Source organism: Novosphingobium sp., from assembly GCF_037133355.1.
Classification (GTDB): Bacteria; Pseudomonadota; Alphaproteobacteria; order Sphingomonadales; family Sphingomonadaceae; genus Novosphingobium.
This window is the reverse complement of sequence record NZ_JBAXOI010000001.1, coordinates 221,324-276,902: the sequence shown is the minus strand read 5'-3', so window position 1 is coordinate 276,902 and position 55,579 is coordinate 221,324. Positions and strand designations below refer to the sequence as shown.

The 55,579-nt window shown below is 64.4% G+C and carries 59 protein-coding genes (2 of these 59 cut by a window edge); 31 read left to right on the top strand and 28 right to left on the bottom strand.

Features of this window, described 5'->3' with window-relative positions; translation table 11 throughout:
* Together rho and WCL10_RS01400 are read right to left on the bottom strand one after the other, a co-directional pair.
* Positions 1-993, bottom strand: the 5' portion of a protein-coding gene (gene rho / locus WCL10_RS01405; RefSeq protein WP_336893983.1) for a transcription termination factor Rho. The gene continues 264 nt to the left of window position 1, outside the view; only the first 993 of its 1,257 coding nucleotides appear in the window; it begins with the start codon at positions 991-993; its stop codon lies beyond the left edge, outside the window.
* A 168-nt stretch (positions 994-1,161) separates the two neighbouring features.
* Positions 1,162-1,605: a CopD family protein gene (locus tag WCL10_RS01400; protein ID WP_336893982.1), complete on the bottom strand. Its 444-nt coding sequence runs from the start codon at positions 1,603-1,605 to the stop codon at positions 1,162-1,164.
* A gap of 130 nt (positions 1,606-1,735) precedes the next feature.
* On the opposite strand from WCL10_RS01400, the gene WCL10_RS01395 reads away from it, so the two are divergent.
* Positions 1,736-2,125: a hypothetical protein gene (locus WCL10_RS01395; protein WP_336893820.1), complete on the top strand. Its 390-nt coding sequence runs from the start codon at positions 1,736-1,738 to the stop codon at positions 2,123-2,125.
* 66 nt (positions 2,126-2,191) lie between these two features.
* Complete coding sequence (locus WCL10_RS01390; protein WP_336893819.1) at positions 2,192-3,160, top strand: hypothetical protein; 969 nt, start codon at positions 2,192-2,194, stop codon at positions 3,158-3,160.
* 11 nt (positions 3,161-3,171) lie between these two features.
* On the opposite strand, the gene hemE is transcribed toward WCL10_RS01390, so the two are convergent.
* A complete protein-coding gene (hemE, locus tag WCL10_RS01385) occupies positions 3,172-4,209 on the bottom strand; it encodes a uroporphyrinogen decarboxylase (RefSeq protein ID WP_336893818.1) in 1,038 nt (345 codons plus the stop codon).
* A 355-nt stretch (positions 4,210-4,564) separates the two neighbouring features.
* Between hemE and WCL10_RS01380 the strand changes: the two genes are divergently transcribed.
* The 9 genes from WCL10_RS01380 (at position 4,565) to WCL10_RS01340 (ending at position 10,742) form a co-directional block, all read left to right on the top strand.
* Positions 4,565-5,413 (top strand): pyruvate, water dikinase regulatory protein, encoded by an 849-nt coding sequence (locus tag WCL10_RS01380; protein ID WP_336893817.1) that lies wholly within the window; start codon positions 4,565-4,567, stop codon positions 5,411-5,413.
* 10 nt (positions 5,414-5,423) lie between these two features.
* Complete coding sequence (locus tag WCL10_RS01375) at positions 5,424-6,008, top strand: nucleoside triphosphate pyrophosphatase (protein WP_336893816.1); 585 nt, start codon at positions 5,424-5,426, stop codon at positions 6,006-6,008.
* Entirely contained in the window at positions 6,005-6,859 is an 855-nt protein-coding gene (aroE, locus tag WCL10_RS01370; RefSeq protein WP_336893815.1) for a shikimate dehydrogenase, read from the top strand. The genes WCL10_RS01375 and aroE overlap by 4 nt, the downstream gene beginning before the upstream one ends.
* On the top strand, positions 6,856-7,458 hold the full coding sequence (coaE, locus tag WCL10_RS01365; protein ID WP_336893814.1) for a dephospho-CoA kinase: 603 nt from the start codon (positions 6,856-6,858) through the stop codon (positions 7,456-7,458). The genes aroE and coaE overlap by 4 nt, the downstream gene beginning before the upstream one ends.
* Positions 7,459-7,498: 40 nt before the next feature.
* Complete coding sequence (dnaQ, locus tag WCL10_RS01360) at positions 7,499-8,188, top strand: DNA polymerase III subunit epsilon (protein ID WP_336893813.1); 690 nt, start codon at positions 7,499-7,501, stop codon at positions 8,186-8,188.
* Between the two features lie 56 nt (positions 8,189-8,244).
* On the top strand, positions 8,245-8,811 hold the full coding sequence (gene raiA / locus WCL10_RS01355; RefSeq protein WP_336893812.1) for a ribosome-associated translation inhibitor RaiA: 567 nt from the start codon (positions 8,245-8,247) through the stop codon (positions 8,809-8,811).
* A gap of 150 nt (positions 8,812-8,961) precedes the next feature.
* Complete coding sequence (locus tag WCL10_RS01350) at positions 8,962-9,423, top strand: PTS sugar transporter subunit IIA (protein ID WP_336893811.1); 462 nt, start codon at positions 8,962-8,964, stop codon at positions 9,421-9,423.
* A 75-nt stretch (positions 9,424-9,498) separates the two neighbouring features.
* Positions 9,499-9,846, top strand: coding sequence for a DUF1491 family protein (locus WCL10_RS01345; RefSeq protein ID WP_336893810.1), 348 nt, complete (start codon positions 9,499-9,501; stop codon positions 9,844-9,846).
* 371 nt (positions 9,847-10,217) lie between these two features.
* Positions 10,218-10,742, top strand: coding sequence for a cell wall hydrolase (locus WCL10_RS01340; RefSeq protein WP_336893809.1), 525 nt, complete (start codon positions 10,218-10,220; stop codon positions 10,740-10,742).
* 51 nt (positions 10,743-10,793) lie between these two features.
* Here the strand turns inward: WCL10_RS01340 and purH are convergent, their stop codons facing one another.
* The 3 genes from purH to rpe are packed head-to-tail and all read right to left on the bottom strand — an operon-like array spanning position 10,794 to position 15,012.
* Positions 10,794-12,386: a bifunctional phosphoribosylaminoimidazolecarboxamide formyltransferase/IMP cyclohydrolase gene (purH, locus tag WCL10_RS01335; protein ID WP_336893808.1), complete on the bottom strand. Its 1,593-nt coding sequence runs from the start codon at positions 12,384-12,386 to the stop codon at positions 10,794-10,796.
* Between the two features lie 15 nt (positions 12,387-12,401).
* Positions 12,402-14,345: a heparinase II/III family protein gene (locus tag WCL10_RS01330; RefSeq protein ID WP_336893807.1), complete on the bottom strand. Its 1,944-nt coding sequence runs from the start codon at positions 14,343-14,345 to the stop codon at positions 12,402-12,404.
* 4 nt (positions 14,346-14,349) lie between these two features.
* Positions 14,350-15,012, bottom strand: a complete 663-nt coding sequence (rpe, locus tag WCL10_RS01325) for a ribulose-phosphate 3-epimerase (RefSeq protein WP_336893806.1) — start codon at positions 15,010-15,012, stop codon at positions 14,350-14,352.
* A 307-nt stretch (positions 15,013-15,319) separates the two neighbouring features.
* On the opposite strand from rpe, the gene WCL10_RS01320 reads away from it, so the two are divergent.
* Complete coding sequence (locus WCL10_RS01320; protein WP_336893805.1) at positions 15,320-15,811, top strand: DUF2141 domain-containing protein; 492 nt, start codon at positions 15,320-15,322, stop codon at positions 15,809-15,811.
* 11 nt (positions 15,812-15,822) lie between these two features.
* Here the strand turns inward: WCL10_RS01320 and WCL10_RS01315 are convergent, their stop codons facing one another.
* From WCL10_RS01315 to WCL10_RS01305, 3 genes are all read right to left on the bottom strand, one after another.
* Positions 15,823-16,563, bottom strand: a complete 741-nt coding sequence (locus WCL10_RS01315; RefSeq protein WP_336893804.1) for an NTP transferase domain-containing protein — start codon at positions 16,561-16,563, stop codon at positions 15,823-15,825.
* Between the two features lie 97 nt (positions 16,564-16,660).
* On the bottom strand, positions 16,661-17,761 hold the full coding sequence (locus tag WCL10_RS01310) for an inositol-3-phosphate synthase (RefSeq protein ID WP_336893803.1): 1,101 nt from the start codon (positions 17,759-17,761) through the stop codon (positions 16,661-16,663).
* Between the two features lie 339 nt (positions 17,762-18,100).
* Positions 18,101-19,000: a DMT family transporter gene (locus tag WCL10_RS01305; RefSeq protein WP_336893802.1), complete on the bottom strand. Its 900-nt coding sequence runs from the start codon at positions 18,998-19,000 to the stop codon at positions 18,101-18,103.
* Between the two features lie 250 nt (positions 19,001-19,250).
* Between WCL10_RS01305 and WCL10_RS01300 the strand changes: the two genes are divergently transcribed.
* Together WCL10_RS01300 and WCL10_RS01295 are read left to right on the top strand one after the other, a co-directional pair.
* Positions 19,251-20,360, top strand: coding sequence for an alkene reductase (locus WCL10_RS01300; RefSeq protein WP_336893801.1), 1,110 nt, complete (start codon positions 19,251-19,253; stop codon positions 20,358-20,360).
* Between the two features lie 37 nt (positions 20,361-20,397).
* A complete protein-coding gene (locus tag WCL10_RS01295) occupies positions 20,398-21,282 on the top strand; it encodes a CoA ester lyase (RefSeq protein WP_336893800.1) in 885 nt (294 codons plus the stop codon).
* 7 nt (positions 21,283-21,289) lie between these two features.
* On the opposite strand, the gene WCL10_RS01290 is transcribed toward WCL10_RS01295, so the two are convergent.
* Positions 21,290-21,637, bottom strand: coding sequence for a hypothetical protein (locus WCL10_RS01290; protein WP_336893799.1), 348 nt, complete (start codon positions 21,635-21,637; stop codon positions 21,290-21,292).
* Positions 21,634-22,317, bottom strand: a complete 684-nt coding sequence (lipB, locus tag WCL10_RS01285) for a lipoyl(octanoyl) transferase LipB (RefSeq protein WP_336893798.1) — start codon at positions 22,315-22,317, stop codon at positions 21,634-21,636. The genes WCL10_RS01290 and lipB overlap by 4 nt, the downstream gene beginning before the upstream one ends.
* Before the next feature lie 113 nt (positions 22,318-22,430).
* Here lipB and WCL10_RS01280 point away from each other — a divergent pair, with 113 nt between their 5' ends.
* Together WCL10_RS01280 and WCL10_RS01275 are read left to right on the top strand one after the other, a co-directional pair.
* The gene (locus tag WCL10_RS01280; protein WP_336893797.1) at positions 22,431-23,231 is read left to right on the top strand and encodes a hypothetical protein; all 801 of its coding nucleotides are present in this window, start codon (positions 22,431-22,433) and stop codon (positions 23,229-23,231) included.
* A gap of 5 nt (positions 23,232-23,236) precedes the next feature.
* On the top strand, positions 23,237-24,574 hold the full coding sequence (locus WCL10_RS01275) for an MFS transporter (protein ID WP_336893796.1): 1,338 nt from the start codon (positions 23,237-23,239) through the stop codon (positions 24,572-24,574).
* A gap of 5 nt (positions 24,575-24,579) precedes the next feature.
* Here the strand turns inward: WCL10_RS01275 and WCL10_RS01270 are convergent, their stop codons facing one another.
* The 7 genes from WCL10_RS01270 to WCL10_RS01240 form a co-directional block, all read right to left on the bottom strand.
* The gene (locus WCL10_RS01270) at positions 24,580-25,488 is read right to left on the bottom strand and encodes a CDP-alcohol phosphatidyltransferase family protein (protein WP_336893795.1); all 909 of its coding nucleotides are present in this window, start codon (positions 25,486-25,488) and stop codon (positions 24,580-24,582) included.
* A 24-nt stretch (positions 25,489-25,512) separates the two neighbouring features.
* Positions 25,513-26,502 carry a quinolinate synthase NadA gene (gene nadA, locus WCL10_RS01265; protein ID WP_336893794.1) on the bottom strand — a complete coding sequence of 330 codons (990 nt, stop codon included), beginning with the start codon at positions 26,500-26,502 and terminating at the stop codon, positions 25,513-25,515.
* Between the two features lie 57 nt (positions 26,503-26,559).
* Positions 26,560-27,294, bottom strand: coding sequence for an adenylate cyclase (locus WCL10_RS01260; RefSeq protein ID WP_336893793.1), 735 nt, complete (start codon positions 27,292-27,294; stop codon positions 26,560-26,562).
* Between the two features lie 75 nt (positions 27,295-27,369).
* Complete coding sequence (locus WCL10_RS01255) at positions 27,370-28,041, bottom strand: DUF4230 domain-containing protein (RefSeq protein WP_336893792.1); 672 nt, start codon at positions 28,039-28,041, stop codon at positions 27,370-27,372.
* The gene (locus tag WCL10_RS01250) at positions 28,023-28,982 is read right to left on the bottom strand and encodes an MBL fold metallo-hydrolase (RefSeq protein WP_336893791.1); all 960 of its coding nucleotides are present in this window, start codon (positions 28,980-28,982) and stop codon (positions 28,023-28,025) included. The genes WCL10_RS01255 and WCL10_RS01250 overlap by 19 nt, the downstream gene beginning before the upstream one ends.
* Positions 28,983-29,043: 61 nt before the next feature.
* Positions 29,044-29,538 carry a DUF1465 family protein gene (locus WCL10_RS01245; protein ID WP_336893790.1) on the bottom strand — a complete coding sequence of 165 codons (495 nt, stop codon included), beginning with the start codon at positions 29,536-29,538 and terminating at the stop codon, positions 29,044-29,046.
* Positions 29,539-29,676: 138 nt separating this feature from the next.
* The gene (locus WCL10_RS01240; protein ID WP_336893789.1) at positions 29,677-29,874 is read right to left on the bottom strand and encodes a DUF465 domain-containing protein; all 198 of its coding nucleotides are present in this window, start codon (positions 29,872-29,874) and stop codon (positions 29,677-29,679) included.
* A gap of 298 nt (positions 29,875-30,172) precedes the next feature.
* Here WCL10_RS01240 and WCL10_RS01235 point away from each other — a divergent pair, with 298 nt between their 5' ends.
* The 7 genes from WCL10_RS01235 (at position 30,173) to WCL10_RS01205 (ending at position 39,043) form a co-directional block, all read left to right on the top strand.
* The gene (locus WCL10_RS01235; protein ID WP_336893788.1) at positions 30,173-30,340 is read left to right on the top strand and encodes a DUF465 domain-containing protein; all 168 of its coding nucleotides are present in this window, start codon (positions 30,173-30,175) and stop codon (positions 30,338-30,340) included.
* Positions 30,341-30,535: 195 nt separating this feature from the next.
* The gene (ptsP, locus tag WCL10_RS01230) at positions 30,536-32,809 is read left to right on the top strand and encodes a phosphoenolpyruvate--protein phosphotransferase (protein WP_336893787.1); all 2,274 of its coding nucleotides are present in this window, start codon (positions 30,536-30,538) and stop codon (positions 32,807-32,809) included.
* Positions 32,810-32,930: 121 nt separating this feature from the next.
* Complete coding sequence (locus WCL10_RS01225; protein ID WP_336893786.1) at positions 32,931-33,905, top strand: RodZ domain-containing protein; 975 nt, start codon at positions 32,931-32,933, stop codon at positions 33,903-33,905.
* 33 nt (positions 33,906-33,938) lie between these two features.
* On the top strand, positions 33,939-35,003 hold the full coding sequence (locus WCL10_RS01220; RefSeq protein WP_336893785.1) for a tetratricopeptide repeat protein: 1,065 nt from the start codon (positions 33,939-33,941) through the stop codon (positions 35,001-35,003).
* A gap of 67 nt (positions 35,004-35,070) precedes the next feature.
* Positions 35,071-35,958 carry a tRNA lysidine(34) synthetase TilS gene (gene tilS, locus WCL10_RS01215; RefSeq protein WP_336893784.1) on the top strand — a complete coding sequence of 296 codons (888 nt, stop codon included), beginning with the start codon at positions 35,071-35,073 and terminating at the stop codon, positions 35,956-35,958.
* 138 nt (positions 35,959-36,096) lie between these two features.
* Positions 36,097-38,037, top strand: a complete 1,941-nt coding sequence (ftsH, locus tag WCL10_RS01210; protein ID WP_336893783.1) for an ATP-dependent zinc metalloprotease FtsH — start codon at positions 36,097-36,099, stop codon at positions 38,035-38,037.
* Between the two features lie 25 nt (positions 38,038-38,062).
* Positions 38,063-39,043, top strand: coding sequence for a quinone oxidoreductase (locus WCL10_RS01205; RefSeq protein WP_336893782.1), 981 nt, complete (start codon positions 38,063-38,065; stop codon positions 39,041-39,043).
* Between the two features lie 10 nt (positions 39,044-39,053).
* Here WCL10_RS01205 and WCL10_RS01200 read toward each other — a convergent pair whose 3' ends face one another.
* The gene (locus tag WCL10_RS01200) at positions 39,054-40,088 is read right to left on the bottom strand and encodes a DUF3667 domain-containing protein (RefSeq protein WP_336893781.1); all 1,035 of its coding nucleotides are present in this window, start codon (positions 40,086-40,088) and stop codon (positions 39,054-39,056) included.
* Positions 40,089-40,345: 257 nt separating this feature from the next.
* On the opposite strand from WCL10_RS01200, the gene WCL10_RS01195 reads away from it, so the two are divergent.
* The 5 genes from WCL10_RS01195 (at position 40,346) to WCL10_RS01175 (ending at position 44,363) form a co-directional block, all read left to right on the top strand.
* The gene (locus WCL10_RS01195) at positions 40,346-41,923 is read left to right on the top strand and encodes a M23 family metallopeptidase (RefSeq protein WP_336893780.1); all 1,578 of its coding nucleotides are present in this window, start codon (positions 40,346-40,348) and stop codon (positions 41,921-41,923) included.
* Between the two features lie 66 nt (positions 41,924-41,989).
* A complete protein-coding gene (gene hemB, locus WCL10_RS01190; RefSeq protein ID WP_336893779.1) occupies positions 41,990-42,985 on the top strand; it encodes a porphobilinogen synthase in 996 nt (331 codons plus the stop codon).
* On the top strand, positions 42,982-43,515 hold the full coding sequence (locus WCL10_RS01185) for a GNAT family N-acetyltransferase (RefSeq protein WP_336893778.1): 534 nt from the start codon (positions 42,982-42,984) through the stop codon (positions 43,513-43,515). The genes hemB and WCL10_RS01185 overlap by 4 nt, the downstream gene beginning before the upstream one ends.
* Positions 43,516-43,525: 10 nt before the next feature.
* Complete coding sequence (locus tag WCL10_RS01180) at positions 43,526-44,095, top strand: gamma carbonic anhydrase family protein (RefSeq protein ID WP_336893777.1); 570 nt, start codon at positions 43,526-43,528, stop codon at positions 44,093-44,095.
* The gene (locus WCL10_RS01175; protein ID WP_336893776.1) at positions 44,076-44,363 is read left to right on the top strand and encodes a DUF167 domain-containing protein; all 288 of its coding nucleotides are present in this window, start codon (positions 44,076-44,078) and stop codon (positions 44,361-44,363) included. Before WCL10_RS01180 ends, WCL10_RS01175 begins: the two co-directional genes overlap by 20 nt.
* Here the strand turns inward: WCL10_RS01175 and WCL10_RS01170 are convergent.
* From WCL10_RS01170 to WCL10_RS01140, 7 genes are all read right to left on the bottom strand, one after another.
* Positions 44,341-44,979, bottom strand: a complete 639-nt coding sequence (locus WCL10_RS01170; RefSeq protein WP_336893775.1) for a YoaK family protein — start codon at positions 44,977-44,979, stop codon at positions 44,341-44,343. The two genes, WCL10_RS01175 and WCL10_RS01170, sit on opposite strands and share 23 nt — an antisense overlap.
* Before the next feature lie 36 nt (positions 44,980-45,015).
* On the bottom strand, positions 45,016-45,417 hold the full coding sequence (locus WCL10_RS01165) for a group II truncated hemoglobin (RefSeq protein ID WP_336893774.1): 402 nt from the start codon (positions 45,415-45,417) through the stop codon (positions 45,016-45,018).
* A 76-nt stretch (positions 45,418-45,493) separates the two neighbouring features.
* Positions 45,494-47,089, bottom strand: a complete 1,596-nt coding sequence (locus tag WCL10_RS01160) for a cisplatin damage response ATP-dependent DNA ligase (protein WP_336893773.1) — start codon at positions 47,087-47,089, stop codon at positions 45,494-45,496.
* A gap of 36 nt (positions 47,090-47,125) precedes the next feature.
* Positions 47,126-48,130 (bottom strand): ligase-associated DNA damage response exonuclease, encoded by a 1,005-nt coding sequence (locus tag WCL10_RS01155; RefSeq protein ID WP_336893772.1) that lies wholly within the window; start codon positions 48,128-48,130, stop codon positions 47,126-47,128.
* Positions 48,131-48,199: 69 nt separating this feature from the next.
* The gene (locus WCL10_RS01150) at positions 48,200-48,550 is read right to left on the bottom strand and encodes a hypothetical protein (RefSeq protein ID WP_336893771.1); all 351 of its coding nucleotides are present in this window, start codon (positions 48,548-48,550) and stop codon (positions 48,200-48,202) included.
* Positions 48,551-48,610: 60 nt separating this feature from the next.
* Entirely contained in the window at positions 48,611-50,986 is a 2,376-nt protein-coding gene (gene clpA, locus WCL10_RS01145; RefSeq protein WP_336893770.1) for an ATP-dependent Clp protease ATP-binding subunit ClpA, read from the bottom strand.
* A 183-nt stretch (positions 50,987-51,169) separates the two neighbouring features.
* Complete coding sequence (locus WCL10_RS01140; RefSeq protein ID WP_336893769.1) at positions 51,170-51,388, bottom strand: DUF1192 domain-containing protein; 219 nt, start codon at positions 51,386-51,388, stop codon at positions 51,170-51,172.
* Positions 51,389-51,512: 124 nt separating this feature from the next.
* Between WCL10_RS01140 and WCL10_RS01135 the strand changes: the two genes are divergently transcribed.
* Entirely contained in the window at positions 51,513-52,517 is a 1,005-nt protein-coding gene (locus WCL10_RS01135; RefSeq protein ID WP_336893981.1) for an NAD(P)H-quinone oxidoreductase, read from the top strand.
* Positions 52,518-52,652: 135 nt separating this feature from the next.
* Positions 52,653-53,360, top strand: a complete 708-nt coding sequence (locus WCL10_RS01130) for a DUF1013 domain-containing protein (protein WP_336893768.1) — start codon at positions 52,653-52,655, stop codon at positions 53,358-53,360.
* 83 nt (positions 53,361-53,443) lie between these two features.
* Here the strand turns inward: WCL10_RS01130 and WCL10_RS01125 are convergent, their stop codons facing one another.
* Positions 53,444-53,800: a polymer-forming cytoskeletal protein gene (locus WCL10_RS01125; protein WP_336893767.1), complete on the bottom strand. Its 357-nt coding sequence runs from the start codon at positions 53,798-53,800 to the stop codon at positions 53,444-53,446.
* 4 nt (positions 53,801-53,804) lie between these two features.
* Positions 53,805-54,941: a M23 family metallopeptidase gene (locus WCL10_RS01120; RefSeq protein WP_336893766.1), complete on the bottom strand. Its 1,137-nt coding sequence runs from the start codon at positions 54,939-54,941 to the stop codon at positions 53,805-53,807.
* A 363-nt stretch (positions 54,942-55,304) separates the two neighbouring features.
* On the opposite strand from WCL10_RS01120, the gene WCL10_RS01115 reads away from it, so the two are divergent.
* Positions 55,305-55,579, top strand: partial view of a glutamate-5-semialdehyde dehydrogenase gene (locus WCL10_RS01115; protein WP_336893765.1) — the 5' end (the start) only. The gene runs 1,042 nt beyond the window's last position; only the first 275 of its 1,317 coding nucleotides appear in the window; its start codon is at positions 55,305-55,307; the stop codon falls past the right edge of the window.

The following is a 55,579-nucleotide window of genomic DNA, read 5'->3' as shown; positions in this document are numbered from 1 at the left end:
GATCACTTCGTCCATGCGGCTGCCGGTATCGATGAGCGCGGTGGCAATGATGGAAAGCGAGCCGCCTTCCTCGATGTTGCGCGCCGCGCCGAAGAAGCGCTTCGGCCGCTGCAGCGCGTTTGCGTCCACACCGCCCGTCAGCACCTTGCCCGAGCTCGGCACCACTGTGTTGTAGGCGCGGCCGAGGCGGGTGATCGAATCAAGCAGGATGACGACATCGCGCTTGTGCTCGACAAGGCGCTTGGCCTTCTCGATCACCATTTCGGCAACCTGCACGTGCCGGCTGGCAGGCTCGTCGAAGGTCGAGGATATGACCTCGCCCTTCACGCTGCGCTGCATGTCCGTCACTTCCTCGGGCCGCTCGTCCACCAGCAGCACCAACAGGAACACTTCCGGATGGTTATCGGTAATGGCCTTGGCCATGTTCTGCAGCAGCACCGTCTTGCCGGTGCGCGGCGGCGCCACGATCAGCGCGCGCTGGCCTTTGCCCTGAGGACTGACAAGGTCGATCACACGGGCCGACTTGTCCTTGACCGTGGGATCGAGGGTATCAAGGCGCAGGCGCTCGTTCGGATAAAGCGGTGTCAGGTTGTCGAAGTTCACGCGGTGGCGCACCGCGTCGGGATCGTCGAAGTTCACCTTGATGAGACGGGTGATCGCGAAATAGCGCTCGCCGTCCTTGGGAGCGCGGATCTCGCCTTCCACGGTGTCGCCCGTGCGCAGGCCCCATTTGCGGACCTGGTTGGGCGAAACATAGATGTCATCCGGCCCCGCCAGATAATTCGCCTCGGGGCTGCGCAGGAAGCCGAAACCGTCCGGCAGCACTTCGATCGTGCCGATGCCGAGAATTTCCTCGCCGTCCTCCGCTACTTCCTTGAGGATCGCGAACATGAGGTCCTGCCGCCGGAGCGTGCTTGCGCCCTCGACATCGAGTTCCTCCGCCATCTGCACGAGTTCGGCGGGCGTCTTTTTCTTCAGTTCCTTGAGATGCATGGGCTTGGGCTTCATCCGAAAGGGGGCAAGTGCGCGCGCCGGTGGGTCATTGGGCTTGGGGAAAGCGGACCTTGGAGAAGCAGGCGCATGACGGCGGCTGCCCGAAACCGGATTGCTTTCCGCGCATAAGCCGGGCCACCCCCTTCGTCAACGTCGAAGCGGCTAGGCTCAGAATGGCTTCACGATCACCAGCACAACGATCAGCGCGGCGGTCACCCCGGGCACTTCGTTCAGCAGGCGCAGCTGTCGGCCGGTAAGCTGCCGCTCGCCTCGCTCCAGCCTCTTGGCGTAACTCGCAAGCCAGACGTGATAGGCCGAAAGCACCAGAACCAGCGCCAGCTTCGCGTGGAACCAGCCTTGGGTATACCACTCCGCGCTCACCGCCATGGCAAGGCCAAAGCCCCAGACCACGAACAACGAGGGCCACATGATGATTTTCAGAAGCTTGCGCTCGCGGTCCACCCAGATCGCATTTTCCGGAGACCCTTCGGGCGCTTCCTGATGATAGACGAAAAAACGCGGCAGCATGAACAGACCCGCCATCCAGAAGATCACGAAGATGACATGGCCGGCCTTGAGCCAGAGATAAAGCATGGCGAGAACCTGCAGCATGAGCCGGACTGTAGCGCTATCGCGCCCCGCCCGGAACTTGGGAATTGGTGGTTCACCCAAGTGGCCTGCGCGCTGCGGGCGGTCAAGCGCGGGGTTGCTGGCACGTAGACGGACTTGTAGAGTCGCCGCCATGATCGCCTTGCGCCAGCGCCTGTTCCGGCATCGCAATGCTGCGATGATATTGCTGGCGCTGGCGTTCGCGCTGCGCGCACTGATCCCGCAAAGCATAATGGCCGCGCCCGATGCGGCGCGCGGGATCACGGTTCTGCTGTGCGATGGCTCCGGCCCCGCTGCGCGCATCGTGCTACCCATGGGCGAAAAGCCGGCAAAGCCTGCCGCGCAAGGGGCATGCCCGTTCGCGGTCCTGGCCCAGGCCGCGCTTGGCATTGAGCCAAACCCGTGGACACTTGGCCCCGCCGCGCCGCGTCACCTGATACGCGTTGCTGCAAGCACGGCATTTCGCCTGAGCGGCGCAACACGGCACCATCCTCCCGCCCGAGGTCCACCCGCAGCAGTCTGAGCCTTCACCCTATCAGACCTGCACAAGGCCGCCGCGTAATGGCGGCCAGACCCACGGACACGACCCATGCGCCTATTCGCCACGGCGGTGCTTTGCGCCGCGCTCACGCCTGTTCCCGCAATTGCCTGCGCCAGCTGCGGTTGCACCTTCACGTCCGATTGGCTCTCGCAAGGACTCATGACCCAGCCCGGCCAGGCAATCACCATCCGCTATGACTACGTTCCTCAATCACGCCTGCAAACGGGCACGGACCCGATTGATCCCACGAGCATAGACCTCCCTCCAGAGCGCGAGATCGAACGCCGTACCGACAACCACTACCTCACATTCGCGTATGATCGCCAGTTCGCAAGCGACTGGGGTATCAACGTCGCGCTCCCCATGCTCTGGCGCCCGCACCGCACAATTGCGGAGGAGACCACCGGGGAAACCCGCTCCAACGGCAAAGGTATCGGCGACATGCGCATCATGGTGCGGTGGCAAGGCCTCTCGCGCCCCGGCAGCGTTACCGGATTGCAGGCAGGGCTTACACTTCCCACGGGGAACTTCCACCGCCGCTTCGCAAGTGGGCCCGAAGCCGGAGAGCTGATTGACCGCGGGCTCCAGCCGGGCACAGGCACAGTGCAGGCCTTGCTCGGCGCCTATCACTATCGGCGCCTCACCAGCGATGTTGCGCTGGTCGCGCAAGGCCAGGTCCATTTCGCGCTTGGCCGCCGCGAAGGCTTCCGACCCGGCACCGTCGGCGAAGCCTCACTCTCGGTGCAATGGCTCGGTCTCAAGCTCGGTTCGAAGCGCGGCCGGCTGATTCCCGAACTTCAGCTGAACACCCGGATAACTGGCAAGGACGGCGGACCGGCATCAGACAGGACAAACAGCGGCGGCGAGCAAATCTATCTCGCCCCGGTTATGACCGCCCGGCTAAGCCCGACACTTGCGCTCTACGCCAATCTGCAGGTCCCACTTTATCAGCGGGTCAGCGGCTACCAACTCGTTCCACGCCTGATCGCCTCGACCGGCCTGCAGGTGCGCTTCTAGCGAACCGTCCCTCAGTGCTCCCAGGCCCGCACGACTTCGAGCAAGCGCTCGACGTGCGGGATGGGCGTGAACTGGCCGATGCCATGTCCAAGATTGAACACATGGGGGCGGTCGGCAAAAACATCGAGCACCCGGCGCGCACCGTCTTCGAGCGCGGGGCCCCCGGCCAGCAGCAGAAGCGGATCGAGATTGCCCTGCACCGGGAGCCCGGCAGGCAGGGCTTTTGCCGCCCACACCGGATCGATCGTCTCGTCCACCCCGATCGCATCAACCCCGGTGCCCTCGGCATAAGCCGCGAGCTTTTCGCCTGCGCCCTTGGGAAAACCGATGATCGGCACTTCGGGATGCAGCTTGTGCATCGCTTCGGTGATCCGCGCATTGGGCCCGATTACCCAGCGCTCGAATTCGCTCGGCGCAAGGCTGCCCGCCCAGCTGTCGAACAATTGCAGCCCTTCCGCGCCCGCTTTCACCTGGCCGCTGAGGTATTCCACCGTCACATCGACAATGGCATCGATGATCGCCTGGAACGCGCCCGGATCGCGATAGGCCAGCGCCCGTGTCTCGTGCTGGTCGCGGCTGCCCTCGCCCGCGACCATGTAGGTCGCGATAGTCCAGGGGCTACCTGCAAAGCCCAGCATAGTGGCCTCAGGCGGCAAGGCAGCGCTTACCAGCGCCACGGTATCATAAATCGGGGAAAGGCGCTCAGGCACGCTCCTGAGCGTCTCCAGCCCCGCATCGAGCAGACGGGGCGAGAGTGCCGGACCTTCCCCGGCAAGAAACTGGAGATCCTGACCCATCGCATAGGGCACGATCAGGATGTCCGAAAACAGGATCGCCCCATCGAAGCCGAAACGGCGCAGCGGCTGGAGCGTGATTTCCGCCGCGGCCTCGGAATCATACACCAGCGCAAGGAAACCACCCTTCTCGGCACGCAACTCGCGGTACTCGGGAAGGTAGCGTCCCGCTTGGCGCATCAGCCAGATCGGACGGCGGGAAAGATTGGCACCCTTGAGGGTGGCGAGAAGCGGCTTTTCTGCAGGGCTAGGCATCAGTGCGTCGGTCCAAATCAAATCTATAGATTCTTTTGAATCAGATTGAGGTAGTTAGTTGGCCCTGTGGAAAGCGGGGACAGCATGCATTTGCCCGAATTGTCCTGCTGTCTCCACAAAAAAGCGTGTCACCGACTCCGAACGGTTCCGGAGGCAAGCGAAACTTGTCCCCATTGTCCCCGGCCTGTGGACAGACTGGCGCGCCTGTTCGCAAACGGCCTATCCGAATGCCGAAGCCGGGGGCACAATCTCAGCGTAAACTTGTCGCCGGTTTCATGCCGTGGTTTATCCTATCGCAATCCACAGCCCTCTCCCGGGGGCAACGGCTCTGTCCCGGAGCGGACCAGGAACTTCGATGGCGCGCTTGCACCTGCACCTCCTGTCGGACTCGACCGGCGAAACGCTCGAGATGATCGCCAAGGCGGCGCTTGCGCAGTTCGACGATGCCGATGTCGTGCGCCATTTCTGGCCGATGGTCCGCTCGCAGCAGCACCTCGACCGGATCATGGGAGAAATCGCCGCCAATCCCGGCCTTGTGCTCTTCACTATGGTCAATGCCGAAACGCGCCAGCGTTTGCAAAGCCGCTGCGCGGCGCTGGGGCTGCCCAGCGTGCCCGCGCTTGATGCCGTCACGCTCGCGCTCGAAGCCCAGCTTGGTCAGCCCGCGAAGGGACGGCCCGGCCGCCAGCACGCGATGGACGAAGCCTACTTCCGCCGAGTCGAAGCGATCCAGTTCACCATCGCCCATGATGACGGCATCGCGTGGGAAGACTGGGAAGCTGCCGACATTGTGCTGGCAGGTGTATCGCGCTCCTCCAAGACGCCGACCGCGATCTATCTTGCCAACCGCGGCTACCGCGTCGCCAATATCCCCGTCGTGGTGGAAAGCCCGCCGCCGCCTGCGCTGTTCAGTTTGCGCAGGCCTCTCGTTGTCGGCCTCACCACCAGCCCTGAGCGGTTGATTCAGGTTCGTCGCAATCGCTTGCTATCCTTGAACCAGGCGCCTGAAACCGCCTACGTCGACAGCGACCATGTTGCGCGCGAAGTGCAATATGCCAGACGGATGTTCGCGGATAACGGCTGGCCGGTGATTGACGTCTCGCGCCGCTCGATCGAGGAAACCGCCGCCGCGGTGATCAACCTTTTCAATGAACGCAGCATCGAGGGCGGCGGTGGTGGTACCGGAGGAGGACGCGCTCTGTGATGGTGATCAAATGCTGATACTGGCGTCCCAAAGTGCGAGCCGCAAGGCCATGCTTGAAGCGGCGGGTGTGCCGTTCGAGGCGCGTGGCTCAAGCGTCGACGAGGCGGAAATCAGGCGCGAGCTGATCGGCGTGCCTGGCGGCGAGGTCGCGCTCATTCTGGCCGAGGCCAAGGCGCTTGCAGTCTCGGTCGGAGCACCGGGCAGGCTCGTACTCGGCGGTGATTCACTGGTCGAGGTCTGTGGCCGCCTGTTCGACAAGCCCGCAAGCCGCGCTGATGCGGCCAGACACCTTGCCTTCTTCTCGGGGCAGACCATGCACCTCCATTCTGCGGCAATTCTCGTGCGCGATGGCGTACCGGCCTGGCGCCACGTCGAAACCGCAAAGCTGCGCGTGCGCGCACTCTCGCCCGACTTCATCGAGAGCTATCTTGCGCAGGAATGGCCAGCCGTCGGCGCTTGCGTCGGCGTATTCCGTATTGAGGCGATGGGTGTCCAGCTCTTCGAGCATATCGAGGGAAGCCATTTCACCGTGCTCGGCATGCCGCTCCTTGCTCTGCTTGCTGCATTGCGAACCCAGGGCGAGATTGCCACATGAGCCGTCCTTATGCCGAAGTTATCGGTGATCCCATTGCCCAGTCCAAATCCCCTGCGATTCATGGCTTCTGGCTGGGGCATCTCGCCATTGACGCCGCCTACAGAGCGTCCAGAGTCGACAAGCGTGACCTCGGTGAATTCCTCGCCAGCCGCCGCACCGACAGGAATTGGCGCGGCTGCAATGTCACAATGCCGCACAAGCAGGCGGTCATTCCCTCCCTCGACCGCCTTGATCCGCTTGCCGCCAGCGTCGGCGCTGTCAACACGATCGTACCGGAAGACGGCCAGCTTGTTGGCTACAACACCGACGTGCCAGGCTTTCTCGAACCCTTGCGAGCGCTGCTCGATCAGACGCACTACTTCCGCATGGCCCGCATTCTGGGCACCGGCGGTGCAGCGCGTGCGATAGTGAAGGGTCTCGCCGACGAAAAACTCGTCATCGTCCTCGCCGGACGAGATCCAGCCAAGGCGCGCGCGCTGCTCGACGAGCTCGATCCCGCGGGCGAGCACCATGCGGTCGATATCACGCACTTCGCCAGTCCCACCGACTTTTCCTTCGACGACCGCGAAGGGTGCCTCGATCTCGTGGTCAATGCTTCCTCGCTCGGCATGACCGGTCAACCACCGCTCGCCTTCGACATGAGCCACGCGCCGCCGGGTTCGGTCTTCTACGACATTGTCACCAGCCCGCTCGACACTGCCTTTCTGCAGTCCGCGCGCGCTGCCGGCTTCCGCACGGTAGACGGCCTCTCAATGTTGATCGGCCAGGCCGACCATGCTTTCCGCCGCTTCTTCGGCAAGGTCCCCCCGCGCGAGGCCGATGCCGCGCTGCGCGCGGTACTCGCTGCATGAGCGGGCCCTTTATCCTCGGCCTCACCGGGTCAATCGGCATGGGCAAATCCGCAGTTGCGCTTATGCTGCGTGAGCTTGGCGTGCCGGTGTTCGACGCCGATGCCACAGTCCACCGGCTGCAGGGGCCCGGCGGAGCGCTCCTTGCGCCAATCGAGTCGGCCTTTCCCGGAACGACAGGCTCCGGCGGTGTCGATCGCCCGGCGCTCGGTGCGCGGGTGTTCGGCGACCCTGCCGCGCTGGCGCGGCTGGAAGCGATCGTCCACCCCGCAGTCGCGGACGAACGCGCGACGTTCATGCTTGAACATGCCGGCGAGCCGCTTGTCGTCTTCGATATCCCGCTGCTTTATGAGAAAGGCCACGGCTCCGGGCTCGACGCGGTCGTGGTGGTATCCGCACCGGGCGAACTCCAGCGTGCCCGTGTGCTTGCGCGCCCTGGTATGACCCCGGAAAAGTTCGCCCAGATCCTCGCCCTGCAAGTGCCCGATGCCGAAAAACGCGCCCGCGCCGACCACGTGATCGACACTGGCGTAACGCTCGCGGAAACCCGCGCAGAGGTGTCAGCCCTGGTCGCATACATACGGCAAAAAAACCCTCGCTGAAGCCTTGCAACCCCCCTCTTGCGGGTCCAGACTACAGCAAATGCGTGAGATCGTTTTCGATACAGAGACGACCGGACTAGACCCGCAAAGCGGTGACCGGCTTGTGGAAATCGGCTGCATCGAGATGGTCAACCGCGTGCCGACGGGCGCGGTTTTCCATGCCTATTTCAACCCCGAACGCTCCATGCCGGCCGAGGCCGAGGCCGTTCACGGCCTTTCGAGCGCCTTCCTTGCCGACAAGCCCCGCTTTGCCGAACGGGCGGACGAGCTGCTCGATTTCCTCGGCGATGCCCCGCTGGTCGCACACAATGCCGGCTTCGATTTCGGCTTCCTCAACGCCGAACTAGCCATTTGCCAGCGTACGCCGGTGGACCGCGCGCGCATGGTCGATACGGTGGCCATTGCCCGGCGCAAGCACCCCGGCGCCAAGCTCAGTCTTGATGCACTGTGCTCGCGCTATGGGATCGATCGCAGCCATCGTGTCCGCCACGGCGCGCTGCTCGATGCCGAATTGCTCGCCCAGCTCTACGTCGAGCTTATGGGCGGCCGACAGATCGGCCTTGAACTGGCTGCGGAAGTCGCGGTCATCCAGGCGCCTTCCGCTGCGCCGGTGGTACCGGTCAGGCCCCGCGGGATGCGACCGGCTCGGCCCCATGCACCCAGCGCGGAGGAGCTTGCCCGCCATGCCGCGTTCGTCGAAGCGATCAGCGGAGCCATCTGGCTACGATGAACCCGGCTTGCCTGGCCTCCGCCAGGCAAGCCGATTGATCCAAGGAGAGTGGACTTATGGATATTCGCGTTTCGGGCCATCAGGTCGATACCGGCGCCGCTTTCGAAGCCCATGCCGAGGCGCGTCTGTCCGCGATTGTCGACAAGTACTTCTCTCGAGCGCTCACCTCGCACGTCACGCTGGGCAAAGCGCCGCACGGCGGCTTTCGGTGCGATATCGTCACGCATGTCGCACAGGGGCTGATCCTGAAGGGCAGCGCGGTGGCGCAAGACGCGCATGTCGCGCTCGACCAGTCGGCTGAGAAGATCGACAAGCAGCTGCGCCGCTACAAGCGGCGGATCACCGCGCGGCAGGACCAGGCTGATCATGCCCGGCGCGAGGAAGATGCCGCCTATACCGTGTTCATGGTCGAGGAAACCGAGACAGAAGAGCCCGCCGATGCGCCGCTCGTGATTGCCGAAACCCGGGTGGATGTGCCGACCGCGAGCGTATCAGACGCGGTGATGATGCTTGATCTGCGCAATACCAATGCTCTGCTGTTCAAGAACGCGGGCACGGGCGTGCACAACATGGTCTATCGCCGCGGGGATGGCTCGATCGGATGGGTTGAACCGGCGCATTGACCGAGGCGGCAAACTGCACGTCTGCCCGATGCCGACGGCAGGACCTTCTCCCGTTCCCCGCGCGATTCGGCGCTTGCACCGCGCCGCGTTCGGGCGCATGGGCCGCTCCACATCAGGCGTGCAAACGCATTTACCGGCGTCACTGGTTCCATGACCGCTCTCTTCTCGATCGATCTTCAGGCGGTGCGCATCGTGCGTGCCGAGACCAAAACCCAGATCCTTGGTGCCCTCGCGGATTGTTTCAGCGAGGTCTATGGCCTTGACCGCGCCATGGTCATCGAGCGGATCGAGGAGCGCGAAACACTCGGCAGCACAGGCTTCGGGCGCGGAGTTGCCATCCCCCACGCGCGGCTCGAAAACATCGCCCGCCCGGTGGCCGCTTTTTTCCGGCTCGAGCGTCCGGTGGATTTCGCCGCATCCGACGGCATGCCGGTCGATTGCGTGTTCGGCCTGCTTTCACCTGAACAGGCAGGCGCAACCCATCTCCAGGCACTGGCTGCCATCTCGCGCCTGATGCGCGACGAGCGCATGCACGAGCGGCTTATTGCGGCACCTGATGCTGATGCGATCTACGCACTGCTCGTCAATGTTATCGATCGCGACGCTGCCTGATCACCCGCCCCGCACCGACTGCGCTGCGATGAGCGGCGGCCTCGCCCATATTGCCCGATCCGGAAGTTGCCGACCATGACGGCACCGCGCCTGCCTGCCGCAGTCGAGGTCTCCGCCTTGATTCGGCTTGCCGAGACGTCGGGTGGATTCGCGGTGGTTGCACGCACGGGCGAGCCCGACAGCGGCACGATTCTCGTCGTTACGCTAGATAATCAAGGGTTTGGCCACAGCATCGGCCGCGCCTTCGAACGGCTGCCCCGGCCCGATGGAACCCGCGGCTGGTCGCTGGCAAAGGTACAGGATATTGAAAAAAAACAGGAATTCGATGCTTACCTCAGCCGCCGGATCACGCAGGATCCGGACCTGTGGGTAGTCGAACTGACCATCGCGGACGGCGAACGCTTCATCCTGAATCTCGATTGAACCAAGGAAAAATGCGGATGCGTGGGTTGACTTGTCGCGCCCACGACATAAAGGCGCCGGCGCGACCTCGCGTAGGCAGCGATCGGGCGGCAAGCATGCCGTCTTCGCCAGCACGCAGACGGGGGGCAGACGCCAGGGCCTTCGAGCGGCTTTCCGGACCTGCGGGCATTGCCTCGCACCACCGGCACCGTTCGCGCCTTGTGCCGACGTTCACCGCCCAATGACGACGATGAATGAGCCATCAATTCCGCCTTGCAAGTGCCGTTTGCATTGCTGCAAGTCTTGCAACGATCCTGTTCAGCACCGGTGGGTCCGGTGCAAAGGCGCAGGATATCCAGATCCCGGTTGTTGAAGCGCCAGGATCCTCGGCCGTGACCGTTGAACCACAGCAGAGTGTGTTCCGGCCAGTCGAACAGCCTCTACCCCAACCCGAACGTGCCGGACTGGAAGCGGTTCAGGAAACCTCAAGTGCACTTGAGGGCATTTCCACGCTGGCTGACCTTGTTGCGCGGACTCCGGCTCCGGCGTCGCTCTCGCGCGAGATGGAGTGCCTTGCCGGGGCGATCTATTTCGAAGCACGCAGCGAAACGCTGGCCGGTCAGCTTGCCGTGGGCCGCGTGATCGTGGCTCGCTCTGCGTCGGGCAGGTTTCCCAGCTCCTATTGCGGGGTGGTCTACCAACCCTCGCAATTCTCGTTTGTTCGCGCCAATGCCATGCCCCCGGTGAATCGTGAGGGGCACTTGTGGCAGCAGGCAGTCAAGATCGCCCTGATCGCCGACAGCGGCGCGTGGAAAAGCCCGGTGGAGGGCGCCATGTTCTTCCATGCGGCCCATGTCTCGCCGTCCTGGGGCAAGACTCGCATGGCGCAGATCGATAATCACATCTTCTATCGCTGACCAGGACACCGGGGCTGGCGCCGCCGCCATCCCCGGTCATCCCATCAGCTCTCAGTGCCGGAAATGGCGCATCCCGGTGAAGATCATGGTGAGGCCGGCAGCATCGGCTGCGGCGATCACTTCATCGTCGCGGATCGAGCCGCCCGGTTGGATGACTGCCGTTGCGCCTGCCTCGACCGCTGCGATGAGGCCGTCTGCAAACGGAAAGAATGCATCCGATGCGACGGCCGAGCCCACGGTGCGCGGCTCTGACCAACTATGGGTCTCGGCGGCTTCCTGCGCCTTGACCGCCGCGATCCGGGCGCTGTCGCGGCGATTCATCTGGCCTGCGCCAATGCCTGCCGTCACGCCATCGCGCGCATAGACAATCGCGTTTGACTTAACGTGCTTCGCCACGGTCCAGGCAAATCGGCAATCCGCCATTTCCTGCGCTGTAGGCTGGCGCTTGGTGACCACGCGCAACATGTCGGGGGTGAGCGCGCCATTGTCCCGGTCCTGCAGGAGCAGCCCGCCAACGATGGGCACCGATACGAGACCGCCCCTGTCGGCCTGGGGCATTTCGTCAATCAGCAGCAACCGCAGGTTCTTCTTGCGGGCAAAGGCAGCAAGCGCGTCGTCATCTGCTCCGGGGGCGACGACAACTTCGGTGAAGATCTCGCAGATTGCCTCGGCCGTCGGGCCATCGAGCGGACGGTTGAGCGCGACAATACCGCCGAAAGCCGAGACTGAATCGCACGCGAGCGCCGCCTGCCATGCCTCCAGCGGAGTTGCGGCAACGGCAACGCCGCAGGGATTCGCGTGCTTCACGATCACCACTGCGGGCTGCTCCGCACCGAATTCGGCGATGAGCTCAAGTGCCGCATTGGCGTCATTGTAATTGTTGTAGGACAGCTCCTTGCCCTGCATCTGCCGTGCCTGCGGCAAGCCGCTCACCGAACCACCCTGCGCCGGAACATAGAGCGCTGCGTTCTGATGCGGGTTCTCACCATAGCGCAGCGACGTGACCAGGCGGTGCGCGCCGAGCAGCGTGGACGGGAAGTGCTGCTGCTGGTCGGTTGCCGCGAACCACCCCGCGATCGCGGCATCATAAGTGGCAGTGGCGGCATAGGCCTTTGCCGCCATCGCCTTGCGCAGTTCGAGACTGGTTGCGCCGCCGCCTGCCGACAACGCCGTGATCAGCGCGGGATAGTCGGCCGGGTCCGTCACGATCGTGACGTAGCGGTGGTTCTTGGCGGCCGAGCGGACCATCGAAGGGCCGCCGATATCGATGTTCTCGATGATCTCGTCACGCCCGGCGCCCTTGGCCACAGTCGCGGCGAAGGGATAGAGATTGACGACGACGAGATCGATTGCGCCGATTGCGTGATCGGCCATCGCGGCGGCGTGGGCCGGATCGTCGCGCACGGCGAGCAGTCCGCCATGGACCTTGGGGTGCAGCGTCTTGACCCGCCCGTCCATCATTTCGGGAAAGCCCGTGAGGTCTGAGATGTCGCGTACCGTCAAACCGGCGTCGCGGAGCGCAGCGGCGGTTCCCCCGGTCGAGACAAGCTCCACTCCGTGTGCAGCAAGCGCACGGCCGAGATCAGCAAGTCCGGTCTTGTCGGATACTGAAAGCAGTGCCCGCCTTATCGTCACGTCATTCACTCTGCCGTGTCCTGTCTAGCGCATTTTTTTGAGCAGCCACGAGAACGACTCGCCGCTGCGGGGGATCTTGGCCGAGATAACCAGCTGCCGGGTCGCCAGCGGGCGACCCATGCCATCAGCCCAGAGGCTTTCTTCCAACGTGACCGGATCGCGTCCGGAGCGGAATTGCCAGAGGCTGCCGTCAGGCAGGGCGAGTGTGACGCCCAGGCCATCGCGGCCCTGGGCTACTTCGACGTGCGGGCCGAGATGAAAGCGCAAGGCGACCCCGATCATGCCACGCTTGCCGCGCCGACCCGTGGGCAAGAGCAGGTCCTCGCCGCGCAGTTCGCTGCCGTCATCACGCAGCATGAGGATGCGGCGATGGGTCAGGCCGTAGCGCGCGACATAGCCGTTGTGGCTTGCCTCGATCCGCGTTGCGCCGCCACTGCCGGCTCCCTCGCTGCCCAGAATGCGCCGATCAACCTCGACTTCCGAAACGCCGGGCCCAAGCTTGCCATTGATCAGAACCGCGGTGGAATTGAAATCGTCGATGGCGAGCGTCGAATGGGCAGCCGTCGCGCGCAGGCCTTGGGCCAAGCGAAGCGGGATGAGCCCGCCGGCGAAGGCGGCGCCGCCGCAGTTGACGATGAGGCGCTCTCCGCCATGGCTGAATTCGAACGCAAGGGTCGAGGCGCAGCCATCGCGGGCATGACGCGCCAGCGGAGGGGGCGCGGCATCGAACTGCAGCACGGCCTTGCCCGCATGCACGCGCTGGTAGCCCCACTGGCGCGCATCGCGCAGCGGGCGGGTGCGCACACCGCTTGCCTTGATCAGCGCGGCGATCCGCTCTGCAGACACCGCGCCGGCGCCTTCCCATGAGCCGAGGCTGCCATCGCTGTGGAGCAAAGTCAGCAGCGGGGGCACCAGCAGTTCAAGGATGGAATCAAGCTGCGGAGGTGGAGCGCTTCTGACCGCGCTATAGCAAGCGCGCAGTTCGATCAGCAGTTCGATAGCCTCGATCTGGCCGAGCGGACTGCGCGAAAGCAGGCCCCCATCGTCGCTGACGAGATCGCCCAGCGCGCGGATAAGGCCGCCCTCGCCATAAAGACGGCGGGCGCGGCCTTCGGCCAGCAGCAGTCCTGCTGCGGTGATCGCCGTCCATCCCGCCACTTCGGCCAGCGGGTCTTCGGCGCGGCCGACATGGCGGTCGAGCCAGCGTGCCGTGTCCTCGAAAGTGCCCAGGACGCGCGCCCGCAGCTTTCGGTCCTGGCTGGAAAGCAGCAGTGGCGCATGGATCAACCAGGCGAGCAGCCTCTGCCCGGTATTGCCGACCGACCAGGCAGGACCCGCGCCCGGGCGCGGATTGGCAGCGAGCCATGCCGCGAATATGCGCTCCGCCACCGGCGCGCACTGCGGGCGGGCAGCACAGATGGCAAGGTCGCCCAGCCACCCGAAACCGTGCACCAGCCGCTCAAACGGCGGGGAGAGGCGCGGGCCGCTGAATTCGGTGTCGGCGATCGGCAGTTTGACGCCATGGAGCAGGAAGTGCCCCGCACGCAGTGCCGTTCCTGAAGCGGAGTCGCCAACCAGCGGGCTTGCGACCGTAGCAGTAAGCCGGGGGCGCGCGCGCTTTCGGAAGGGATTGAGCGCTGATGCGGGGATGCCAAGGCCATACGCTAGGCGAATCAGACGTTCGCTGGCGCTGACGTGCGGGGGCGAGAAATCGGCCAGAGCCAGCGCACGGCCAGGCTCGATTGGTCCGGGTTCTGCCGGGTCGGCGGCGCTAGGCAGGGGTGCGGCTGGCTTTCCCGCTTCCGGCGCCGGACGCGGCGCTGCGGACATGACAACCAGCGGTTCGGGCTCCGGCCCGAGCGGCAACGCGAGGCGGGCCTCGGCAGGCTCGACAGCGGACTCGGCCGATGAGCGAGCGACTACGTCCTCGCCCGACGCCTTGCGCGATCCGTGGACTGGCCGTGCCATTGGATCAGTCGGCACCCTTGAGGGCGGCAATGTTGGCCGCATAGCAATCGGCGCCGCCCTTGAACGATGCGGTTCCCGCAACCAGCACATCTGCGCCGGCGGCGACGCACTGCCTGGCAGTGTCTGCATCGATCCCGCCATCAACCTCAAGCTGAATTGAACGTCCGCTTTTATCGATCATCTTCCGCACAGCCTCGATCTTGCGCAGCTGGCTCGCAATGAAGCTCTGGCCACCGAAACCGGGATTCACGCTCATCACCAGGACGAGATCGATGTCGTCGATCAGATAATCCAGCATTTTCGCCGGAGTCGCGGGATTGAGCGCGATACCGGCCTTCTTGCCAAGCGCATGGATCGCCTGAACGGTGCGATGAACGTGCGGCCCTGCCTCCGGGTGAACCGTCAGGATGTCCGCTCCGGCCGCCGCGAAAGGTTCCAGATATTGGTCAACCGGCGCGACCATGAGGTGGACGTCGAAGGTCTTGGCGCTGTGCGGCCGCAGTGCCTTGACCACGCCTGGGCCGATCGTGAGATTGGGCACGAAGTGACCGTCCATCACGTCGATATGGATCCAGTCGGCGCCTGCCAGATCGATGGCCCGCACATCCTCGCCCAGCCGGGCAAAATCGGCGGAGAGAATCGAGGGAGCAATCAGCGGCGCAGCCATCACGGAAACTCGCAAACTGGGATCGGGCAGCGCCCATTGATCATGGCGCAAGGCGGCGACCTTCTAGTTTTCGAGTACCGGTGGCGAATCGGCGAAACAAGCGTGATTGCCTCGCTTTTCCACACGCATTGTCCCCATTCTCAGCCGTTTCGGCGCAAAGTCGGGGGCAAGTCGGCCGGACTCCGCCAATCGGCGGTGCCAAGGGGGCGCAGCACGCGCGGCCTTGCCGAACAGGGGTAAGCCCGCCTATTCACGCGCGCTCAACGCGCGGCTTTGCTTGGAAGCTGTGGTTTGCGGGAAGAATGTCATGATCATGCCGAAGTGGCCCCGCGCAATCGCAATTGCGCTGGGCCTGATGGTCGCTCCGCCAGGAACTCTTGCGAGCGCGGCGCATGCGGCGCCCGCCTGTATCGGGCCAGCCAGCGACCTGTGGGTGACCATCACGGTAGACCGCGTGCGCAACAGCAGGGGCCTTGTCACTGCCACGCTTTACCCCGATGACGCCAAGCGGTTCTTGGTGAAGAACGGGTCGCTTTACGTGGCGAGTACGCCGGCGACGGCTGGTCAGACGCGGTTCTGCCTGTTTGTCCCACGCGCGGGCAACTATGCAGTCGCGATCTATCATGATGAAGACTCGTCCGGCTCGATCAACCGGGGCGGTCTGTTCGGCATTCCAAGCGAGGCGGTGGGCTTCTCCAACAATCCGACGATTCTCTTCGGGCCACCGTCGCTCAGGTCCGTGCTCGTCAAGGTTGAACGCTCCAATCAGGCGCTCACGATCAATCTCAAGAAATTCTAAGGAGGCGGCGCTCAATCAGCGGCGAACGCTGCGGCCAGGTGACGGGGCGCGAGTTCCTCGGCGAGTGCATGGGCGCGCGGATCATCGACGTCCATCCACCACGCCCCGCCGATCTCCAGCGTGGCGGCGCGGCGGCGGTCTGCCAGCCATTGCATTCCATCCGAGAGACTTCCGGCCTTGCCGGCCGCAATAGCGGCACCGATCGCTGCGGCGAGACGGGGTGTTGCCAGAAAGGCCCCGCAATCCACGGCGTCCCATACGGGAATGGTCTTGCCGATCGCGGTGATGAAGCCATCGGCATCGGTCTTGACCCAGGTCGCATCGTCCGGATCAACAAGGGGGTTGTCGATCCTCAGATCGATGGCCAACGTGACGTCGCGTGTCACGTCTCCCACCTTCAGCAGGTTGGCTAGGATCGCGCTGTCGAACATATGGTCGGCCATCAGCAGCAGATAATCACCCTCGCACCGGGCCGCGCCGGCCATCACGGAGTGGCCGTTGGGTTTGCTCCAGTCGGCCACACGCACGTGCTCGATCGCTATCGGCATCCGCTTGCCGAGATCGGCAAGGAACGCCTCAACCTCTGCGCCGCGGTGTCCGGTGACCACGACCACGCGGTTGACGCCTGCCGCAGCGGCCTGCCGGGCCCCGATTTCGATCAAGGGCATGCCGCAGACGGGTATCAGCGGCTTCGATGGCGAGAGTTCGGCCAGCCTGCTTCCATAGCCTGCGGCGATGATCACGGCGTCCATCGGATCGTTCCTCCTCGCGGGCCGCAAGGGCCCGAAACACGGGCGGCGCCGGTCCCGTCCAAGGACCGACGCCGCCAGATGTTCTGGAGCTGGGCGCTTATTCGGCGGCCAGCGCGGTTTCCGAGATGTATTCATCGACCAGCTGCGCGGCGACGTCATCGTTGAACTGCTGCGGCGGGTGCTTGCAGAAGTAAGCCGAGGGACCGATCAGCGCACCGCCCTCGCCCCGCTCCAGCGCGATCTTGCAGCAACGGATTGCGTCCATCACGCAAGCAGCCGAGTTCGGGCTGTCCTCGACCGAGAGGCGCAGCTCGAGGTTCATCGGCACATTGCCCCACTGCGTTCCTTCAAGGCGGAGGAAGCAAAGCTTGTTGTCCTTCTGCCACGGCACATAGTCCGAGGGGCCGACGTGGATGTTCTCGTCGGCAAGGCGCTGGGCAAGCATGGCCTGCACCGCCTCGGTCTTCGATTCCTTCTTGGAGCCGAGGCGCTGGCGGTCAAGCATGTTCATGAAGTCGGTGTTGCCGCCGGTGTTGAGCTGGTAGGTCTTCTCGACCGTGACGCCGCGTGCGCCGAACAGGCTGGAGAGCACGCGGTGGACGATCGTGGCGCCGACCTGTGCCTTGATGTCGTCACCAACAATCGGGATGCGCTTGGCGCGGAAGCGGGCTTCCCACTCGGGGCGGCTGGCGATGAATACCGGCATGCAGTTGACGACGCCGACACCGGCCTCGAGCGCGCATTCCATGTAGAATTCGGTCGCGGTTTCCGAGCCGACGGGCAGGAAGTTGAGGAGGACCTCGGCGCCGGTTTCGCGCAGCGCCGCTACGATCGTTTCGCGAGTTGCTTCCGGAGCATCGGAGACGATGAAGCCGCGCTCGCCCATGCCGGTCATGTGATCGGCCACACCGTCGAGAATCCGGCCCATCATGACTTTGGCACCGGTTGCGGGCACGTCGGACTGGAACACGGCGGTGCAATTGGGGGCGGCGAAGATCGCCTCGGCAATATCCTTGCCGACCTTTCGGGCATCGACGTCCACGCCCATGACGAATTCGACATCGCCAGCGCCGTAGCCGCCAATCCGATCATGGATCAGGCCCGCCGACGAGTTGGTGTTGCGGTAAAACTCTACACCCTGCACCAGCGAGCTTGCGCAATTGCCTACGCCGATCACTGCGACCTTGATTGGCTTCATTTAGATCGATCCCCTTGGACAAACGGAATGCCGTTGTAACTAAACTGCCTCACTCCACACAAAAATGGCAGATTGCAAGGATATTTCAGCAGTGTCACGCAAGAGCGCGGAACGCTTGCCCACTCAGGCCGGCCTGCAATTTCGCTGCATTAGCGAAGAAACCGACTAAAAACCGACATTGACCGTATCCCAAAGAAGCCGTTTGGCTGGGTTTTACGCGCCTGCCAGCGGTCGGCTGGAAAGTGCTGCAATGCGACAAACGCGGAGAGTTTGGGCGGCAGGAAGTCGCCTTCTGCCGGGGGGGACCTGCCGAGCCGGGTAAGTCCTGATCGGACCGAATCAGCGTCCGGCACCCTCACTGAGCTTGCCAAGCAGCAGTGCACCCGCAATCAAGGCCATGCCCAAGGCATCGAGGACACCCATCGTCTCGCCGAATACCAGCCACCCCACCAAGATCGAAATGGCCGGCTGGGTCAGCAGCACAACGCCGATGATCAGCGCGGAAAAATGGCGCAGGGCGAGGACGATCAACCCTTGGCCGACTACCTGGCTGCACAGCGCCAGCGCGACCAGCGGCCACCACACATGGGGCCAGATCGGCTCATCCAGCCAGATCGCTATGCCGAGCATCACCGGGGCGCTCGCCAAGGTGGAGGCGAACAGCAGTTCCCAACTTTCAAACCGACCGCGCGCGCCCTGGATCAGCAGGATGAAGAAGAAGTAGAACACCCCCGCGAGGATGCAGAACAAGTCGCCGACCAGCGTTGCTGGATCGATCTCGAGCGATCGGCCGAGCAGGATCGTCGCGCCGCTGATGGCCGCGACAAGGGCTGCGATCTCGATGCGCCGGGGCCAGCGCCGTGCCACCGCCAACCCCCAAACCATAAGGATAAGACTGCCCGAATTGCCGAATAGCGAGGCATTGCCCAGCCGCGTATAAGCAATTCCGACGTGCCAACTGGCAAGATCGAGTGCAAACAGCACCCCGGCCGTGACGATCAACAGCCAGGCGCCCAGTGTTGCTGCCGGGCGCGGCCCCGGCTTGGGTTGCCGCAAGGCGAGGAGGCCGAGGATCGGCAAGGGCAGGAACAACCGCCAAAACCCGGCCGAAACCGGACCGGAATCGGCCACGCGGACAAACCACGGTCCAAGGGCAAGGGCAAAGTTGCCGCCAAGCAATGCGGCAAAATGCCACGTATCGGGGCGAACCGCCTCGCGTCTGTCGTCGATGCTCGTCATGGTCTGCTGGTCAACTCGCGCTTGTCATGCGGACACCGGCATCCTAGCTGCGGTGCAATCGGAAACCCTGTCAGACGCAACGGGGCAAGGCCAAGGGAATGTTCCGGCGCCGAAGCGGCCCGAGGCACCGAACTTGGCGGGCCATATCGCGCCGGGGCTGGTTTCCCAAGCCTCTCTTGCGCCAGCGGCCTTTGGCTTTGGCATTTTTTCATTTCGTTCCAGCATTTCCATTCGAGAAGGGACCAAGTCGATGCACGATTCGCTCTTTCAGCCAATCCAGCTTGGTGCGATCGCCGCGCCGAACCGGATTCTGATGGCACCGCTGACGCGCGGGCGCGCCGGGCCCGATGCCGTTCCCACCGAGATCATGCAGACCTACTACCGCCAGCGTGCCGGCGCGGGCCTGATCATCAGCGAAGCGACCGGGATCAGCCGAGAGGGCTCGGGTTGGCCCAGTGCTCCTGGGATATGGACCGACGCACAGGTCGAGGCGTGGAAGCCGGTGACCGAAGCGGTGCACGAGGCGGGCGGGCGGATCATCCTGCAGCTTTGGCACATGGGCCGGGTCGTCCACCCCTATTTTCTCGGCGGGGAACTGGCGGTCTCGGCATCGGCCACCCGCGCGCCCGGCCATGCCCACACTCCTGAGGGCCGCATGGAGAATGTCGATGCTCGCCCGCTCCGGCTCGACGAGATGCCGCGCCTGGTCGACGACTACGGACATGCCGCGCAGAACGCCAAGCTGGCAGGGTTCGATGGTGTGCAACTGCACAGCGCCAACGGATATCTCATCGACCAGTTCCTGCGCGATTCCTCGAACCTGCGAGACGACGAATACGGCGGTAGCCCGACCAACAGGGTGCGCCTGATGCGCGAGGTCATGGAGCGCCTCATTGCCGTCTGGGGTGCCGACCGGGTATCTATCCGTCTCTCACCCAATGGCGAGAGCCAGGGGGTGGATGACAGTGACCCGGCGACCCTTTTCGCCGAGGCGGCCCGGGTGCTGGAGGCGCTGAAGGTGTCGTTCATCGAACTGCGCCAGCCGGGGCCCGATGGCACTTTCGGTGCTACAACTGTTCCGCCGCAGGATGCCGTGTTCCGCGCGCACTATTCGGGGCCGCTGGTCCTCAACAGCGACTATACCCCCGAAGGCGCTGCCGCCGATGTGGACTCTGGTCGGGCAGATGCGATCAGCTTCGGGCGGCCCTACATCTCGAATCCTGATCTGGTCGAACGGATTCGCGTCGGCGCTGCGCTCGCGCCCAATGTCGGCGTGCCGCAAACGTGGTATTTCCCCGGCGAGGCGGGCTACATCGACTACCCGACGCTGGCGGAGGAAACGGCCAGCGCCGCGGTGTGACGGTCCGGCCTGTAGAGCGGGCCAATAGGAGACTAACGTGCGCACAACACCGCGATCCTGGCTCTTCGTTCCCGGTGACAGCGAGAAGAAGCTGCTCAAGACACCGGAGACGGGGGCGCATGCGCTGATCGTCGATCTGGAGGATGCGGTTGCACTATCAGCAAAGCCGGCCGCGCGGCGCATGACGCGCGACTGGCTGGAGGCGCACAAACGCCAGATCACGATGCGCAAACAGGCGCGCTGGGTGCGGATAAACGCGGTGGAAACTGGCATGTGGCGCGAGGATCTCGCGGCTGTCATGGCGGGCGCGCCGGAAGGCATTGTCCTGCCCAAGGCTGAAGGGCCCGAGCAGATTCGCCAGGTTGCGGCCGAGATCTACGAACTCGAGCAGCGACACGGCATTCCCAATGGCCAGACCAAGCTCTTGCCGCTGGTCAGCGAGACGCCGCGTGCCGCGCTCACCATCACCGCCTACGTAGATGCCTCGATGCCGCGCCTAGCTGGCCTGACATGGGGCGCCGAGGACCTTTCGGCCGACCTTGGCGCCTCCCGCAAGCGCGATGATACGGGGCAATGGACCGACGCGTTCCGTTTCGTGCGCGCACAGACGCTGCTGGTCGCCCATGCCCGCGGTGTCTGGGCGATCGATACTCTCTATGCCGATTTCCGCGACGAGGAAGGCACAAGGCGTGCGGCCGAGGCGGCGCGGGCCGACGGCTTTGCGGGCATGCTCGCGATCCACCCTTCGCAAGTGCCGCTGATCAACGCGGCGTTCACGCCGAACGAGGAACAGTTGGCACATGCGCGCGCCATCGTCGAAGCTTTTGCGGCGAACCCCGGGGTCGGGGCCATCCAGCTGCAGGGGCGGATGCTGGATCAGCCGCACTTGCGGCAGGCCAAGGCATTGCTCGGTTTAGACTAGCGCCGGTTCAACGGGCAGCCGGTTTTGGGCTGGCGGCCGTGCCCGGCTTTGGCGGCGAAGTGTTGGGTGCCTCGCCTGCAGGTGCACCTACTCCTGCGGCGCTCCCGTCACTTGCTGCGTTTGACGCTGTCGCGGCAGGATTGGCTTTGGTTGCTGCGCTGTGGGCCGCTGGTGCCAGCGGCGCTTCTGCCTGCGAGCGGTCGGTATCCAGCATCGCATCGCTGACGGTTCCGGGCAGGATTTCCCCGCTTGCTGTTGGCCCTGCCTGCGGCGTGGAGGACGAGCCGCAGCCGGTAAGCATGAGCGCCGGTGCAAGCGCCATGGCGAGGGCAGGGGTCGGCAGCATTCGCGTCATGGCAAGTCCTCGGCATCCGAGCCAACTGCATTGCTCCGCGAAAGCCGCGCAAGGAAGGCATCGGTCCGCGCCAGCAATGCCCGATCCCACGCATCCGGCGCAACCGAAATGCCAAGCGCGGCAAGGCTGGTCACCCCGTAATCTTCGATCCCGCAAGGCACAATGCCACCAAAATGCCCCAGATCGGGGTCGAGGTTGACCGAGAAGCCGTGCATCGTCACCCAGCGGCGGATGCGGATCCCGATCGCGCCGATCTTCGCCTCTCCGCCGTCCGGTCCCCGCGTCCATATGCCGACACGTCCATGTGCCCGCCAGGATGCCACGCCGAAATCGGCCAGAGTATCGATCACCCACCCTTCAACCGCGTGGACAAATCCACGAACGTCGCGGGCGCGCTGGCCAAGATCGAGCACGAGATAGCCGACACGCTGCCCCGGCCCGTGATAGGTGTAGCGCCCGCCGCGCCCGGCTTCGACCACATCGAACCGGGGATCGAGCAGTTCACCCGCGGCCGCGCTGGTGCCGGCGGTGTAGACCGGTGGATGCTCAAGCAGCCAGATAAGCTCCCGTGCCGATCCCTCGGCGACGGAGGCATTGCGGGCCGTCATTTCGGCCAGTGCCTCCCGATAGGGCACGAGGCCGCGTTCCTGCCTGATCTCGATGGGCTGCGGGCTTTGCATGGCGCCAGCGCATGGCCTCAGTCGCGCCCGCTGGCAAGAGCACGCCGTGCGGGAGGGGGGTGCGCTGCGATTGCGGTCCTGCTAGGGCTGGCCGGGAAAGGGATTTGATTGCCGTGACGACATTGGACACCAGCGCGGCCTGGACCAGCGCCACTCGCATGGTTGCGGCCAACCGCGACCTGCTCATGGCCATTGCCGGGGTGTTCTTTGTGCTCCCCGGGCTGGCGCGCGCGGTATTCGCTCCTTCCCCGGCGATGACTTCGGGCATGACCGAGGCGCAGGTGGTTGCGGTGATGCAGGATTACTATGCCAGTTCCTGGCATGTGCTGGTTATCCTCTCGCTTCCGGCCATGGCCGGATTGCTGACGATGCTGGTTGCGATGCTGGATACGACGCGGCCAACCGTTGCGCAGGCGATCCGCCGCAGTGTCAGTGCGCTGCCGCCCTACTTCGCCGCGCAGTTCCTGATCGCGTTGGCCATGTTGCCCCTTTCGATGGCGCTCGCGGGGGCGTTGGCGATTGTTTTGCCGGATCAGCTCGCGGTCTCGGCAGCGCTTGGCATTCTGCTTTATCCCATCATGCGTACCATGCTGGTGGGGCCGGTGGTTGCCGGGCGGTCAGAGCGCAACCCGATTGCGGCAATTCGTGAAAGTGTCCGGCTCACGCGCGGGAACGCGGGACGAATCCTCCTGTTCATCGGCCTCGCCGGCTTCGTGTTCCTGGTGATCTACGGGCTCGCCATGATGCTTACCGGCGTTGTCCTCGTGCTCATTTTCAGGGGCGAGCCGCAGCGGCTGCTGGGTGAAGGGCTGTCCGAAGTCCTTATCGCGGTGGGCTACACCTACTTCGTTGCCATGCTTGCTGCGGTCTACAACCAGCTCGCAGCCTGCCGGCCGGAATCCGAACAAGCGTGACCGCGATGGACGAAACCAACGTCCAATTGCCGCGAAGCCGCATGGCGCTGCTGTTCATGGTCATGTTGGTGACAGCGGCCGGCAATACCGCGATGCAATCGGTGATGCCCTCGATCGGCACACACCTGCGCATTGCCGATGTCTGGGTCAGCCTTGCCTATAGCTGGTCGGCTCTGCTGTGGATGTTGCTAGCGCCTTTCTGGGCCCGGCGTTCCGACCGCCGCGGCCGCAAGGCGATGATGGCGCTTGGCCTGGTGGGTTTTGCCGTATCTTTCGCACTTTGCGGGGCCGCGCTCTATGCCGGGCTGACCGGCACCATCAGCGGGCTTTCGGCCATTTTGCTGTTCGCGGCGGCACGGTCACTCTATGGCGGCTTCGGGTCGGCGGCACCGCCTGCAGTGCAGGCCTATGTCGCAAGCCGCACGAGCCGGGCGGAGCGGACGCAGGCGCTTTCGATGGTCTCCTCCAGCTTCGGCCTTGGCACTGTGCTGGGCCCGGCGCTGGCGCCGTTGCTGATCCTTCCGGGTCTGGGCCTTATCGGTCCCTTTGCCGCATTCACGCTGGCTGCTCTTGTGGTCCTAACCTTGCTCAGGCTGCGGCTGCCCAACGATGATCCGCGCTATGCGGGGCGCGGCGAAATACTCGGCGAGCCGATGAGCGCTTCTTCCAACCCCAGCATTGTCGAAAGCAGGAACCCTGAGGGCGATCATCTCCATGACGATATCGGGCATGATCAGCATTCCGCCGATTCGCTCACGGGGCGACTGCGCTGGACCGATCCGCGACTGCGTGCATGGCTGGCAGCCGGTACGCTGGGCGGGCAGGCACAATCGATTCTGTTGGGGGTTGTCGGGTTCCTCCTGCTCGACCGGCTCGGGCTGCGCCATCAGCCAGATGCGGCGGCAGGTCCAATCGGGCTGGTGTTGATGGGCGGCGCTGTCGCTACCTTGCTGGCGCAATGGGGGCTGATCCCGATGATGAAGCTTGGGCCGCGCACGTCGATACTGTGGGGCATGGGGCTGGTGACGGTAGGCACGCTCGGCATGGCAGCGGGCCGCGACCTTCATGCCATCGCGACCGGCTTTGCGATCTGCTCGCTCGGCTTTGGCCTTTTCCGTCCCGGTTTTACGTCGGGGGCCAGCCTCGCCGTGACGCCTTCCGAACAAGGCCAGTCAGCGGGTATTGTCGCGGCGGTGAACGGTTCTGCCTACATCATCTCGCCGGCCATCGGTGTATGGCTCTACAATCACTCAAGCTGGTCGGCCTGGGTCGTGGTCGAGGTGCTGACCATTCTTGTTATCCTGATCTGCCTGATCGGCATACGGCGCGATACGCCGGCCTGACGCCGTCAGGGCAGACCAAGGCGCGCCACGACGCGTCCCGCCGCGGCATCGTGTAGTCGTACCGATACCGCGAGCAGCAGATTGAGGGCCACCGCAAGGTAGAGGAAGTACCATAGCGGGCTGCCGGCAATCATCGACAGGCCGAGCAGGATGGCGCGGGGATTGGGTCCGAGATAGCGAAGCACAACAAGCAGCGGGCGCTGCTCGCGCTGAACCTCGGCCCGGATTCGCGCCAGCAGTTCGGGATCGCCCGCCATGGCGCGGGTCACGGCCGCATCGATCCGCAGCGCGTTCGGGCTCATGCCCGCAGCAAGGCGCAGATAACCCGCAACGATGACCCGCAAGAGCCAGCCGATGCCGCCCTTGTCATGGAACAGGCCTTTTTCCTCGCCACTGGAATTGTGCAGCCACGGCGTGCCGTAGGTCCAGTGCTGATAAAACCGGCGCTGGACTTCGACATGGTTGGCCTGAACGATGTGTCCCGCGCCGGCGGCCAGTGTCCAGAACCACGCCCAGCCCGGGCCCAGTGCCCGTGTCAGGACAAACGCCAGCAAGACATAAAGGACGATGTGGCTGACGTAGTCGCAGATGCCGTCAACCAGTTCGCCCAGCGGGCTCGAGCGTCCGGTGATGCGCGCCAGATCGCCGTCCGCCCCGTCGACGACATGCCAGGATACGTGCAGCAGCATGCCGAGCATCGCCCACCACGGGCCAACCGTGCTCCAGTAAACCACCCCGGCCACCACCACCAGCATCCCGCCGAACACCGAGACCATGTTTGGCGTGAGCGGTGTGGGCGCAAGCAGGCGCGCCAGTTGCCAGGCGAGCGGGTGATAGATGTAGTGGTTGAGCGCGTCCTGCATTTCGCGCGCCCTTGCGGGGCGCTTGATCGGAGCGCGTCCGGTGCTGCTCATGCTCATACCGGCCAGCCTGCTGCGTTACCGGCGGGCGCCGAGATCGCCCTGCCCGACGGTGCCGCTCGCCATCGTGAGCATGGCATCCAGGCTCTTCTTCGCTGCAAGCCGCAGCGTTTCCTCGATCTCGATCCGCGGGGCCAGATCGCGCAGTGCAATGTAGAGCTTTTCCAGCGTGTTGAGCGCCATGTAGGGGCAGATGTTGCAGTTGCAGTTGCCGTCGGCGCCGGGGGCGCCGATGAAATTCTTCTCGGGCAAGGCCAGCTGCATCTGGTGAATGATGTGTGGTTCGGTCGCGACAATCAATTTGTCGCCCGGGAATGTGCGCGCAAACTGCAGGATTCCGCTGGTCGAACCAACGTAGTCCGCATGATCGACAATCGTGGGCGGGCATTCCGGATGCGCCGCCACCGGTGCGCCGGGGTGCTGCGCCATGAGCTTGATCAACTCGGTTTCAGAGAAAGCCTCGTGTACAATGCACACGCCTGGCCAGAGCAGCATCTCGCGCCCGAACTTGCGGTTGAGATATCCGCCAAGGTGCCGGTCCGGACCGAAGATGATCTTCTGCTCCGGCGGGATCTGCGCGAGGATCGTCTCGGCGCTCGACGACGTCACGATCACGTCGCTGAGCGCTTTTACTTCGGTCGAGCAGTTGATGTAGGTGAGCGCGATGTGATCGGGATGGGCCTCGCGGAACGCGCGGAACTTTTCCGGCGGGCAGGAATCCTCGAGGCTGCAACCGGCATCCATGTCGGGCAGGATGACGATCTTCTCCGGGCTCAGGATCTTGGCGGTCTCGGCCATGAACTTGACGCCGCAGAAGGCAATCACTTCGGCGTCCGTGGCCGCAGCCTTGCGCGAAAGCTCGAGCGAATCGCCCACGAAATCTGCGAGGTCCTGAATCTCGGGCTTCTGATAATAGTGCGCGAGGATCACGGCCTTGCGGTCCTTGCGCAGCCGGTCGATCTCGGCGCGCAGGTCAAGGCCGGAAAGATTGGCGGGCTGGGCTGTCATCGCTCGAAATCCTCTGAACGAAAGAAGGCTGGTGGCACCTTCCGCGAAGCCCGGCACTTAGGCATGCCCGTGGCCCTGAGCAATAGCCTGCGCGATTGCGGCGATGGCTGGCGAGCCGGCCAGCAACTGGATCACGGCATGGACGCCGACGACTGCGGCCATGGCCAGCAGCGTGGCGGGATGGACCGAGCCGGCCACTTTGCGGTCATGGCGGGCAAGAATGGCGAGGAACCCGACCTGCAGCCCTGCCTCGATCCATCCGCCCACGGTCTGACCCAGCAGCGGCATTGGCAGCAGGCGCCCGAGCGCCGGCTCCATCAAGATGACAGTCGCGCCGAACATGAGCCGGCGATGCCACTGTGTGTTTCGGCGCAGCGCAATGGCGGTGCCGACGAGGCTTGCAAAAGCAACAACCTCGACATGGGTGAGCGCCAGGAAGTAGGAATCGGTAAAGAACGGCGGAACCCGGTGCAGCGCCAGCGCCATGCGTCCGGAAAACATGCCAAGGCCCACGATCGCCGCCACCAGCACGAGGCCCAACCAGCCCAACTGGCGATGCAAGGCCATGTTTCCACGTTCCGCAAGGCTGTTCTGGGTGACGATCAGCGCCAGCCAGCCGAGCATGGCAATCCCGTGAAGGTGGATCCAGATAGGCGTCTTGAGCGGATCGACAAAGCCGCGCAGCGCCCACTGCGCGAAACCGAACACGATCAGCGCTGCCAACGCCAGCGCCAAACGGGTGAAAAAGCGTTGGTCAGCCTGATACGCTGCGCTGGTTTGCACTGCCGTCATGATCAAACTTCCCCCGATCTCTTCTGGGCCTGCCTTTTTTGTTTTGAAGACCTGCCCTGAGTGGGCTGCCCAATTCTACGGTTTGGCAGTTTCTCCGTCGATTGAAACCGCCAGCTTGACGTTGCCGAAGCCTGCGACCTGCAAGGGAATGGCAAGATTCTGCCGGATCGCATCCTTCGCTGCCGTGCGTGCCAAGCCCAGCAACACCGGATTGGCGGCCTGTTCGACAGCCAGCCGTTCGGCAAGCCGCGTATTGTCGCGGGTCAGCTTGTCCTGCGCCGCGCGGGTAATCCATACCCCCTCGCGCAGATACTGCGCGCGCGCCTCGTCGAGGTTGGGGCGCGTGACTTGCAGTGCGGGCAGCCGGACAGTCAGCGTGTGCGACATTGCATCCCAAGCCATTCGGTCGCGACCGACTCTGCCGAGATCGATAGCGTAGTCGACTCGTGCGGGAATGACCGCAATCTGGCGGGAGGTAACCAGGCCGAACAAGCGGCTGTCATCGCTCGCCACAACAGGCGCTAGCTCGGCGCTGAACACCGTCAGGCGGTCCTGTTTGTCGAAAGCGACGAGGCTGGTTGCAAGCGGATCGCCGATCGGCTCGGGCTTCCAGATCTGCCACGCCAATGCGGCGGCGATCGCTGCTGCTGAAAGAAACAGCACCCAGGGCAAAAGCGCCAGCCGCTGCCGGCCTGCCGGAGCCGGGTAGACCGCGGGGGCGGGCGGGTTCAGGCGATCAAGGTCCATTGCGACTCCGGCACCTGTGGCCCCCTCGCGATGCGGCCCTGTCCTTCAAGGTCTATCAGGTGGGCGAGAACCGACCGGCCTGCGGCCCCCTGCAGCCGGGGATCGAGCCCCTTGTACATCTGCATGACCATGTCGGGGATCGTCGCAGGCGCCTCGCCAAGCAGTCGCAGGATCTGCGCCTCGCGCTGCCGCCGGTGCCCGATCATCCCGCGCACGAGTTGCTGGGGCTTTGTGACCGCAGGGCCATGAGCGGGATAGTAGATCTGATCATCACGCGTCTGCAGCTTCTGGAGAGAGAGCATGTAGGCGCTCATGTCGCCGTCAGGGGGTGAAACAACGGTTGTCGACCAGCCCATGACATGGTCGCCCGTAAACAGCGCGCTGCTTTCGAGCAGGGCATAACACAAGTGATTGCTGGTGTGGCCGGGCGTTGCCACGGCCTCCAGCGTCCAGCCGTCACCCGACAGGCGCTCGCCGTCCGCCAGAATGCGATCCGGTCTGTAAAGCGGATCAAACTCCGCATCCGAGCGCACGCCCGAGTCAGCGCCGCTGTCGTCGATCGCCAGCGCAGCGCAGCCGATGATGGGCGCTCCGGTTGCATCCTGGAGGGGGCGGGCGGCGGGACTGTGGTCGCGGTGCGTATGCGTGCAAACAATAGCGGCGAGCTTCTGCCTGCCTATCGCCTTGAGAATGGCCTCGACGTGGCCATCGCCGTTCGTATCGGCATGGCCAGCAAGCCCGGTCCCGGTGGGGCCCGGATCTATGACAGCGACATCGCGCCCAGTGCCCACCAGATAGGTCTGTGTGCCGTTGAAGGTGTAGGGCGAGGGGTTGGGCGCCAGCACACGCCTCACCAGCGGCTCGAGCGAGACGGCAAGGCCGGTGTTCCATTCGGAACGATCGGGGATCGTGATGCCCGGTGCGGGATTGGATGAGGCCATGGACATTCCTATGGGGATTTTCGGCCCCCCGCGCAACGGCCCGCCCCTTTCGCCGCGATCTTCAGCCGGTGGCCGGGATCGCGGCCGTCAGCCGCTGACGCAAGCGTTCGATTGCGCTTCCGGCTGTGGTCGACTCTCCGCGCCATGCGCGCTCGAGCCGCTGGACTCGGGCATAAAGACGCTCGCTGTCCTGCACGCAGCGCTGCGCCTCGGCAGGCAGCGCCATCACTTGCAGTGGATCGCTGAGGGGAAAGTTGGCAATCAGCCGACCGTGTCGGCGCAACTGCAGTTCGCTCAGCTCACCCGCAAAATAGGCCCTGTGGTTGAGCAGCCAGGCAAGGCAGTGCATGATCCGGGTCGTCGTGCGCAGGGCCTCGCAGCTAAGTTGTACTTGTGCGAGATCGGCTTCGGGGTCGTCGTTCGAGCCTAATAGCGCGCGCCGATCGGGCCCCTGCCGCAACCGGTCGAACACCGCGCGCACTTCCTCCGCAAGGACCAACGCATCGGCGTAGAGCGCCTCGATGATGCGCGGATTGAGGTTGGGCATAAGGGCCATGAAACGCGCATAGTCCTATCGAGACCCACCGCTCAACATGGTGCTGCCCGCACGTTCACAACGTTTTTAAACTGTGCCGGAACGATACGCTGCAACTGGTCGCGAATGTTCCGTTCAGCTACCGTCAAGAAACTGTAATCAGGCAATAATGTCAGGAATGAGATAGTCTTCCAGCAAGGCGATCTGGTCCTTGAGGCGCAACTTCCGCTTCTTGAGCCGCGCCACCTGAAGCTGGTCGTGCGCGCCCGTGCCCGAAAGGGCCTCGATCGCCGCGTCGAGATCGCGATGCTCGATCCGCAGCATCTCGAGCCGCTTGCGCATTTCGTCTTCGGTCAAACCCGCAACTCCTCAATATCGTGCCCGCCGCGCCAGGCCCTGGCGCGGTCGCAAGCGCCATCGCGAGCCTGCACATGTCAACGTCATCCTGACACCCCACTACGAACAAACCCGCAGTTTGGACATTCCGACGTACTTTGGCTTGCAAGATACGGCGATTGTGGGAGCATGACAACGCGCCCGCTCGGATGAGTCGAGGCCGACACGTCCATGCCGGCGCGTAATCTTCGGCTCAATCCTTCGGTGACAATCCTGCCGCCGGAGCGGGCCGGGGCTGGTCTCCTGAGGAGGTTGCCGCATGGAAATGTCGCATATCAGCGCTCTCGAATCCAAACACGCCGGCCTTGAACGCCGTATTGCCGAGGAAATGACCCGGCCTTCGCCCAACGATGGGCTGATCAAGGAGCTGAAGCGACGTAAGCTGCGAATCAAGGAAGAGCTGGCGCAGGTTCAACACGTCCACTGAGCCGTTGGTTCATTTGGAGCGCAGCGAGGCTGGCCGGGCCTGCTCCCGGACCGGTCTCCTGCGCTTCAGAGGCGATGCAGGCACACGCATCCCCTCGTCCAGCCAACACGCCACCCGGTTTGCCCGGATACGAATTCATCGAAGCATTGGGCACCGCGGTTTGCAAAAGGCCCTCGCTGCGCTAGGCCTTGGGCCATGATCACCGCTGCCGCCGCCGCCCGAGCGATCCTGACCTCGCTTCACGAGGTCATGGCTTCCCGCGCCGGTGTGCAGGCCAAGCTTAATCAGATCGTCGACATCATCGGCGAAAAGCTCAACAGCGAAGTCTGCTCGATCTACCTCCTGCGCGAGGGCATGCTCGAATTGTTCGCCACGCGCGGTCTCAACCAGGCTGCGGTTCACGTGACGCGCATGGCTGTGGGCGAAGGGCTCGTCGGAACCATTGCCGCCAATATCGAGACCTTGAACCTTGCCGAAGCTGTGGCGCATCCGGACTTTGCGTTTTTCCCGGAAACCGGTGAGGAGCGCTTCCATTCGTTCGCCGGCGTCCCGATTGTGCGGCGCGCGCGTTCGGTCGGCGTGCTCGGCGTCCAGCACGTCGAGCCCCGGCGCTACGAGGAAGTCGAGATCGAGGCGCTCCAGACGGTTGCGATGGTGCTTTCCGAGCTCATCGCCAATGCCGGTCTGATCGACGAGGAAGATGCGCTCGGAGCCGATGCCCACATGACCGGGCATGAGCGAATTGCGGGGCTGACCCTGGTCAAGGGGCTCGCCAGCGGCGTGGCGGTTTTCCACCAGCCCCGCGTGACCATCGAGCATGTCGTTGCCGAGGACACCGAGGCGGAACGGCAGCGTGTCTATCTCGCATTCGACAAGATGCGCGAGCAGATCGACCGCATGGCGAGCCAGGCGGAGTTCGGCATGGGCGGGGAGCACGAGGAGGTGCTCGAGACCTATCGGATGTTCGCCTATGATGAGGGCTGGAGCCGGCGCATCAACGAAGCGATCGATTCCGGGCTTACCGCGGAAGCCGCGATCGAGCGGGTGCAGCAGCGCACCCGCATGCGCATGCGCCAGATCGACGATCCGCTCCTTGCCGATCGCATGCACGATCTGGAAGACCTCTCAAACCGGCTGCTGCGCATCGTTTCCGGGCAGCTGGGCACAGCGGCCAGCCTTGGTCTCAAAGGCGATGCCATCCTTATCGCGCGCAATCTCGGCCCGGCAGAGCTTCTGGAATATGATCGCCGCCGTCTGAAAGGCGTGATCCTGGAGGAGGGTTCGCTCACCGCTCATGTCGTTATCGTCGCGCGAGCGATGGGAATCCCGGTCGTCGGACGGATCCGCGCCTTGCGTGCCAAAGTGCGCGAAGGCGACCATTTGCTGCTCGATGGCGACCAGGGCGTGGTCGATGTGCGGCCGGCACCTAGCCTGATTGAAGCATTCGAAGCCCGCTTTGCCCGCAATCGTGAGCGCCAGGCGCACTACGCGGCGATGCGGGATGTCGAGCCGGTCTCGGCTGACGGGCACCGCATCCGGGTCATGATCAACGCAGGCCTGCGCGATGACATGCCCATGCTCAATCTGACCGGGGCAGATGGTATCGGACTGTTCCGGACCGAGTTTCAGTTTCTGGTGTCTGCCACGCTTCCCGCACGGGAGCGGCAGACCAGGCTCTACCGCGACGTGCTCGATGCAGCTGGGGATCGACCGGTTGTCTTCCGCACGGTCGATATCGGCGGTGACAAGGTGCTGCCCTATCTCAGGCACAATGATGGCGAGAGCGAGGAAAACCCTGCGATGGGCTGGCGCGCGCTGCGTGTCGCGCTGGAACGGGAAGGGCTGCTCAAGGTGCAGGCCCGCGCGCTGCTGGAAGCTGCTGGCGGACGAACGCTGAATGTCATGTTCCCGATGGTCACCGAACCGTGGGAGTTCGATGCGGCAAGGGCGGTGTTCGAGAGTCAGCTCGCGTTTCTCAGGCAGCAGAAGAAGGTGCTGCCCGATGCGATCCGCTACGGCGCCATGCTTGAAGTGCCCGCATTGGCGGAATGCCTTGATCTGCTGGCACCGCGGCTGTCGTTCCTGTCCATTGGCACCAACGACCTCACCCAGTTCCTGTTCGCCGCTGACCGGTCCAATCCGAAGCTTGCCGAGCGGTATGATTGGCTGTCTCCTGCGATCCTGCGGTTTCTGCGACGGGTTGTCCTGGCCGTGGCGCCGGCCGGCACCGATGTTACGGTTTGTGGCGAGATGGGCGGCCGGCGGCTTGAGGCACTCGCCCTCCTCGGGATCGGCATTACCCGCCTCTCGATCACGCCTGCGGCGGTCGGCCCCATCAAGGAACTCGTACGCAAGGTCGAGATTGCGGCGATTCGCGCTGCGATGGACGGCTGGCTTGCTCAGCCTCCGGCCGATTTGCGCGGGGCGATCGCCACATGGGCTGGTGCGCATGGCATTGATTGCGAGTGATCTTGTCGCGCCAAGGGCTCGCATTGTGCTCCGGCTGCTTCAAAAGCGTTGACTTTTTGGCCGCAGCCATGCTGCCTCGTTGGCGGGTTCGCAAACTATCCAGGAAAAGCCCGGAACAACGATGGACGACGGGAGCCGCGCCGTGACAGAGGACGGCGGAAGCAACATGGCCTCCTCGGGCCCCTCGCAGGATCCACCCGCGCCGGCGGCGGATCAGGCGTCTCTGCGTTCCGATACCGACGAGCCCGAAGTCGCTCGCCCGATCAACCTCGTGAACCCGACCGCATCGGCAAGTCTTCGCGCTGCTCGGCAGGCACTGGGACTCTCGGCAGGTGAAGTCGCGGGGCGGACGCGGATCACGCTCCGCCATATTGAAGCGCTCGAGGCCGGGGACTTCAGCGTGATGCCCGGTCGGCCCTATGTCATCGGCTTTGCAAGGGCCTACGCGCGAGCAGTCGGGCTTGACGATTCGTCGATTGCCCAAGCGGTGCGGGCCGAACTCGAAGGGAGCGCGCCGCGCGCCGAACCGAGGGCGCTCAATCAGTTCGAAGTGGGGGATCCGTCGAAAACGCCCTCGCGGCTGGTTGGATGGCTGGCACTCCTTCTTGTCGCGGCGATCCTTGCCATGGGCGGGGTGTTCTGGCGCAGCTATTATGCGCCCGCCGTTTCCCTACCCTCTCTTGTCAAGGATGAAGAGCAACCCTCGGCCGCGCTGACGCGGCGCCAGGCTGCATCCACGCCTGCTCCGGCGAGTTCTCGCCCTGCTGCCGGCGGACCAGTCGTCTTCACAGCCCTTGAAGAGGCGATCTGGGTCAAGTTCTACGACGGGCAAGGTCGGCAGCTCATGCAGAAGCAACTCGCCAAGGGGGAAAGCTACGCAGTGCCTGGCGATGCGGTCGGGCCGAAGTTGTGGACAGGGCGGCCCGACGCGCTTTCCATTACGATCGGTGGACAGCCCATTCCCCGTCTTGCCGAGGCGGAAAAGGTGATGAAGGATGTGCCGATCGATGCCGCCAGCCTTCTCGCCCGTCCGCCAGCACCTGCTCGTGCAACGACCCCGCCTGGAGGGATTGCAATAGGGTCGCCCAGCCGATGACCGGCTGGTGACTGGTCGCGTCCTCGCGTAAACATGAAATTCACACTGCAAATCGTGCCCGGAAGCTTGCGTGCGATGGTCAAGGCAGCGCATGGCAAGGGCACTGATCGGACGGGAGTGATGATGAAGACCACGATTGGCTCTGGCCTTGCGCGTTCGTCGCTTGCGCTGATGCTTGCCGCTCTCTCGGGCACAATGCTGCCTGCCGGACTCGTGCCGGCCGCTCATGCGCAGGCAGCCCCTGAAAGCACAGACGTTCGCCTGCGCCGCATCGAGGCGGAACTTCGGGCTGTGCAGCGCAAGGTGTTCCCCGATGGTGTCGGCAAGACCTTTTGGCCCGAGATCGTGTCGCCGTCGAGCGCCGCACAGGCACCGGCGACGGGCCCGACCGCCGTTACCGATCTCCTGACCCGCATGGACGCTGTCGAAGCTCAGCTGCAGCGCCTTACTGCGGCAAGCGAGGAGAACCAGAACCATCTGGCCAAGCTTGACGCACGGATTGCCGCGCTGGAATCCACCGACGCAGCGGCGCGGCCCGCGCCGGCCGGCCCGCCTGCGGTGGCGCTGGTACCCGCCACTGAACCGCCCAAGCCTGCAGCGAAGCCCGCACCGGCAAAGCCGGAGGCAGCAAAGCCTGCTGCTGGCAAAGCCGACCCGACGTCGGACAGGGTCGCTGCGGTCATGGCGATCGAAAAGCCTTCGACCAACGACAAGGGTGAGGACGAGTATTCCTATGGCTACCGCCTGTGGGAGGCCAAGTTCTTCCCCGAGGCACAGCAGCAGTTGCTTCGCGTCGTTCAGCAGTTCCCTCGCCACGCGCGGATCAGCTATGCGCGCAACCTGCTCGGACGGGCCTACCTCGACGACGGTAAGCCGGGCACGGCAGCCCAGTATTTTCTCCAGAACTATCAGTCCGATGGCAAAGGCGATCGGGCGGCTGACAGTCTGCTCTACCTTGGCGTGGCGATGAGCCGCCTGAAGGAGGAAAACCGCGCCTGCGTCGCCTTTGACGAATTTCGCAAGACCTATCCGGCTGAACTGACCGGGCGGTTGAAGTTGCAATATGAGGCGGCCATCAAGCCGGTTACCTGCAATTGATAGCGCACTTTCGGATCGGTTTGCCGAAGTTTGGGCGAAGCTCTGGCCCGAGCGTAGCCCTGTAGGCTTGGCGGTTTCGGGCGGGCCGGACAGCCTGGCTCTCCTTCTGCTGGCCGCCGATGCTTTGCCCGGGCGGTTCCTTGTTGCAACGGTCGACCATGGCCTGAGATCGCAAAGTGCTGCCGAGGCGGCCTATGTTGCCGCAATCTGTGCCGCTCGCGGCATTGCGCATGCAGCGCTGCCATTGCAGCTGGAACGCGGGTCGGCGCTGCAGGAACGTGCCCGTGAAGCGCGCTATGCCGCGCTGGGGGACTGGGCCGAGGCGACCGGTCTCGCAGCCATCGTGACCGCGCATCATGCGGATGATCAGGCAGAAACCTTTCTGATGCGGCTGAACCGGGGCGCCGGCGTTCGCGGTCTTGCAGCCATGCGGGCCCGATCCGGCATGCCCGGCAGGCCGAATTTCGAACTCCTGCGGCCGCTGCTCGAGTGGCGGAGAAGTGAACTCGCCCAAATCGTTGCGGAGGCCGGCCTCCCTCCGGTGCAGGACCCTTCAAACAGCGATCCGCGTTTCGAGCGGGTGAGGGTGCGTGCCGCCCTTGCCGGAGCGACCGGGCTCGACCCCTTGGCGGTGGTGGCCAGCACCCGCCATCTTGCGGAAGCCGACGCGGCGCTAGAGTGGGCGGCCCGGCGCTGTCTTGCCGAAGCCAGAATGGAAGGAAAGGTGCTCTGCTGGACTCCTGCGGACACACCCCGGGCTGTTGGGCTGCGGGTCCTTGAGCGGATTGTGGCATTGCTTGGTGAAGGTACGCCCCGGGGCAGCGCTTTGGCGCGCTGGCACGATCGGCTGGTGGCCGGCGAGATCGCGACGCTGGCAGGCGTGCGCGGGGACGGGCGAGAGGAGGAGTGGCGGTTCACTGCTGCGCCCCCACCGCGGGTTCGCCCGACTCCCTGAGGGCCCGATTCCCTGAAGGCCCGTTTCATTGAAAGGACGTCCCTTGGGGCATGAAAATCGCGCTTCGGCTTATATTGCCATTCCCCCCGCGCATCCTACATTGAGGGTACCAGCATTTTCCGGATCGAAAGCCGCGCCATGAACGACGACCAGCCGCAGGGTAACCCCTGGATCAAGAGCCTCCTGATCTGGGGTGGCATCTTTCTGGCCCTGCTTCTCGTCGTCTCGATGTTCAATACGCGGGCGGATCCTGCCGGGACCATGATCCCCTATTCCGATTTCCGCGCAAACGTGGCCGAGGGCAAGGTTCGTGAAGTGCAGGTCGGTCCCGAGCGGATTACCGGGACACTCAAGAACGACCAGCCTTTCGCCACCGTGCCGGTTCCCGGCGATGCCGAACTGACCAAGCTGCTGCAGGAAAACGGGGTGCGCTATGCGGGCAAGGCGCAGGAGGAACCCAACCTTCTGCTCTACATCCTTGCGCAGTCATTGCCGTTCCTGTTGATCCTCGGTGTGGCTTTCTTTGCGCTGCGTCAGGTCCAGAAGGGCGGCGGATCCGGCGCAATGGGCTTCGGCAAGTCGAAGGCCAAGCTCCTCACCGAGCGGTCGGGCAAAGTGACGTTCGATGATGTCGCCGGTATCGACGAGGCGCGCGAGGAGTTGGAGGAGATCGTCGAGTTCCTGCGTGATCCCAGCCGCTTTTCGAAGCTTGGTGGCCAGATCCCCAAAGGCGCGCTGCTCGTCGGCTCGCCAGGTACCGGCAAAACCTTGCTGGCCCGCGCCATCGCGGGTGAGGCTGGCGTGCCCTTTTTCACCATTTCCGGCTCGGATTTCGTCGAGATGTTTGTCGGCGTCGGTGCGAGCCGCGTGCGCGACATGTTCGACCAGGCCAAGAAGAACGCGCCCTGCATCGTCTTCATCGACGAAATCGACGCGGTCGGCCGGCATCGTGGCCATGGGCTCGGCAATTCGAACGACGAGCGCGAACAGACTCTCAACCAGCTGCTTGTCGAGATGGACGGTTTCGAGGCGAACGAGGGTATCATCATTATCGCCGCAACCAACCGGCCTGACGTACTCGATCCGGCGCTGCTGCGCCCGGGCCGCTTCGACCGGCAGGTCGTCGTGCCCATCCCCGACATTGATGGTCGCGAGAAGATCCTCAGCGTCCATATGAAGAAAGTTCCACTCGCACCCGATGTCTTGCCCCGCGTGATCGCGCGCGGCACGCCCGGGTTCTCCGGCGCCGACCTTGCCAATCTCGTGAACGAAGCTGCCCTTCTCGCCGCCCGCCGCAACAAGCGACTGGTCGCGATGCAGGAGTTCGAGGACGCCAAGGACAAGGTCATGATGGGCGCCGAGCGCCGCTCGATGGTCATGACCGACGACGAGAAGAAGATGACTGCCTATCATGAGGCGGGCCATGCGATCGTCTCGATCAACGAGACAGCCTCCGATCCGATCCACAAAGCGACGATCATTCCGCGCGGCCGTGCGCTGGGCATGGTCATGCGCCTGCCCGAACGAGACAGCTATTCGTACCACCGTGACAAGATGCATGCGAACCTTTCGGTCAGCATGGGTGGCCGCGTCGCTGAGGAGCTGATCTTCGGCTACGACAAGGTGTCGTCGGGTGCATCCTCCGATATCCAGTATGCCACCAGCCTTGCACGCAACATGGTGACCAAGTGGGGCATGTCGGACAAGCTCGGGCCTCTCCAGTACGAGGAGGCGCAGGAAGGCTATCTCGGCATGGGCGGGTCGCAGCGCACCATGATGTCGGACGAGACCAACAAGCTCATCGACAGCGAGATTCGCATGTTGGTCGATGGCGCCCATGTCCGCGCGACCGATATTCTCAAGGCAAACGAGGACAAGCTTCACCTTCTGGCCCAGGCCCTGCTCGAATACGAGACTCTGAGTGGTGAGGATATCCGCGCGCTGATGGAGAACGGGAAGATCGACCGGCCGGAGGCGCCGAGCGGTCCCGCACGGCCGGCCACTGCGCAAGGCACGACCGTCCCACGTGCCGGGCGTCGCTTCTCCGGCTCGGGTGATCCGCAGCCGGCCGGCGCCTGAGTCCTCGCAAGGGATCGATATTGCCGTGGGTATTGCGAGCGAGGCTATTGTTATCCGCGCTTATGGCGGCCCCGAAGTCCTGCAGATCGAGCCGGTCGATGTGCCTGATCCGGGCCCGGGCGAACTCCTCGTCCGTCAGCAGGCCGCATCGGTCAATTTCCACGATATCTACGTCCGCTCGGGCTCTTATCGCACGCTTGACCTGCCCGGCACCCCGGGGCTTGAGGCCATCGGAACCGTCGAGGCGGTGGGAGAAGGTGTTGCTGACTTCATACCGGGCGACCGAATAGCCTACATTTCGCGAAACTATGGCGCCTATGCCCGTGTGCGGGTGATCAGCGCTGCGCTTGCCGTTCCTGTGCCAACGGGGATCGACGATGGTGTGGCTGCGGCGTGGTTTCTCAAGGGGCTGACGGCACAGGCCCTTGTGGATGAGGTCGAGCCTGTCGGTTCAGGCATGGCTGTCTTGGTGCAGGCCGCTGGCGGCGGCGTTGGTCAGCTTGTCGCCCGCATGGCGCGCCTGCGTGGTGGCCGGGTGATCGGAACGGCGGGCTCGCCGGAGAAAGCCGCGATCGCTCAGGCTGCGGGCTGCGAAGAGGTTATTCTTTACCGCGAGGAAGATGTCGCAGCGCGGGTCATGGCCTTCACTGGCGGCACCGGTGTCACTGCTGCCTATGACGCGGTCGGAACTGATACCTTCGAGGGATCGCTCTCCTCGCTCGCGGTGAAAGGTCATCTTGTGCACTATGGTCAGGCCTCGGGCCCTATTCCCCCATTTGACCTGTCAAGGCTCGGTGCAAAGTCGGCGAAAGTCTCGCGCCCGTTTCTCTGGCCCTATATCTCGACGCGCGACACTCTGCTTGCAGCCTCGGCCCGCCTGTTCGCTGCAATCGAGGCGGGAGACCTCCCGCTCACGCTCGGAGGCTGTTTTCCTCTCGCCGAAGCGGCCAAAGCGCACATCGCGCTGGAAGCCCGCGCCGCCGGGCCATTCGTGCTTGATTGCTGATGTTGTCGGCTCAGCCTGCCCCGGTTTGCGCCGCGATCAGGATCGTGAAAATCAGAAGGGCCAGGAAAGCGAAAAGCCCGAGCGCGATCGTGCGCATGAGCCCGCCGAACCTCGAGACACCGTAAGCGCCGCGCAGCTGGCGGTAGATGTGTAGCGGCGGAGTCAACATGAGGAGGCCGGCCACGGCAGGCGCCCCCAAGGCGCCCAGCACCATCGCGGAGGCGCTCAGCAAGGACATGAAGCTGAGCGAGTAGGTGATGAAAACCGTGTGGTCGTAGAGGTGAAATCGGCGGCTGAAGGGAAACAGTAACCACAGGAACGGCACCGAGATCGGAATCAGCGCCCAGCTGTATTTGTAGGCGTGGCTTTGCATCTTGTAGACCGCGAGCGTGGGGTTGGCCGAGGCTTCGTCAATTGCGTAGTCGAGCATGGAAAAGCCCGTTGACTTCATATGCTCGCCGCCTGCCAACCGGCCTGCCACCGCCACGACCTGCTCGCGGCTATTGATTTCCTGATCGACATCGTCGGTGTCTTCACCCTTCGCAACCAGCTCGGCGCGCTTCTGCCGGAGCTCCGGCAGGCCTTTCTGGGCCTCGGCGACGCCCTTGGCGGCCTCAGCCTTGACCTTTGCCTGGTCCTCCGCGGCAATCTCCATCTTTCCGGCCGTGGAACTGATTGCAGCAAAGAGCAGGAAAACACTGAACAGGAACAGTGCAAGCGGCGAGACATAGCTCGCCCGCCGACCGTCGATGTATTCGCGGGTCAACTTGCCGGGGCGGAAAGCCAGCATCGGAAGAGTGCGCCAGACTTTTCCCTCGAAGTGGAAAACCCCGTGGAGAAGATCGTGGAAAAATGCGCCGAGCGTGCGGTGGACGTGCGCCGCTTGCCCGCAGGAATGACAGTGGGAGCCTACCAGTGGTGTGCCACAGTTGAGGCAGGCGCTTTCATGGGTGTGGCCCTCATCGCCTTCGCCTGCTCTCGGTTCGATCGCCCGCGCAGTTAGCCCTGCTCCGATGGCATCGCCCAATACCTGTGCCTCGCTCATGCCTGCGCCATCCTGCCCTGTTTCTGCCCAGATCACGGGCACGATAACCAATGCCGCCCGTCGTGACCATGCTCCGCCGAGGTTTTCCGCGGATCCGACTGGAAGCGAGTGTCCCAAGCCCGAGCCACACCCCCCGGTGAGCTCATGCCTTTACGCTGAATTAACCTTGCTGGTGCAGGGATTCCCGGGCGTCGGCACAAGGCGTCCCGGGACTGAACGGTTCAATTCCGGGAGCGAAAGGGGAAGCGACCACCGTGTTGGGTCCGCGCGAAGATCTGGGGCTAGCCGGCGGCGTGACCTTCGGCCGCGCACGGCCCGGCGTTGCGCCCGGACGCCGCGTTCCGATCCTGCCTCATGTTGCTCCGCCACCTCCACCCCGCCCCAGCTTCCGCGAAAGTGCGCACCCTGCGGCGCGGCGCTGGGATGCCATCTGCCGCAGGATCGAGGCTTGGGCGGCGAAGCGATCGCTTGCACCCGATCTTGCCGAAAATGTGGGCAGCGCCGGCTGGTTCCGTTGTCTCGGCCTTCTGGTCGCCCTGATTGTGCTCGCGCTTATGTTCTGGCCACGCTTTGCTCCGCTTGAAGCGGCACCGCTCGTTGTGCTGGACGAGGCCGCCCGGCGTGAGTTCCGCGCCCAGTCCGTTCGCCCTCTTTCACTCGGAGCAACACAGGGACGGCACTTTGCTGCTGGCGATGCGGTCGTCCGGCTTGCGGCTGCGCCGGAACGCCCGGTGATCCAGCTCGCGGCAACCATCGGTGAGAACGACAGTCTTCCCCGCATGTTGCAACGAGCCGGTGTGGGCTCGGGAGACGCCGGTCAGGTGGCGGCTATGGTCGCCAGCGCCCTGCCGCTGGGAGACATCGCCCCGGGGACCCGCTTTTCGATCACGCTGGGGGCGCGCACCAGTCCGTCCGATCCGCGCCCGCTCATGGTCATGACATTTCGGCCACGCTTCGATCTTGCTCTTGCGATAACTCGGCAAGGCGGAGGCTTGGCTCTAGCCCGCAAGCCCATCGCCGTGGAAGTGACCCCGCTGCGGGTTCAGGGCCTTGTCGGGGCGAGCCTCTATCGTTCGGCACGGGCCGCGGGTGCCCCGCCCAGCGCGGTGCAGGACTATCTGCGCGCGATCGATCAGGCGGTGCCGTTCGAGGACATAGCGACGACCGACGCGTTCGACCTCGTTGTTTCCTACAAGCACACGCCCGACGGAGAAGGCGAGGTCGGCGATCTGCTCTATGCCGGCATCCTGCGCGGAGGCCAGCCCCGCACGCAGTTGCTGCGCTGGGGCGCCGAGGGGACCCTCACCTCGCTCGCCGATCTGACCGGCGCAAGCCAGAACGACAGCGGCCTGTTCGGGGCACCGGTCGCCGGGCACCTCACTTCGGGATACGGCATGCGGCGCCACCCCATCCTCGGCTACGTACGGATGCATTCCGGCGTCGATTTTGGGGCCTCCTGGGGCGCACCGATCTATGCTGTGACCGATGGACGGGTCGAATATGCCGGCTGGCACGGCGGGCACGGCAACTATGTCCGGCTCGAACATGGTGGCGGTATCGCCACGGGTTATGGCCACATGAGCCGGATCTCCGTGGCGCCGGGCATGGCCGTGCGGCGCGGGCAGATCATCGGCTATGTGGGCTCGACCGGGCTCTCGACCGGAGCCCATCTGCATTACGAGGTCTATCGCGACGGACAAACGGTTGATCCCATGTCTGTGCGGATGGTGCAGCGTCAACAAGCGGTCGATCCGAAGCAGGTAGCGGCTTTCAAGGCCCGGCTGCAGGCCTTGCTTTCTGTACGCCCAAGCGCGGTCGTGGGCGCCCAGCGCTAGGCAGCGCTCCGCGTTACATGCGCCCAACCGGTTGCCCAACGAGCCGGCAGCGCCTAGAACGTGGCCATGTCCGCCGGTTATCCCAACGTCCGCCTTCGCCGCACCCGCGCTACCGCGTGGAGCCGCGCCCTGCACCGCGAGGTGCTTGTCACGCCAGCCGATCTGATCTGGCCGCTTTTCGTGACCGAAGGCCACGGCATCGAGGAGCCGATCGGATCGCTTCCGGGCGTATCCCGCTGGTCTGTCGATCTGGTGGCCGAACGGGCGCGCGAGGCTGCGGCTGCGGGCATCCCCTGCGTTGCGCTCTTTCCCAATACGCAGCCCGAGCGACGCAGCGAGGACGGCGCCGAGGCGCTCAACCCGGACAACCTGATGTGCCGCGCGATCAAGGCGATCAAGGACGCCTGCGGCGAATCGCTCGGTGTGCTGACCGACGTGGCGCTCGATCCCTATACGAGCCATGGGCAGGACGGGCTTATCGACGATGCCGGCTATGTCCTCAACGATGCGACTGTCGATGTGCTGGTCGGGCAGAGCCTGAACCAGGCGGCTGCTGGCGCGGATATCATCGCCCCTTCCGACATGATGGACGGCCGGATCGGTGCCATCCGCGATGCGCTCGAAGATGCTGGACACATCAACGTCCAGATCATGGCCTATGCTGCCAAGTATGCCTCTGCGTTCTACGGCCCGTTCCGCGATGCGGTGGGCTCGCGCGGCCTGCTGAAGGGCAACAAGAAAACCTATCAGATGGATCCCGCCAATGCCGAGGAGGCCTTGCGCGAGGTCGAGCTGGATCTGGCCGAGGGCGCAGACAGCGTCATGGTCAAGCCCGGCCTGCCCTATCTCGATATCGCGCTGCGCGTGAAGGAAGCCTTCAGTGTTCCCGTCTTCGCCTATCAGGTGAGCGGGGAGTACGCGATGATCGAGGCGGCAGCTGCGGTTGGCGCGGGCGACCGTGATGCGCTGGTGCTCGAAACGCTCTTGGCATTCAAGCGCGCGGGCTGCTCCGGCGTGTTGACGTACCATGCGCTGCATGCGGCGCGCCTCATGGGCGCATGATCGAGACGCCGCGTCTGATCATTCGCCCCTGGCGCGACGAGGATCGCGAGCCGTTCTGGGCCATGGCCTGCGATCCGCGCGTCATGGCACATCTTCCGCCCCTGACCCGCGCCGAGAGCGACGCTTCGGTTGATCGGATGATGGCACTCCAGAATACCCACGGCCACGCCTTCTGGGCATTGGAGCGCAAGGCCGAGACCGATTTCATCGGCTTTTGTGGGATCATGCCACCTCGTCCGCCGATCTTCGAACACGAGATCGGCTGGCGCTTGGCGCACCACGCCTGGGCGCAGGGCTATGCGCGCGAGGCGGCAGATGCTTCGCTCGACTGGGCATGGGCAAGCCTGCCCGTATCGTCGATCATGGCGATCACCAATCTTGCCAATACGCGCAGCTGGGGCTTGATGGAGCGGTTGGGCATGGTCCGCCATTCGGACGAGGATTTCGATCACCCCGATCTTGCCAAGGGCGACCCCCTGCGCCCGCACATTCTCTATCGTATCCAGCGCCCCCGGCTGGCAGCCAACTGAAGGGACCTTCATGCGTCACGACGTCACTATTGCCGCAATCCACGGCAAGGCCCCGCGCATTCACCCCAGCGCTTTCATTGCGCCCGGCTGCCGGATTATCGGCGATGTCGAGATCGGCCCCGACGCATCAGTCTGGTACAACTGCGTGATCCGCGGCGACGTGAACCGCATTGTGATCGGTGCGCGCACCAATATCCAGGACGGGACCGTGATTCATTGCGACAGCCCCGACCCGCGCCACCCTCAAGGCTTTCCCACACTGATCGGTGAAGATGTGCTCGTTGGCCACATGGTTATGCTGCACGGCTGCGCGCTCGAGGACCGGGCCTTTGTCGGCCTCGGTGCAGTGGTGATGAACGGCGCGGTGATCGAGGGCGACGGGATGCTGGCGGCAGGTGCGCTGCTCACGCCGGGCAAGCGTATTGCCCCCCGCCAGCTCTGGGGCGGGCGCCCGGCTGCCTATATGCGCGACCTGACCGACGCGGCGCTTGCTGAAATGCAATTGGGTGTTGCGCACTATGTCGGAAACGCGCGGGCGCACAGCGCAGCTCTGGCCGCAGATGGCCCGACCAAAGGCTGATCACCCGCCCGCCGCATCCTTGTTCGCGCTTGCTGATCACGCTGGGCGGATCGCGGTCAGGGTAACAGCCGGAGCGCGCAGCGAAGGGATCCAGATCATCGAAGGACGCGTGCTGGTGAAGGTGCGGTCCAAGCCGGAGGATGGGAAAGCCACCGCGGCGGTTGCCCATCTGCTCGCCGAAGCGCTCGGCGTGCCTGCCGCGCAGATATCCTTGTTGCGCGGCGCAACTTCGCGGGAAAAGCTCTTCAGGATTCCGCTGGAAGCCTGAACGCAACCGGCACCATGGCCATGGCCCAAGCTCCGGCGATCCACAGGCAGCCTTGCGGCAGCCGGTCTTGCAGGAACGCTCCCAGGACCGCGCCGCACAGCAAGCCGGCCCACAATGCCCCCCATGCGGGCCAACCGGGCTCGGCCTTTCCGGCAAGCCAGAGCGCGAATCCCTTCCCCAGCCGGACCAAGGCGCCGGTCATATAGGTCAGCCCAACGGTTACCTCGCCGCCGCGCTGGAACGTGTTGTTGATTGCGCCCATCGCCAGCACGAGCGCCAACAGCATTGGGTTCTCCGCCCCGGCGGCGCGTGCGCCCGCTCCGGCGAGCAGCAGCCCGGCCACCAGCGCCAGCACAGCCGGCTTGCGCAGCCGCCCCGTGTGCAAGGCAATCAAGGCGCCTGCCGTCACGCCGCACAGAAACCCCGTGATCAAGAGCGCAGGTAGGAGTGCCTGCACGGGGTCAACGCCAAGGGCGACACCCAGCCGTGTGGTGTTGCCGGACATAAAGGAAACGAAATAGCCGCCCGCCGAGAGAAACCCGACCGCATCAACGAAGCCCGCCAAGCCCGATAGGGCTATCGCGAACTGGCGGCGCGGGCGATCGTAACGATGCATGGCTGCGAGCCTACATGCTTGGGCGTTGCCCGCAAATCAGCCTTTGGCCATGCCCAAGGCCATCCGGCCAAGCACGTCGGCAAGCGCTTCGGTTATTGGGTCGTCGGCAGGCGCACTGTCGAATACCGCCCTGCGCATTGCATCCGCCCATTGTCCGGCAATGTCCCGGTCTATGGCGAAAGGCGCGTGCAGGCTCACCATGCACTTGCCGGGGTTTTTGTCCCACCAGTCGCGCGGCCCGCCGCTCCAGCCGGCGAGGAACGAGGGCAGCGAGGCGCGCATCGGCGCGAGGTCGGGCGCGTGTATCGCACGCAGCCCGGCGTAGGCCGGGTCCTGCTCCATCAGATCGTAGAAGCGATCGGTGATCCTGCGCAGAACTGCATGGCCACCGATTCGATCAAAGGCGCCTTGCGAAGCGGTTGCGGCTGGGGTGGCCAAGGTTCTCGAACTCCAGGGCAAGGATTGCGGATGGTCGGGCCATGCCAGTCCCCCTGCCAGGCCACATTGATGCAGATCAAGTCACCATAGCGCGCAAAGTCTCGAGCTGGTCTGCCTCATGCGCGGGCTTGTCCTGCCGTATGCGGTTGATGCGCGGGAACCGCATGGCAAGCCCGGACTTGTGGCGCTTGCTGGCGTGCACAGAATCAAAGGCAACTTCGAACACCAGACTCTTGTCGGTCTCACGCACCGGGCCATACTTGGCGATCGTGTGCTGCCGCACATGCCGGTCGAGCCACCTCAGTTCCTCGTCGGTGAAGCCGAAATAGGCCTTGCCGACGGGCAGCAGCTCGGCCCCGGAATCGGGATCGCCGCCCCAGCAGCCAAAGGTGAAATCGGAATAGAACGAGGAGCGCTTGCCAGAGCCGCGCTGCGCATACATCAGCACGCAATCGACCAGCAGCGGCTCGCGCTTCCACTTGTACCACAATCCCGCCCGGCGCCCTGCAACATAGGGCGAATCGCGGCGTTTGAGCATGACGCCCTCGATCGCTGCATCGCGCGCGCCCGCGCGGATCTCGGCGAGGGCCTCGATGTTCTGCGCCGCGATGGTTTCCGAAAGGTCGAAGCGTTCGGGATCAAGCCGGGGCAACAGAGCTTCGAGCCTTGCACGGCGCGCAGCCCAGGGCTGCTCGCGCAGGTCCTCGCTGCCTTCGATCAGCACGTCGTAAAGCCGCACGAACGCGGGCGCTTCTGCCAGCATGGTTTTCGAAACGGTCTTTCGGCCCAGCCTTTGCTGCAAGGCGTTGAAGCTCGCCGCACCTCCCGATTCGCCGCCTTGCTGATTGCCGCGCACCAGCAGTTCGCCGTCAAGCACGGCCGGGAAGGGCAGCGCAGCAGCAATCTCGGGGAAGCTGGCTGAAATTTCGTCACCGCCGCGAGAGTACAGGCGCGTCTCGCCGTTCACGTGGACCAGTTGCACCCGGATGCCGTCCCATTTCCATTCGGCAACATAGTCGGTGAGGCTGATGGCTTCATCTTCCAGCGGATGTGCGAGCATGAACGGCCGGAACAGCGGTAGCAGATCGGTCCGCGGCGGCGGGGCGGCGCTGGTCGCCCACTGAAACAGGGGCAGGTAGGGCGGGCTTTGGCCGTGCCAGTATTCCTCCACTTCATCGACAGGCACGCCGAAAGCCTGCGCGAACGCCACCTTGGCGAGCCGCGCCGAAATGCCGATGCGCAGCGCGCCGGTCGCGAACTTGATCAGCGCATAGCGGCTGGCCGTATCGAGGCGGTCGAGCAGGTTGGCGAGCAACGTGGGTGCGGCGCTGCGCGTGGTCGCGCCAAGAGCCGTCACGACTTCGCCCAAGGTCGGTGTTGGACCCTGCGGAGCAAGCTCGGGCTCAGGCCAGAGCAGGCTTGCGGTCTCAGCTGTGTCGCCTACGAAATCGCGCGACAGCGCCCAGAGCACCGGGTCGACCCGCTCCGCCATCAGGCCGCGCACGGTCCCGGCTTTGACCGCTGGAAAATCGACAGCACCGGTCAGCGCCGCCAGTGCCCAGCCACGATCCGGATCGGGCGTTTCGCGCAGATAGGCCGCGATCAGCGTCAGTTTCCCGTTGCGTGACGGTGTGAGCAGCAGGCCATCAAGGAGCGCGGCAAAGCGGTTCATCGCATACCTCCCCGGATCGGAGGGAATGAGGCGCGCTTAGTCATCCTCGTCCTCATAGCCGGTGAGCGCGAGGGCGCGGGCGCGGCGCTGGTGGATTTCGCACCAGCGCAGCAGTGCTTCTTCCCGTCCATGGGTGATCCAGGTCTCGGCCGGGTTCACCTCGGCTATGGTCGAAGTGAGCTCGTCCCAGTCGGCATGATCCGAAATGACCAGCGGCAGTTCCACACCGCGCTGGCGGGCGCGCTGGCGCACGCGCATCCAGCCGCTGGCCATTGCCGTGAGCGGATCCGGCAGCCGGCGGCTCCAGCGGTCGTTCAAGGCGGAAGGCGGGCAGATCACGATCGCGCCTGCCAACTCGGCCTTCGGCACCCCTGCCACTGGCCGCAGATCGCCCAGTAGCACGCCCTGCTCCTCGTAGAGCCGGCACATCGTCTCCATCGCGCCGTGGAGATAGATCGGCTCGTCGCTACCCGCTTCGCGCAGCTCTGCGATCACGCGTTGCGCCTTGCCCAGCGCATAGGCCCCCACCAGCATGCAGCGCTCGGGGTTCGCCGCGCGTGCCGCCAGCAGCCGTGCGATCTCGTCGGCAATGCGGGGATGGCGAAATACAGGAAGACCAAACGTGGCCTCGGTGATGAACAGGTCGCAGGGTGTGACCGCAAAGGCCTCGCATGTGGGATCGCGGCTGCGCTTGTAGTCCCCGGTTATGATTACCCGCTCGCTTGCATGTTCGAGGAGAATCTGTGCGGAGCCGAGCACATGCCCCGCGGGCAGGAAAGTTGCTGTCACACCCCCCGCCAGCGCGACGGGTTCATGATAGGGCGCCGGGAGCGCACCATCAGCCACGCCATACCGCACCGCCATGATCGCGAGCGTTGCAGGCGTGGCGATGGTCTGGCCATGCCCGCCTCGCGCATGGTCCGCATGGCCATGCGTGACCAGTGCCCGCTCCACCGCGCGAGACGGATCGATCCAGGCATCGGCCGGTACGATGCGGATACCCATGGGCTCCGCTTTGATCCACGAGAAACAGCCGACCATGGACTGAGGAATGGCCCATGCCGAGCCTGGGTTCCAGAGGGGAATTGGGGAGGGCTGTTCGGTGCTATCTCAAACGCCAGACGGCGAATCAAGGATCCTCAGCACGGTGCCGATTGCAATGAGATGCGGTCCTTCCTGGATGCGCCATGTGCGCCCTTCCTGCACCTCGGAAACAACTATCGGTGACGATACGAAGGTCACGATCTTCCGGACTGTATCCCCGGGATGGACTTCCTCGCCAGCGATCAATTCGATCGACCCGATGCACATCTCCCGATCGTCCGGGCCGAAAAAGTTATGGTTGGGTCGAAAACTGCCGGCACCACGGATCGGACAACTGCGACCGCCTTCGTCAGTGCGAAGAAAGGCAACGCGCGCTTCGATACGGACAAAATCCACCGTCATAAGAAGGAACTGCACTGTCGCCCTCCCCAACCGCTCCCGCCAGCAGCGGGGGGAAGGGAAGGGCGTTGGTGGTGCTTATGCCTCGTCGGTGTTCGGTTCGTCTGCCGTGGCCGAGCCGCCCTTGCCCTTGCGCGCCTTCTTCTTGACCAGCTTCGGCGCGGCCGGGGTCAGTTCGAAGGACAGCGCGGCATCCTTGCCTTCCTCGTGTTTGAGGCTGACATGGACCTCGCCGCCGTTGGCGAGCTTCCCGAACAGCAGTTCTTCGGCCAGCGGCTTCTTGACCTTCTCCTGAATCACACGGCCCATCGGGCGCGCGCCATAGAGACGGTCATACCCCTGCTTGGCAAGCCAGGCGCGGGCATCGCTGTCGAACTGGATGTGCACGTTCTGCTCGGCCAGCTGCAGTTCAAGCTGGAGGATGAACTTGTCGACCACGCGGCTGACAACTTCGGGCGGCAGGTAGGCAAAGGGCACGATGGCGTCGAGCCGGTTGCGGAACTCGGGCGAGAACATCTTCTTCACCGCTTCGTCGCCCGCATCGGCCTTCGATACATCACCGAAGCCGATCCCCTGCCGAGCCATGTCGCTGGCGCCCGCGTTGGTCGTCATGATCAAAACGACATTGCGGAAATCGACTGTCTTGCCGTGGTGATCGGTGAGCCGGCCGTTGTCCATGACCTGCAGCAGGATGTTGAACAGGTCGGGGTGCGCCTTCTCGATCTCGTCGAGCAGCAGCACGCAGTGCGGCTGCTGGTCGATCGCATCGGTGAGCAGGCCGCCCTGATCGAACCCGACATAGCCCGGGGGCGCACCGATCAGCCGGCTGATCGAGTGGCGCTCCATATATTCCGACATGTCGAAGCGTTGGAGCGGTATGCCCATGATCTGGGCCAGGCTGCGTGCCACTTCGGTCTTGCCGACGCCGGTGGGGCCCGAGAACAGGAACGAGCCGATCGGCTTGTCCGGATCGCGCAGGCCTGCGCGGCTGAGCTTCATGGCGCTTGCCAGCACCTCGATCGCCTTGTCCTGGCCGAACACCAGCCGCTTCAGATCGCGGTCGAGATGTTCAAGCACCTTCTTGTCGTCGCTCGAGACCGACTTGGGCGGGATGCGCGCCATCGTCGCGATGACCTGCTCGATCTCGCGTGCAGTGATCACTTTCTTGCGCTTCGAGGGCGGCACCAGCATCTGCATCGCGCCGACTTCGTCGATAACGTCGATCGCCTTGTCGGGCAGCTTGCGGTCGTTGATGTAGCGCGCCGACAGTTCGACCGCCGTCTTGATCGCATCGGGCGTGTAGCGCACCTTGTGGTGCTCCTCGAAGGCCGTGCGCAGGCCCTTGAGGATCTTGATCGTGTCCTCGATGGTCGGCTCGTTCACGTCGATCTTCTGGAACCGGCGCAGCAGAGCGCGGTCCTTCTCGAAGTGATTGCGGAATTCCTTGTAGGTGGTCGAGCCGATGCAACGGATCGTGCCGCCCGAAAGCGCGGGCTTCAGCAGGTTCGAGGCATCCATGGCCCCGCCGCTGGTCGCGCCGGCGCCGATCACCGTGTGGATTTCGTCGATGAACAGGATCGCGTGAGGCATCTTCTCGAGTTCGGAGACGACCTGCTTGAGCCGCTCCTCGAAATCGCCGCGATAGCGCGTCCCAGCAAGCAGCGCGCCCATGTCGAGCGAATAGATAACCGCCTCGCTGAGCACTTCCGGCACTTCGCCCTCGACGATCTTGCGCGCGAGGCCTTCTGCAATTGCGGTCTTGCCCACGCCCGGATCGCCGACATAGAGCGGATTGTTCTTGGAGCGGCGGCACAGAATCTGGATTGTGCGATCCACCTCGGGTCCGCGGCCGATCAGCGGATCGACCTTTCCGTTCAGCGCCTTCTCGTTGAGATTGACGGTGAACTGGTCAAGCGCAGAATCCTTCTTTGCGCCGGCCTTGGCGTCGGCCTTTTCTTCCTGCTGCGGCTGGGCTTCCTCGCTCCCCTTGGGGCTGCGGCTTTCGACCTGACGGCCGCCCTTGCCGATGCCGTGGCTGATGAAGCTCACCGCATCGAGCCGGCTCATGTCCTGCTGCTGGAGGAAGTAAACCGCGTAGGAATCGCGCTCCGAGAACAGCGCCACGAGAACGTTCGCCCCGGTTACGGTGTCCTTGCCCGAAGACTGGACGTGGAGGATCGCGCGCTGAATGACTCGCTGGAAACCCGCCGTCGGCTGCGGATCGGCCTTGTCCTGGGTCTTGAGCGACTGGTACTCCTGATCAAGGTACTGGCGCACCACGTCGCCAAGGTCGCCCAGATCGACCCCGCAGGCCTGCATCACCTGCGCCGCGTCCGGGTCATCGATCAGGGCCAGCAGAAGATGCTCGAGAGTTGCGTACTCATGGCTGCGCTCCGATGCATTGCTGAGCGCAGAATGCAGCGTTTTCTCAAGGCTTTGCGCGAAACTGGGCATGGCACTTCTTTCTGGCCGGCCGGCCAGATGCCGACCTCGGGTGGATCCCTTGCGGGAATGGAGCATGCCTGCGATTAACCGAGGCTAAACCGGGCATGCAAAACAGAAACGTTACGCCGGGATCATTACCCGGCAACGAGGCAATATGGGTATGCCGCCCTGCTGCGTGAAGGGCGGCGCGTATCATGATCCGCTGCCCTCTGGTGCGGGGGCCCCGAAAAGTGCCTCCGCCGCACGGCGATGCGCGGCAGACTTGTCACGGTGCGCCGCGACCCGGGCGATCTCGGTCTCGAGCAAAGCGATCCGCTCATCCAGTTCGTGGTGCGAAAAGCTGTCAAGCGACTCCGTTGCCAGCTGGCTGGCCAGATCGCCGATGCGGCGCGGGCGCTCGTCGAGTTCCATCACTTGTCACTTTGTGACCGCTTGAGCCTTGCTGTCAACCTGCTCCAACGGTAGTTGGCGCTGCGTGCCGTTACGTTTGTCCGGCTCAAACCGTTACCGCTGCATCGCATCAAGGGGGCATGGCATGAGGCCGTTACCAGCGACGATGACTGCCATAAGCTTTGATGCGCCCGGAGGCCCGGACGTTCTGCGGCCCGAAACACTCCCTTTGCCGGTGCCTGGTGCTGGTCAGGTTTTGCTGCGCGTTGCCTTCGCCGGGGTGAACCGGCCCGACGTCATCCAGCGTCAGGGCTTCTATCCGCCGCCACCGGGCGCCTCGCCGATCCCGGGACTGGAAGTATCCGGACAGGTCGTCGCTACTGGCGATGGCGTCACGACGCCGTTCGTTGGCCAGATGGTCTGCGCGCTCGTCTCTGGCGGCGGCTATGCCGAATACTGTCTGGCCGAAGCGGGGCACTGCCTGCCCGTGCCGGAAGGCCTGCCGCTTTTTCAGGCGGCCGCACTGCCCGAAACGCTCTTCACCGTCTGGCATAACGTGTTTGAGCGCGGCTGGGCCACGGAGGGCGAGCACATACTCGTTCATGGCGGCACCAGCGGGATCGGCACGATGGCCATCCTTCTTGGCAAGCTGTTCGGTCTTACAGTGATCGTCACGTGCGGCGGCCCGGAAAAATGCGCGGCTGCCTTGGCGCTCGGCGCGGCCCATGCGATCGACTACAAGGCGAGCGACTTCGTGGAAGAGGTGACCCGGCTTACCCAGGGTGAAGGCGTGCACCTCGTGCTCGACATGGTGGCTGGAGACTATGTCGCACGCAACCTGAAGTGCCTGTGTGACGATGGCCGGCATGTGACGATCGCCGTTCAGGGCGGTGTGCGGGCCGAGCTCAACATGGCCGAGGTCATGCGGCGGCGGCTGACGCTCACCGGATCAACTCTCCGGCCGAGGTCCAAAGAATTCAAAAGCTTGCTCGCGGATGAAATCCACCAGACGGTCTGGCCGCTGGTGGCGGACAGCCAGTTGCGACCCGTCATGGATGAGGTCATACCCCTTCGCGAAGCGGCTTCGGCGCATGCCCGGATGGAAGCCGGCACGCATATCGGGAAGATTGTGCTGGCGGTAGGCGAATAGTCGGCCGATCGGCCCAAGTATCGGAAGCGGCGGGAATGGGCTTGCCGTAAGCAGCCGTGTCGCCTACATCACCGGCAAGATGGCCGCTCCGCGAGGGGCGGCCCTTATTGTTTCCGCTGTCCGGAGAGGCTCCCCTTGAGCAACCAGTCAACCTATCCGCTGATGCCCCATGCCACGGCATCGTGGCTTGTCGACAACACCGCACTGACCTTCGAGCAGATCGCCGAGTTCTGCGGGCTGCACATCCTTGAGGTTCAGGCCATGGCCGATGACCTTGCTGGCGCCAAGTACACCGGGCGCGATCCGGTTCACTCGGGCGAACTGACGCAGAGCGAAATCGAGCGCGGTCAGGTCAACGCCGAGTATCGCCTAAGGATGCAGAAGGCGCCGATCTCGGTCAGCCGCACCAAGGGCCCGCGCTATACCCCGGTTTCAAAGCGGCAGGACAAGCCCGATGGCATCGCATGGATCCTGCGCCATCATCCCGAAATCTCGGATGCCCAGATCGGCAAGCTGATCGGCACCACGCGCAACACGATTGCCGCGATCCGTGACCGCAGCCACTGGAACATCTCCAATATCAATCCCAAGGACCCGGTTACCCTCGGCCTTTGCTCGCAGCGCGAACTCGATGGACTGGTGGCCAAGGCTGCGAAGAAGGCAGGCATCGAGGAAGACGACACCGCAAGCAATCTGCGCCTCGGCAACGACCGCGAAGCGCTGATCGAGGAACTGCGCGCAGAGCGTGAGGCGCAGGCCAAGGCTGCTTCGCGGGCCGCGCAGGAAGCTGAGGCAGCTGCATGGCTCAAAGCACGCCGTGCGGAAGGTCTGTCCGACAGCTGATCACAGGCTCACTGTCCCGGAACTCCGGGCTCGATAGCGCATGAAACCCTCCCAACCGGGAGGGTTTTTTGTGCTCGACTGACTTAGCTTACCAGAGTGAGCGTGGTGTCGACATCGACCGGTTCGAGCCCGCGGCTGAGCCGCCCGTCGATATGGGCGCCCTGCTCGATGGTCAGCACATCGTACCGGACATCGCCATGAATGCGTGCCGCCTTGAGCACGATAAGCTGGTTCACCTCGATCCCGCCGCGCACCGTGCCGGCAAGGCGCGCCGATTGGGCGCGGATCGCGCCGTGGATCTCGCTTGATTCGCCTTGCACAAGCGCCGCGCAGGTAATGTCACCCTCGACATGGCCGTCGATATGCAGTTCGGCGCTCGCGGTAATGTCGCCCTTCACAGCAAGGTCTGCTCCGAGCACGGAAAAGGTAGGGGTGGCCATGGCGTTACCTTGCGTTGCCGGCCGGGCGAATTGGTCCGCTCCGGGTGTTGGCTTCTTGGAAAACATGCGGCATCGCCTCCAGAAACGGTCGCGGATTGACCGCACGGTCGGCAATCCGCACTTCAAAGTGCAAGTGGGGCCCGGTCGATCGGCCCGTGTTGCCGATCGCGCCGATCACCCTGCCGGGACCGACAAACTCGCCGACGCGGGCTGCGATTCGCGACATATGAGCATAGCGCGTTAGCAGACCGTTGCCGTGGCTGATCTCGACACAGTTGCCATAGCCCTGCTTGACTCCGGTAAAGCTGACCGTGCCGGCGGCGGCAGACCGGATCGGTGCGCCGACCGGTCCGCGGAAATCTAGCCCGGCATGAAAAGCGCCGCCGCCGGTGAAGGGGTCGACGCGGTAACCAAAGCCGCTCGAAATGTAGTCGAGACTGGCCGGAAGCGTATTGGGTATCCGCACGAGTGCCTGTTCCATGGCGCTCATCCGCGCGAGGCTGGCGCCGAACCTTGCAAAGCGCGGGTCGAGCGAGTTGCCCGGGCCTGTGGTCAGCGGAATCAGCGGTCCGCCCATTGCGGTGTTGTCCCCGACGGTAACCACGCGCGGGTTGAGCCCGAGACGACGCATGGCGCTTTCCGCGCGGGCCGAACGGAGATCGGCATAGCGGGTCAACTGCTCGATGAAGGCCAGCTGTCGTGCCTCGAGCCGCGCGAGTCCGACCGCTTCAGGCAACACCATCGAGATCTTGCGCACGGTCTTGCCCGCTTCTTCCGTGCTGTCGGAAACGGTGCCTGATGGAAGCGAGCGCGGCAGCTGTCCAATGGCGCCCTGCACGCTTTTCTCAATGAAATCCTGACGTTTGGCGAGATCGCTGGCAACGGCCCCTAGGCCCGAACGATACTGTGCCACACGACTTTCCGCCGATGCAACGGCCGCTTCGCGTTCCAGCAGCGAGACCTGATTGTAGGCGGCAATGGCTTGAGCGACCACCATCCATCCCATCATCACCACCCACAGCAGTACGGCTGCGGCAACTCCGCCTGCAGCCCGCATCTGCAGCTGTGCCGAAAGGCGGATAAACCGGACATGCCCGTTCGAGCGCATGAAGAATTCGCGCTCGGGGAACCCGCTGCGCACACGCTCGACGAGCGTCTGCCAGCGGGACGGGGAGCGACCACCATCCTCTGGCGGACCCGCTATGGGCCGAGATGTGTCAGGTAAGATGGCGACCCCCGTCCGTACGCGCTGCCCTATCGTCTCGCGCGAGCGTGCCGCTTAACCATCACCCATTCCCCGGTCGAATCCTGTCGGCATTGTGCAGGATGAGTCGTGCCAGTCTGGCGATGAAGCGTTTCCATCAGAGCGCCACCTGTCATGTTCTACCAAAGCGACTCGGGCCAGTGTCCTAAGCGTACCGCCGTGGCCACCCGACTCGCTGCAATGGCCATGCCGCTGTCCATTCGGGCTGACAGCGCGGACGCGCGATGGTAAGGGCGCGCCATGAACGCGCTCACCTCAGCACCCCTTCACACCGAAAACGGTGCGGTCGACGATACTCCGGCCGATAGCAACGTGGCTGGCGACGTCATCAACCTTGCCCGCGCCGGGCGCGCGGCGCAGCGCGTGCTGGCAAAGATGTCGTCAGGCGAGCGCGCTGCGGCGCTCGTGCTCGGCGCCGCGGCATTGCGGCGCGCGGCCCCGGCGATTCTCGAAGCCAACGCGCTCGATGTTGATGGCGGCGCTGCGGCGGGCCTTTCGGGCGCGATGCTTGATCG

Excerpts from the sequence above, each read along its gene's own strand:
- WCL10_RS01400 (WP_336893982.1), bottom strand. The coding sequence starts at position 1,605 with ATGCTGCAGGTTCTCGCCATGCTTTATCTCTGGCTCAAGGCCGGCCAT.
- WCL10_RS01395 (WP_336893820.1), top strand. The coding sequence starts at position 1,736 with ATGATCGCCTTGCGCCAGCGCCTGTTCCGGCATCGCAATGCTGCGATG.
- WCL10_RS01390 (WP_336893819.1), top strand. The coding sequence starts at position 2,192 with ATGCGCCTATTCGCCACGGCGGTGCTTTGCGCCGCGCTCACGCCTGTT.
- hemE (WP_336893818.1), bottom strand. The coding sequence starts at position 4,209 with ATGCCTAGCCCTGCAGAAAAGCCGCTTCTCGCCACCCTCAAGGGTGCC.
- WCL10_RS01380 (WP_336893817.1), top strand. The coding sequence starts at position 4,565 with ATGGCGCGCTTGCACCTGCACCTCCTGTCGGACTCGACCGGCGAAACG.
- WCL10_RS01375 (WP_336893816.1), top strand. The coding sequence starts at position 5,424 with ATGCTGATACTGGCGTCCCAAAGTGCGAGCCGCAAGGCCATGCTTGAA.
- aroE (WP_336893815.1), top strand. The coding sequence starts at position 6,005 with ATGAGCCGTCCTTATGCCGAAGTTATCGGTGATCCCATTGCCCAGTCC.
- coaE (WP_336893814.1), top strand. The coding sequence starts at position 6,856 with ATGAGCGGGCCCTTTATCCTCGGCCTCACCGGGTCAATCGGCATGGGC.
- dnaQ (WP_336893813.1), top strand. The coding sequence starts at position 7,499 with ATGCGTGAGATCGTTTTCGATACAGAGACGACCGGACTAGACCCGCAA.
- raiA (WP_336893812.1), top strand. The coding sequence starts at position 8,245 with ATGGATATTCGCGTTTCGGGCCATCAGGTCGATACCGGCGCCGCTTTC.
- WCL10_RS01350 (WP_336893811.1), top strand. The coding sequence starts at position 8,962 with ATGACCGCTCTCTTCTCGATCGATCTTCAGGCGGTGCGCATCGTGCGT.
- WCL10_RS01345 (WP_336893810.1), top strand. The coding sequence starts at position 9,499 with ATGACGGCACCGCGCCTGCCTGCCGCAGTCGAGGTCTCCGCCTTGATT.
- WCL10_RS01330 (WP_336893807.1), bottom strand. The coding sequence starts at position 14,345 with ATGGCACGGCCAGTCCACGGATCGCGCAAGGCGTCGGGCGAGGACGTA.
- rpe (WP_336893806.1), bottom strand. The coding sequence starts at position 15,012 with ATGGCTGCGCCGCTGATTGCTCCCTCGATTCTCTCCGCCGATTTTGCC.
- WCL10_RS01320 (WP_336893805.1), top strand. The coding sequence starts at position 15,320 with ATGATCATGCCGAAGTGGCCCCGCGCAATCGCAATTGCGCTGGGCCTG.
- WCL10_RS01315 (WP_336893804.1), bottom strand. The coding sequence starts at position 16,563 with ATGGACGCCGTGATCATCGCCGCAGGCTATGGAAGCAGGCTGGCCGAA.
- WCL10_RS01310 (WP_336893803.1), bottom strand. The coding sequence starts at position 17,761 with ATGAAGCCAATCAAGGTCGCAGTGATCGGCGTAGGCAATTGCGCAAGC.
- WCL10_RS01305 (WP_336893802.1), bottom strand. The coding sequence starts at position 19,000 with ATGACGAGCATCGACGACAGACGCGAGGCGGTTCGCCCCGATACGTGG.
- WCL10_RS01300 (WP_336893801.1), top strand. The coding sequence starts at position 19,251 with ATGCACGATTCGCTCTTTCAGCCAATCCAGCTTGGTGCGATCGCCGCG.
- WCL10_RS01290 (WP_336893799.1), bottom strand. The coding sequence starts at position 21,637 with ATGACGCGAATGCTGCCGACCCCTGCCCTCGCCATGGCGCTTGCACCG.
- lipB (WP_336893798.1), bottom strand. The coding sequence starts at position 22,317 with ATGCAAAGCCCGCAGCCCATCGAGATCAGGCAGGAACGCGGCCTCGTG.
- WCL10_RS01275 (WP_336893796.1), top strand. The coding sequence starts at position 23,237 with ATGGACGAAACCAACGTCCAATTGCCGCGAAGCCGCATGGCGCTGCTG.
- WCL10_RS01270 (WP_336893795.1), bottom strand. The coding sequence starts at position 25,488 with ATGAGCAGCACCGGACGCGCTCCGATCAAGCGCCCCGCAAGGGCGCGC.
- nadA (WP_336893794.1), bottom strand. The coding sequence starts at position 26,502 with ATGACAGCCCAGCCCGCCAATCTTTCCGGCCTTGACCTGCGCGCCGAG.
- WCL10_RS01260 (WP_336893793.1), bottom strand. The coding sequence starts at position 27,294 with ATGACGGCAGTGCAAACCAGCGCAGCGTATCAGGCTGACCAACGCTTT.
- WCL10_RS01255 (WP_336893792.1), bottom strand. The coding sequence starts at position 28,041 with ATGGACCTTGATCGCCTGAACCCGCCCGCCCCCGCGGTCTACCCGGCT.
- WCL10_RS01250 (WP_336893791.1), bottom strand. The coding sequence starts at position 28,982 with ATGGCCTCATCCAATCCCGCACCGGGCATCACGATCCCCGATCGTTCC.
- WCL10_RS01245 (WP_336893790.1), bottom strand. The coding sequence starts at position 29,538 with ATGGCCCTTATGCCCAACCTCAATCCGCGCATCATCGAGGCGCTCTAC.
- WCL10_RS01235 (WP_336893788.1), top strand. The coding sequence starts at position 30,173 with ATGGAAATGTCGCATATCAGCGCTCTCGAATCCAAACACGCCGGCCTT.
- ptsP (WP_336893787.1), top strand. The coding sequence starts at position 30,536 with ATGATCACCGCTGCCGCCGCCGCCCGAGCGATCCTGACCTCGCTTCAC.
- WCL10_RS01225 (WP_336893786.1), top strand. The coding sequence starts at position 32,931 with ATGGACGACGGGAGCCGCGCCGTGACAGAGGACGGCGGAAGCAACATG.
- WCL10_RS01220 (WP_336893785.1), top strand. The coding sequence starts at position 33,939 with ATGAAATTCACACTGCAAATCGTGCCCGGAAGCTTGCGTGCGATGGTC.
- ftsH (WP_336893783.1), top strand. The coding sequence starts at position 36,097 with ATGAACGACGACCAGCCGCAGGGTAACCCCTGGATCAAGAGCCTCCTG.
- WCL10_RS01200 (WP_336893781.1), bottom strand. The coding sequence starts at position 40,088 with ATGAGCGAGGCACAGGTATTGGGCGATGCCATCGGAGCAGGGCTAACT.
- hemB (WP_336893779.1), top strand. The coding sequence starts at position 41,990 with ATGTCCGCCGGTTATCCCAACGTCCGCCTTCGCCGCACCCGCGCTACC.
- WCL10_RS01185 (WP_336893778.1), top strand. The coding sequence starts at position 42,982 with ATGATCGAGACGCCGCGTCTGATCATTCGCCCCTGGCGCGACGAGGAT.
- WCL10_RS01180 (WP_336893777.1), top strand. The coding sequence starts at position 43,526 with ATGCGTCACGACGTCACTATTGCCGCAATCCACGGCAAGGCCCCGCGC.
- WCL10_RS01175 (WP_336893776.1), top strand. The coding sequence starts at position 44,076 with ATGGCCCGACCAAAGGCTGATCACCCGCCCGCCGCATCCTTGTTCGCG.
- WCL10_RS01170 (WP_336893775.1), bottom strand. The coding sequence starts at position 44,979 with ATGCATCGTTACGATCGCCCGCGCCGCCAGTTCGCGATAGCCCTATCG.
- WCL10_RS01160 (WP_336893773.1), bottom strand. The coding sequence starts at position 47,089 with ATGAACCGCTTTGCCGCGCTCCTTGATGGCCTGCTGCTCACACCGTCA.
- WCL10_RS01155 (WP_336893772.1), bottom strand. The coding sequence starts at position 48,130 with ATGGTCGGCTGTTTCTCGTGGATCAAAGCGGAGCCCATGGGTATCCGC.
- clpA (WP_336893770.1), bottom strand. The coding sequence starts at position 50,986 with ATGCCCAGTTTCGCGCAAAGCCTTGAGAAAACGCTGCATTCTGCGCTC.
- WCL10_RS01140 (WP_336893769.1), bottom strand. The coding sequence starts at position 51,388 with ATGGAACTCGACGAGCGCCCGCGCCGCATCGGCGATCTGGCCAGCCAG.
- WCL10_RS01135 (WP_336893981.1), top strand. The coding sequence starts at position 51,513 with ATGAGGCCGTTACCAGCGACGATGACTGCCATAAGCTTTGATGCGCCC.
- WCL10_RS01125 (WP_336893767.1), bottom strand. The coding sequence starts at position 53,800 with ATGGCCACCCCTACCTTTTCCGTGCTCGGAGCAGACCTTGCTGTGAAG.